This is a genomic window from Nocardia sp. NBC_01327, from assembly GCF_035958815.1.
In the GTDB taxonomy this organism is placed as follows: Bacteria; Actinomycetota; Actinomycetes; order Mycobacteriales; family Mycobacteriaceae; genus Nocardia.
In genome coordinates, this window is sequence record NZ_CP108383.1 from 4533126 (window position 1) to 4590119 (window position 56994).

At 66.3% G+C, this 56994-nt stretch carries 55 protein-coding genes and 1 pseudogene (2 of these 56 running past the window's edge); 35 read left to right on the plus strand and 21 right to left on the minus strand.

The annotated features are described in order from the left end of the window. From OG326_RS20685 to OG326_RS20700, 4 genes are all read right to left on the minus strand, one after another. Positions 1-699, minus strand: the 5' portion of a protein-coding gene (locus OG326_RS20685) for an FAD-dependent oxidoreductase (RefSeq protein ID WP_327146293.1). It extends 453 nt beyond the left edge of the window; only the first 699 of its 1152 coding nucleotides appear in the window; the start codon lies at positions 697-699; its stop codon lies off the left edge, out of view. 139 nt (positions 700-838) lie between these two features. Further along, entirely contained in the window at positions 839-1534 is a 696-nt protein-coding gene (locus OG326_RS20690) for a TetR/AcrR family transcriptional regulator (protein ID WP_327146294.1), read from the minus strand. Between the two features lie 25 nt (positions 1535-1559). Continuing rightward, positions 1560-1979, minus strand: coding sequence for an NUDIX domain-containing protein (locus OG326_RS20695; RefSeq protein ID WP_327146295.1), 420 nt, complete (start codon positions 1977-1979; stop codon positions 1560-1562). 254 nt (positions 1980-2233) lie between these two features. Beyond that, entirely contained in the window at positions 2234-2881 is a 648-nt protein-coding gene (locus OG326_RS20700; RefSeq protein WP_327146296.1) for a TetR/AcrR family transcriptional regulator, read from the minus strand. 201 nt (positions 2882-3082) lie between these two features. On the opposite strand from OG326_RS20700, the gene OG326_RS20705 reads away from it, so the two are divergent. Continuing rightward, a complete protein-coding gene (locus OG326_RS20705) occupies positions 3083-4969 on the plus strand; it encodes a CocE/NonD family hydrolase (RefSeq protein ID WP_327146297.1) in 1887 nt (628 codons plus the stop codon). Positions 4970-4998: 29 nt separating this feature from the next. Here OG326_RS20705 and OG326_RS20710 read toward each other — a convergent pair whose 3' ends face one another. Further along, positions 4999-6594 (minus strand): GMC oxidoreductase, encoded by a 1596-nt coding sequence (locus OG326_RS20710; RefSeq protein ID WP_327146298.1) that lies wholly within the window; start codon positions 6592-6594, stop codon positions 4999-5001. Positions 6595-6649: 55 nt separating this feature from the next. Further along, complete coding sequence (locus OG326_RS20715) at positions 6650-7879, minus strand: lipase family protein (protein ID WP_327146541.1); 1230 nt, start codon at positions 7877-7879, stop codon at positions 6650-6652. Between the two features lie 214 nt (positions 7880-8093). Here OG326_RS20715 and OG326_RS20720 point away from each other — a divergent pair, with 214 nt between their 5' ends. Then, positions 8094-8756, plus strand: coding sequence for a TetR family transcriptional regulator (locus OG326_RS20720; RefSeq protein ID WP_327146299.1), 663 nt, complete (start codon positions 8094-8096; stop codon positions 8754-8756). A 9-nt stretch (positions 8757-8765) separates the two neighbouring features. Here the strand turns inward: OG326_RS20720 and OG326_RS20725 are convergent, their stop codons facing one another. Further along, positions 8766-9806: a cupin domain-containing protein gene (locus OG326_RS20725; protein WP_327146300.1), complete on the minus strand. Its 1041-nt coding sequence runs from the start codon at positions 9804-9806 to the stop codon at positions 8766-8768. Positions 9807-9979: 173 nt separating this feature from the next. Here OG326_RS20725 and OG326_RS20730 point away from each other — a divergent pair, with 173 nt between their 5' ends. From OG326_RS20730 to OG326_RS20770, 9 genes are all read left to right on the plus strand, one after another. Then, the gene (locus tag OG326_RS20730; protein WP_327138746.1) at positions 9980-11194 is read left to right on the plus strand and encodes an AAA family ATPase; all 1215 of its coding nucleotides are present in this window, start codon (positions 9980-9982) and stop codon (positions 11192-11194) included. A 32-nt stretch (positions 11195-11226) separates the two neighbouring features. Further along, positions 11227-12195, plus strand: coding sequence for a DUF58 domain-containing protein (locus OG326_RS20735; protein WP_327146542.1), 969 nt, complete (start codon positions 11227-11229; stop codon positions 12193-12195). Beyond that, complete coding sequence (locus OG326_RS20740) at positions 12192-13196, plus strand: VWA domain-containing protein (RefSeq protein ID WP_327138747.1); 1005 nt, start codon at positions 12192-12194, stop codon at positions 13194-13196. Before OG326_RS20735 ends, OG326_RS20740 begins: the two co-directional genes overlap by 4 nt. A 49-nt stretch (positions 13197-13245) precedes the next feature. After that, complete coding sequence (fabG1, locus tag OG326_RS20745) at positions 13246-13965, plus strand: 3-oxoacyl-ACP reductase FabG1 (protein ID WP_327138748.1); 720 nt, start codon at positions 13246-13248, stop codon at positions 13963-13965. Between the two features lie 76 nt (positions 13966-14041). Continuing rightward, a complete protein-coding gene (gene inhA / locus OG326_RS20750; RefSeq protein ID WP_297625964.1) occupies positions 14042-14881 on the plus strand; it encodes an NADH-dependent enoyl-ACP reductase InhA in 840 nt (279 codons plus the stop codon). A 16-nt stretch (positions 14882-14897) separates the two neighbouring features. Continuing rightward, positions 14898-16007, plus strand: coding sequence for a ferrochelatase (locus OG326_RS20755; protein ID WP_442790813.1), 1110 nt, complete (start codon positions 14898-14900; stop codon positions 16005-16007). 19 nt (positions 16008-16026) lie between these two features. After that, positions 16027-17283, plus strand: coding sequence for an alpha/beta hydrolase family protein (locus OG326_RS20760; protein WP_327138749.1), 1257 nt, complete (start codon positions 16027-16029; stop codon positions 17281-17283). A gap of 80 nt (positions 17284-17363) precedes the next feature. Next, positions 17364-17876, plus strand: coding sequence for a mycothiol transferase (locus OG326_RS20765; protein ID WP_327138750.1), 513 nt, complete (start codon positions 17364-17366; stop codon positions 17874-17876). Between the two features lie 128 nt (positions 17877-18004). Then, on the plus strand, positions 18005-18250 hold the full coding sequence (locus tag OG326_RS20770; RefSeq protein ID WP_327138751.1) for a hypothetical protein: 246 nt from the start codon (positions 18005-18007) through the stop codon (positions 18248-18250). Between the two features lie 18 nt (positions 18251-18268). On the opposite strand, the gene OG326_RS20775 is transcribed toward OG326_RS20770, so the two are convergent. The 3 genes from OG326_RS20775 to OG326_RS20785 are packed head-to-tail and all read right to left on the minus strand — an operon-like array spanning position 18269 to position 20738. Next, a complete protein-coding gene (locus OG326_RS20775) occupies positions 18269-18961 on the minus strand; it encodes a hypothetical protein (protein ID WP_327138752.1) in 693 nt (230 codons plus the stop codon). Between the two features lie 43 nt (positions 18962-19004). Further along, a complete protein-coding gene (locus tag OG326_RS20780) occupies positions 19005-19814 on the minus strand; it encodes a hypothetical protein (RefSeq protein WP_327138753.1) in 810 nt (269 codons plus the stop codon). Positions 19815-19847: 33 nt separating this feature from the next. Continuing rightward, on the minus strand, positions 19848-20738 hold the full coding sequence (locus OG326_RS20785) for a VC0807 family protein (RefSeq protein WP_327138754.1): 891 nt from the start codon (positions 20736-20738) through the stop codon (positions 19848-19850). 85 nt (positions 20739-20823) lie between these two features. Between OG326_RS20785 and OG326_RS20790 the strand changes: the two genes are divergently transcribed. Then, positions 20824-21312 carry a MarR family winged helix-turn-helix transcriptional regulator gene (locus OG326_RS20790; RefSeq protein WP_327138755.1) on the plus strand — a complete coding sequence of 163 codons (489 nt, stop codon included), beginning with the start codon at positions 20824-20826 and terminating at the stop codon, positions 21310-21312. Positions 21313-21491: 179 nt separating this feature from the next. Next, positions 21492-22259 carry a 2-phosphosulfolactate phosphatase gene (locus OG326_RS20795; protein WP_327138756.1) on the plus strand — a complete coding sequence of 256 codons (768 nt, stop codon included), beginning with the start codon at positions 21492-21494 and terminating at the stop codon, positions 22257-22259. 39 nt (positions 22260-22298) lie between these two features. On the opposite strand, the gene OG326_RS20800 is transcribed toward OG326_RS20795, so the two are convergent. Beyond that, complete coding sequence (locus OG326_RS20800) at positions 22299-22928, minus strand: hypothetical protein (protein ID WP_327138757.1); 630 nt, start codon at positions 22926-22928, stop codon at positions 22299-22301. A 219-nt stretch (positions 22929-23147) separates the two neighbouring features. On the opposite strand from OG326_RS20800, the pseudogene OG326_RS20805 reads away from it, so the two are divergent. The 7 genes and pseudogenes from OG326_RS20805 (at position 23148) to OG326_RS20835 (ending at position 30443) form a co-directional block, all read left to right on the plus strand. After that, positions 23148-25618, plus strand: a pseudogene (locus tag OG326_RS20805) (CoA transferase). 33 nt (positions 25619-25651) lie between these two features. Further along, complete coding sequence (locus tag OG326_RS20810; protein WP_327138758.1) at positions 25652-25939, plus strand: putative quinol monooxygenase; 288 nt, start codon at positions 25652-25654, stop codon at positions 25937-25939. Positions 25940-26332: 393 nt separating this feature from the next. Beyond that, on the plus strand, positions 26333-27298 hold the full coding sequence (locus OG326_RS20815) for an FAD:protein FMN transferase (protein ID WP_327138759.1): 966 nt from the start codon (positions 26333-26335) through the stop codon (positions 27296-27298). Between the two features lie 3 nt (positions 27299-27301). Then, positions 27302-27871: a ferric reductase-like transmembrane domain-containing protein gene (locus OG326_RS20820; RefSeq protein ID WP_327138760.1), complete on the plus strand. Its 570-nt coding sequence runs from the start codon at positions 27302-27304 to the stop codon at positions 27869-27871. Beyond that, positions 27868-29133: an NADH-ubiquinone oxidoreductase-F iron-sulfur binding region domain-containing protein gene (locus OG326_RS20825; protein ID WP_327138761.1), complete on the plus strand. Its 1266-nt coding sequence runs from the start codon at positions 27868-27870 to the stop codon at positions 29131-29133. The genes OG326_RS20820 and OG326_RS20825 overlap by 4 nt, the downstream gene beginning before the upstream one ends. After that, positions 29130-29375 carry a ferredoxin gene (locus OG326_RS20830; protein ID WP_327138762.1) on the plus strand — a complete coding sequence of 82 codons (246 nt, stop codon included), beginning with the start codon at positions 29130-29132 and terminating at the stop codon, positions 29373-29375. Before OG326_RS20825 ends, OG326_RS20830 begins: the two co-directional genes overlap by 4 nt. 66 nt (positions 29376-29441) lie before the next feature. Continuing rightward, positions 29442-30443, plus strand: coding sequence for a zinc-binding alcohol dehydrogenase family protein (locus OG326_RS20835; protein ID WP_327138763.1), 1002 nt, complete (start codon positions 29442-29444; stop codon positions 30441-30443). Between the two features lie 286 nt (positions 30444-30729). On the opposite strand, the gene OG326_RS20840 is transcribed toward OG326_RS20835, so the two are convergent. Then, positions 30730-31773: a zinc-dependent alcohol dehydrogenase family protein gene (locus OG326_RS20840; protein WP_327138764.1), complete on the minus strand. Its 1044-nt coding sequence runs from the start codon at positions 31771-31773 to the stop codon at positions 30730-30732. Between the two features lie 155 nt (positions 31774-31928). On the opposite strand from OG326_RS20840, the gene OG326_RS20845 reads away from it, so the two are divergent. Continuing rightward, positions 31929-32858 (plus strand): ketopantoate reductase family protein, encoded by a 930-nt coding sequence (locus tag OG326_RS20845; protein WP_327138765.1) that lies wholly within the window; start codon positions 31929-31931, stop codon positions 32856-32858. A gap of 188 nt (positions 32859-33046) precedes the next feature. Next, a complete protein-coding gene (locus OG326_RS20850) occupies positions 33047-33949 on the plus strand; it encodes a universal stress protein (protein WP_327138766.1) in 903 nt (300 codons plus the stop codon). 30 nt (positions 33950-33979) lie between these two features. On the opposite strand, the gene OG326_RS20855 is transcribed toward OG326_RS20850, so the two are convergent. After that, on the minus strand, positions 33980-35698 hold the full coding sequence (locus tag OG326_RS20855) for a GAF domain-containing protein (RefSeq protein ID WP_442790814.1): 1719 nt from the start codon (positions 35696-35698) through the stop codon (positions 33980-33982). 206 nt (positions 35699-35904) lie between these two features. Here OG326_RS20855 and OG326_RS20860 point away from each other — a divergent pair, with 206 nt between their 5' ends. From OG326_RS20860 to OG326_RS20870, 3 genes are all read left to right on the plus strand, one after another. Further along, the gene (locus tag OG326_RS20860) at positions 35905-36354 is read left to right on the plus strand and encodes a pyridoxamine 5'-phosphate oxidase family protein (RefSeq protein WP_327138767.1); all 450 of its coding nucleotides are present in this window, start codon (positions 35905-35907) and stop codon (positions 36352-36354) included. An 85-nt stretch (positions 36355-36439) separates the two neighbouring features. Next, on the plus strand, positions 36440-36634 hold the full coding sequence (locus tag OG326_RS20865) for a hypothetical protein (RefSeq protein ID WP_327138768.1): 195 nt from the start codon (positions 36440-36442) through the stop codon (positions 36632-36634). 125 nt (positions 36635-36759) lie between these two features. Continuing rightward, positions 36760-36933, plus strand: coding sequence for a CsbD family protein (locus OG326_RS20870; protein WP_327138769.1), 174 nt, complete (start codon positions 36760-36762; stop codon positions 36931-36933). A gap of 36 nt (positions 36934-36969) precedes the next feature. Here OG326_RS20870 and OG326_RS20875 read toward each other — a convergent pair whose 3' ends face one another. Continuing rightward, a complete protein-coding gene (locus OG326_RS20875) occupies positions 36970-37617 on the minus strand; it encodes a TetR/AcrR family transcriptional regulator (RefSeq protein WP_327138770.1) in 648 nt (215 codons plus the stop codon). 109 nt (positions 37618-37726) lie between these two features. On the opposite strand from OG326_RS20875, the gene OG326_RS20880 reads away from it, so the two are divergent. Next, positions 37727-38410: a rhomboid family intramembrane serine protease gene (locus OG326_RS20880; RefSeq protein WP_327138771.1), complete on the plus strand. Its 684-nt coding sequence runs from the start codon at positions 37727-37729 to the stop codon at positions 38408-38410. A 52-nt stretch (positions 38411-38462) separates the two neighbouring features. Beyond that, a complete protein-coding gene (locus tag OG326_RS20885) occupies positions 38463-40409 on the plus strand; it encodes a potassium transporter Kup (RefSeq protein WP_442790815.1) in 1947 nt (648 codons plus the stop codon). 8 nt (positions 40410-40417) lie between these two features. Here the strand turns inward: OG326_RS20885 and OG326_RS20890 are convergent, their stop codons facing one another. Both OG326_RS20890 and OG326_RS20895 read right to left on the minus strand, forming a co-directional pair. Beyond that, complete coding sequence (locus tag OG326_RS20890; RefSeq protein WP_327138772.1) at positions 40418-40861, minus strand: response regulator; 444 nt, start codon at positions 40859-40861, stop codon at positions 40418-40420. Beyond that, complete coding sequence (locus OG326_RS20895; RefSeq protein ID WP_442791044.1) at positions 40858-42378, minus strand: ATP-binding protein; 1521 nt, start codon at positions 42376-42378, stop codon at positions 40858-40860. The genes OG326_RS20890 and OG326_RS20895 overlap by 4 nt, the downstream gene beginning before the upstream one ends. 377 nt (positions 42379-42755) lie before the next feature. On the opposite strand from OG326_RS20895, the gene OG326_RS20900 reads away from it, so the two are divergent. Both OG326_RS20900 and OG326_RS20905 read left to right on the plus strand, forming a co-directional pair. Continuing rightward, positions 42756-46928, plus strand: a complete 4173-nt coding sequence (locus tag OG326_RS20900; protein WP_327138774.1) for a SpoIIE family protein phosphatase — start codon at positions 42756-42758, stop codon at positions 46926-46928. Further along, entirely contained in the window at positions 46925-47233 is a 309-nt protein-coding gene (locus OG326_RS20905) for an STAS domain-containing protein (protein WP_327138775.1), read from the plus strand. Before OG326_RS20900 ends, OG326_RS20905 begins: the two co-directional genes overlap by 4 nt. A 54-nt stretch (positions 47234-47287) precedes the next feature. Here the strand turns inward: OG326_RS20905 and OG326_RS20910 are convergent, their stop codons facing one another. Together OG326_RS20910 and OG326_RS20915 are read right to left on the minus strand one after the other, a co-directional pair. Continuing rightward, positions 47288-48019 (minus strand): VIT1/CCC1 transporter family protein, encoded by a 732-nt coding sequence (locus OG326_RS20910; RefSeq protein ID WP_327138776.1) that lies wholly within the window; start codon positions 48017-48019, stop codon positions 47288-47290. Positions 48020-48132: 113 nt separating this feature from the next. Beyond that, a complete protein-coding gene (locus OG326_RS20915; RefSeq protein WP_327138777.1) occupies positions 48133-49437 on the minus strand; it encodes a hypothetical protein in 1305 nt (434 codons plus the stop codon). Between the two features lie 309 nt (positions 49438-49746). Between OG326_RS20915 and OG326_RS20920 the strand changes: the two genes are divergently transcribed. Further along, positions 49747-50382: a LysE family translocator gene (locus tag OG326_RS20920; RefSeq protein WP_327138778.1), complete on the plus strand. Its 636-nt coding sequence runs from the start codon at positions 49747-49749 to the stop codon at positions 50380-50382. 83 nt (positions 50383-50465) lie between these two features. Here the strand turns inward: OG326_RS20920 and OG326_RS20925 are convergent, their stop codons facing one another. Continuing rightward, a complete protein-coding gene (locus tag OG326_RS20925) occupies positions 50466-50720 on the minus strand; it encodes a hypothetical protein (protein ID WP_327138779.1) in 255 nt (84 codons plus the stop codon). A gap of 403 nt (positions 50721-51123) precedes the next feature. Here OG326_RS20925 and OG326_RS20930 point away from each other — a divergent pair, with 403 nt between their 5' ends. Together OG326_RS20930 and OG326_RS20935 are read left to right on the plus strand one after the other, a co-directional pair. After that, positions 51124-52287, plus strand: a complete 1164-nt coding sequence (locus OG326_RS20930; RefSeq protein ID WP_327138780.1) for a helix-turn-helix domain-containing protein — start codon at positions 51124-51126, stop codon at positions 52285-52287. Positions 52288-52309: 22 nt separating this feature from the next. Then, positions 52310-53284 (plus strand): inositol monophosphatase family protein, encoded by a 975-nt coding sequence (locus OG326_RS20935; RefSeq protein WP_327138781.1) that lies wholly within the window; start codon positions 52310-52312, stop codon positions 53282-53284. Positions 53285-53546: 262 nt separating this feature from the next. On the opposite strand, the gene OG326_RS20940 is transcribed toward OG326_RS20935, so the two are convergent. Continuing rightward, on the minus strand, positions 53547-54398 hold the full coding sequence (locus OG326_RS20940; protein ID WP_327138782.1) for a helix-turn-helix domain-containing protein: 852 nt from the start codon (positions 54396-54398) through the stop codon (positions 53547-53549). A 48-nt stretch (positions 54399-54446) separates the two neighbouring features. Here OG326_RS20940 and OG326_RS20945 point away from each other — a divergent pair, with 48 nt between their 5' ends. The 3 genes from OG326_RS20945 to OG326_RS20955 are packed head-to-tail and all read left to right on the plus strand — an operon-like array spanning position 54447 to position 56455. Next, positions 54447-54875 (plus strand): hypothetical protein, encoded by a 429-nt coding sequence (locus OG326_RS20945; RefSeq protein WP_327138783.1) that lies wholly within the window; start codon positions 54447-54449, stop codon positions 54873-54875. Then, positions 54872-55357 (plus strand): DUF998 domain-containing protein, encoded by a 486-nt coding sequence (locus tag OG326_RS20950; protein WP_327138784.1) that lies wholly within the window; start codon positions 54872-54874, stop codon positions 55355-55357. Before OG326_RS20945 ends, OG326_RS20950 begins: the two co-directional genes overlap by 4 nt. Positions 55358-55402: 45 nt before the next feature. Next, positions 55403-56455: a Gfo/Idh/MocA family protein gene (locus tag OG326_RS20955; protein WP_327138785.1), complete on the plus strand. Its 1053-nt coding sequence runs from the start codon at positions 55403-55405 to the stop codon at positions 56453-56455. 36 nt (positions 56456-56491) lie between these two features. On the opposite strand, the gene OG326_RS20960 is transcribed toward OG326_RS20955, so the two are convergent. Further along, on the minus strand, positions 56492-56994 hold the 3' portion of the coding sequence (locus tag OG326_RS20960; protein ID WP_327138786.1) for a GntR family transcriptional regulator. 181 nt of this gene lie beyond the right edge of the window; the window shows 503 of its 684 coding nt (coding positions 182-684); its start codon lies beyond the right edge, outside the window; it ends in the stop codon at positions 56492-56494.

Below are 56994 nucleotides of genomic sequence, written 5' to 3' on the forward strand. Positions count from 1 at the left end.
GGGCGCGCGGCGGGCAACGTAGATATGCAGGCTGCCGTCGGATTCGCGATGGGCGAGAAAACCTTCGGCCCCGTCGATGGCGAAACACATACCGCCGCCGACGAGTTGAGCGGCCTCGGGGTGGCGACTGTCGGCGTCCGCCAAATCCATTTCCACGAAGGAGATTCCGGAGTAGGCGGGTTGTGCGGTCGAGAGCAGCGGCCGGATGTGCGACCACGCGCCGTCCGCGCCGATCAGCAGATCGGTGGTCACGACGGCGCCGTCCGCCAGGGTGACTTCATGCCGTCCGGCGCCGAGTGGGCGGGCGCTCATCACCTTGCTGTTCCAGCGCACAGCCGACACCGGCAAGGCGTCGAGGAGTAGATCGCGCAACTCGCCGCGATCGATCTCGGGCCGACTGCCGCTGCCGTCATCGAATTCCTCGAGCAATACCCGGCCGTCGCGGTCGAGCACGCGCATATCCTCGCCGCCGGGATGGACCTTGGCGCGAAACGCCTCGTACAGCCCGGCCGCCCGGAGTGCGCTCTGCCCGGTCTCCTCGTGGATATCCAGCATGCCGCCCTGGGTGCGGGCCTGCGCCGAGGCGTCCAGGTCGAGGATGAGCGCATCGATCCCATGGACGTGCAGGACGCGCGCCAGGGTCAGGCCGCCGAGTCCGGCGCCGATGATCAGGACGGGGTGGTGGGTGGTGGTGTTCATGGGTTGGCCTGCCTTCCTGGTGACGAACTCTCGCTGACTTCCACAGCGTAACGAACATGTTCGTTACGAACAAGTTCGTTGTGGGCTACGCCACGTCCACATGCTGAGATCGGTCTCGGATGTGGGGCGGGCAGCGCCCTCAGTGCGGGCGGGCGGTGTTCTGAATGCCCGTGATCAGCATCTGAAAGGTCCAGTTCAGCCGGTCCTCCGGTGAGCCGGACACCAGATCGTCGTGCAGCGCCGCGATGCGGGGATGCGAGCGGTCCGCCGCGGTATCCAGGGCCTGCCGCAGCGCCGCGTCCTCATTGCCGGTGACGGCGGTATCGCGATCGCGCACGGACTGCTCGACCGCGGTGGCCGTCGCGACCTGCAGCAGAATGTCGACGCCCCACGCGGCCTGACCGTCCGGCACGCCGCCCGCGCGCAGCAGCGTGAGCAGGTTCTCCAGGACGGCCAGATAGTGCGGTCCGGACGGCCGGGCCGTGAGCGCGGACTGCGCCAGCGCGGCGTGCCGGATCAGCACCTCCGTATAGGAGATCAGCACCGCGACCAACCGGTCACGCCAATCCTGTGCTGCGGCAACCGGACTCAGCGCCACCTCGCCGAGAAACACGTCCAGGATCGCCGCATGCAGCTCGGCGGTATTCGCGACGTAGACGTACAGCGAGGCGGGACCGGTATCCAGTTCGGCCGCGAGGCGGCGCATGGTGAGCCGCTCCAGACCCTCGCTGCCGACCAGCGCCACCGCGGTGCTGACAATCCCGTCGTAGGTCAGCGCGGGTTTGGCGGGCCGTTCGCGCCGGCTCTTGCGGGGTCGCGCGGTCGGTGCATCCATGCACCGACCTTAGCGAACATGTTCGTTATCGCTCGCGATACGCCGTGAGAATGCGGCGGATCGAGGGTGTCACGGGTAGTTCACCATCGAGCGGCAGCCAGCGGTAGCTGCCGTAGTTGGTCAGGCGGATGGGGCCGACTCCGGCCACCTCGGCCGCGAAATGCTCCCGGCGCACCGGCGTTCCGGCATTGGAGAGGTAATCGAAGCCGCCGAGGTGCGCCACGATATCGACCACGGTCAGGCCGGTTTCCTCATGGACCGCGCGGGCCACGGCCGCGGCGAGCGCCTCACCGGGGCGCACGGTGGTGCCGGGCAAGCTGAGTGGGCTCAAGCCCTGGGCATACTCTTCGCGCTCCAAGAGCAGTACCGAGCCTTCATGCTCGAGGACGACGCCGATTCGCAGCGCGACTCCGTCGGCAACCGCTTTCTCCTGTAACTCGATCAATACCGGCTCGCCTATCGACTGCCGGGGAGAAACTTCGAAATCCCACACTTCACACCCACATCCCGTACGGCCGGACCGCTTCGACCGGCACACATTCCACGCTACCGCTGCAGAAACGCTGGACGGCAAGGCTATCCGCAATTTCGGCGCATCTTCGCCGAATTGTTGGGCGGGTCGGAAAGTTTTGCGAGTCGGCTATCGGTCGCCTGAGGAGCGATCGAGGTCTTCCGTCTCGGAAAGCTGTCGTGGGTAATCTACGCCCCGGTTTCGCCGGTGATGTCGATCGGAGCCGACTGCCCGGCGAGGCTGCGCGCGAGCGTCGCCTGCAGCCCGCCGATGGTGTAGGTGGTGATCCAGTCCACGAGTTCGGGACCGGTAATGGCCACGCGGTGCGAAACGCGACTCGCCTCGATGGCCGAGCCCCACATCAATGCCGCGAGTACCGGTCCGAGCGGTCCCGGATCGCGGCCGTTGCGGCGCAGGGTGTCCTCGACGATATTCGCGATGGCGTCGATGAGCGTATCGAGCAGTCCGTGGCCCAATTCCGGATCCGGGCCGTCGCCGTTCATGACCGCGGAGACGATGGCGGCGCCGTTCGGATTCTCTTCGCCGTAGCTCAATCCGGCACCGAGGGCCGCCTGCACCATCTCGGTGAGTTCGCGGCCGGGCAGCGTTTCGTAGACCGGCAGCAGCGTGGTCTGCATGACCGCGGCCTCGCGCTGGAACAGTCGCCGGAACAGATCCTTCTTGGATCCGAAGTGCGCGTACAGCGTGGGCTTGGTCGAATTCGCGCGCAGCGCAATGGCATCCATGCTGGTGGCCTGATAGCCCAGCTCGGCGAAGACCGCGCAGGCGGCGTCGAGCAGTTCGTCATCGGTAGGTCGGCGCTGTGTGGGTGGCATCGGTACCAGCGTCTCATGGGCGAAGCGGCCCGCCACCGTGCAGTCCCGGTGCTCAGCTGCCGAAATCGAGTGCTTTACTTCGAAGTAAAGCTGTGTCAGGGTTGTGCCGGTCACACGGGTTGTATCGATGTGACGCACAACAACTTTGGAAGTTCTGGGTGGTGCGAAGTGGCTCCTCGTCGGTGGAGAACCCTGGTCGGCATGATTTCCGTGGCGGTGGTGTGCGCATTCGCGCCGCCCGCGGTCGCCGGTGATCCGGATGCGCTCAGTGCGCCCGGATGGGCAGGCGCGGGGCAGCAGACCACCTATCCCGGCGTGGCCGTCGAACACGACGTTCCGCTCACCATGAGTGACGGAACAGTGTTGAAGGCCAATGTGTATCGGCCCGCCGACGATCAGGGCCGGGCGATCGACACCCCGTTCCCGGCCATCGTGACCATGACCCCGTACACCAAACTCATGAGCGATCTGACCGCCGATATGAGCGGTCCGCTGGCCGGGCAGATGGGCATCACCCCGGAACTGGTTCGCGCCGGTTATGTCGAGGTGGTCGCCGATGTGCGCGGCACCGGCTTCTCCGAGGGCGTCTGGGATGTGCTGGGCGCTCGCGAACAGGCGGACACCCTCGAGGTGATCGACTGGGCGTCCCGGCAGCCCTGGTCGAACGGCAAGATCGGCATGACCGGCGCGTCCTATCTCGGCATCACCGCCGTGCAGGCGGCCGCGCATCGACCGCCCGCGCTGAAGGCCATCCTGCCCATCATTCCGGGCTCGGATCTGTTCCGCGATATCGTCGGCACCGGTGGTGCGATCGGCATCGGATTCATGCCCATGTGGCTGAGCCTGGTCAACGGCTTGAAGTGGGTGCCCGATCTGCAAGCGTTGCTGCAGGGGCGATTCGACGCCAAGTGGCTCTCCGGCCGACTGGCCGATCCGGCCACCGAACTGCCGCAGCTGTTCCAGGCTCTCTCCTCGCCGGACCTGTCCAATCTCCCGCCGTCCACCGTCGATCTGGCCGGATACAGCGACTGGTATCGCGAACGGCAATCCGATCCCAGCCGGATTCAGGTGCCCACCTTCGTGGTCGGCGGCTGGCACGACATCTTCGCCAATAGCGAGCCCAAGATCTACGATGCGATTCCGCTGCCGCCGGGGGAGAAGCAGCTGGTTATGGGCAATGGTTATCACGCCACCGCCACAGTTGATTTCGGTTCGCCCGGTGCGCCGCCCCAGATTCCGGCGTTCCAGCGCGCCTGGTTCGACAAGTGGCTCAAGGGAATCGACAACGGCATCGACTCCTACGGTCCGGTGACGCTGTATCAGCAGGGCGGCGGCTGGCGGACGACCGACAGCTTCCCGCGGCCGGATCTGAATTACGAACGCCGTTATCTGACAGCCGATTCCAGTACCAGCGCACCGCACGCCGTGGCCGACGGCAGCCTGAGCGCAGCGCCGACCACCACCTCCGCCCAGCTGACCGTCGCACCCGGTGTTCGCGGGGTCTGCTCCCGGCAGGCGTCGGAGGGTACCGCCGGTGTGGCGCTCATCCTGGGTAGGGGATGCGAGCTGGATTCGCGATTCGCCGAGGCCGAGGCGCTGACCTTCAGCACCGCTCCCGCCGAGGCGCCCACGGCGCTGTCGGGCCCGATGAACCTGCACCTGAACACGATCCTCGACGCCACGGACGGATTCTGGGACGTCTCGGTGAACGACGTTGCGCCGGACGGCACCTCGACCGTCATCTCCAGCGGCCAGCTCACCGCCGCCCTGCGCGCCGTCGACCCGCAGCGCAGCACCCGCACCCCCGGCGGTGACTACATCGAGGCGTACCACCCACTCGACGTCACCGCCCGTGACCCGCAGGTACCGGGTCGGCCCACCACCCTCGATATCGGCCTGCTGGCCACGGACGCCGTCATCCAACCCGGCCACCGCCTGCGGATCGACGTCTACGCGGCCAGCATCCTGCGCGCCCTGCCGCTCGGAGTCACTATGCGCGACAGCGGATTACGGCCGCAGCATGTGAATCTGGATCCCGCCGAACCGAGCTTCGTCACCCTGCCGATCCAGGGCCGCTCCGGCTTCTGAACGCTTGGCCGAGGGTTTCGGGCCGCGGGTCAGATGACCGTTCCGACATCGTGTGCGACCAGCTGGTCGAGCGCGCGTTCCACCACGGCGGCAATGGTCATCGATGGATTGCACGCGGCGGTATTGCCCGGCATGAGTGCGCCGTCGAGGACGTACAGGCCGCGCTGGCCGTGGACGCGCCCTTCCAGATCGCACACCGGCCCCATATTCGCGCCGCCGATGGGATGCCACGTCGAGGAGAACAGGGCATTGGTGTCGGTCAACATGCTTGCGGCACCGGCGATTGTGTGTGCGGCGGGCCCGATGTGATTGTCCTGGATGTACGCGTCTCCGTCCGGTGGCCAGTACAGGCTCGCGTCGTCCTTCGCCGAATCGTAGGTGAATCGACCGCGTCCGTCGCTGACGCCGTATCCGACCATCATCGTGCTGTGCGGGTCGATGGGCAGCGGCGGAATGGAGGCTTGGATGAGGGTGTGCGCGGCGTGCGGATCATCCCAGTTCAAGCTGCCGTATACGACGGGACCACCCTGGGCCGTACCGAATTCCGCCGTAGGGTCGGTCCATACGTAGATTCGGTCGGCATTGGTGCCCCACCCTCGGCCGAGCTCGTCGGGTAGATCGGGGATCTGCTCCTTGGCGCCGGCCCGGACCAGCAGTTTGGTGGTATTGAGACTGCCCGCCGCCAGGACCAGCGCCTGGGTGGTGAGAATCTTGTTCTCCAGCACCGTGCCCGAGGTATCGAGTCGATCGACATGAACGACCCAGCGCCCGTCCGGTCCGCGTTCGATATCGGTGACCCGGTGCAGCGTCTCGACCGTCACCCGCCCCGTCGCCTCCGCCGCGGCGAGATACGTGACATCGACCGAGTGTTTGCCGCCATTGTTCACGCCCAGCGCGCCGTCGCCATTGGTGTACGACGGCTTCATTTCCCCGCGCAGTTCGGCCAGCGCATAGTTCCAGTCGATGGGCATGGGGATCTTCGACAGCGGAAGTCCGGCCTGCTGAACATGATCGGCGAAGACCCGCGCCGCGGAGTAATTCGAACTGGCGATCAATTCGTCGGGCGCGACCGCGAGGCCGAGCATGCGCGCCACCCTCGGATAATGCACGCGATCCATTGCGGCCCAGTCGAGTTCCGGCGGGAAATGGGTAGTGAACACTTCCTCGGTGGGCTGTAGCGACATGCCCTGATAGATCAGTGAGCCACCGCCGACACCCGCCGCGCACAATGCGGTCATATTCTCGCCGGGAACCGCCTCGATCAGTCCGGTGTACGGCTCGAAGGCGAGCGGCTGCCCGAACAGATTCGGGCTCGACTCGAACCACAGTGCCCGCTTGTCCAATGCCGAAGCGCGCGGAAAGGTTTCGGCGTTCGGACCGGTCGGCCAGCGCCTGCCCCGTTCGAGCACCAGGACCGGAACCCCGGCCTCGGCCAGCCGGAGCGCGGTGACACCGCCGCCGAATCCGGACCCGATGACGACCACCCGATGATCCTCGCGGGTGAGCGGAATGCTGTTGACCCGCGCCGCGATTCCCGTCGCGCGGCCGGCGGTCCGGGCGCCGATCAACAGGGCTCCCGCGGCGGCGGCGCCGGTCAACACTGACCGTCGCGTAATTACTGACATATCGCACTTTCCTGGTGATAAAGACGAAGCTTCGGAGCTGTGTGCCGAGGTGCGGTCAGTCGAAAGTGCAAGCGGCAACAGGCTTGTCGTCGAGCCGATCGACAAGATAGGAAACGGCGCTGTCGCCGGTGAATCCGTCGATCAACTCGGGACCGAAATGATTGGCGAAGGTGGTGCCCGGCAGGATCGATGGCAGTTGATCGGTCCGGAAGGTGACCCTCGCGCCCTGCGCGCACCAGTCCTCGGCCAACTGCCGAGCCTGTCCGTAGGGGATGGTGTCATCGTTGATGCCGCTGGTGATCAGCACCGGGCTGGCCGGTTCCAGCGCGCCGATGCGCTGATCGTCGAGAACCTGATCCGCCTCCGGGATCGACCGCAGATGATCCAGTAGCGGCCTGCCGTCGATCGTGAGATCGCTGGTGCGCAGGAACGGCTGCTTGAAGATGATGTCGCCGACGCATTCGGTGCTGAGCGTGTCGAGCAGTGCCCGTCCCGCCGGAGTCGTCAGCTCGTGCACCGACTTCTCCAGCGCGGGATAGCGCGCCACGAACCCGTTGATGGCGAATCCGATTGCGCCACCGATGAGATTGCCGTCGATCTGAGCCAGCACCCGCTTCAGATCAGCGACCGGAGCGCCCGCCCAGGTGCCCTTCAGGTTCAACTCCGGTGCGTAGGCCGGCTGCAGTTCGGCTGCCGCCGCAGTCGCACCGCCGCCTTGCGAATAGCCCCAGAGCACCAGCGGCGTGCCCGGACCGGTGCCGGCGAGATTATCGGCGGCACGGGCGGCGTCGAGGATGGCGTGCGCCTCCTCGACCCGATTCACGAAGGTGTGCACGCCGGGTGTACCCAGGCCGATGTAGTCGGTGACAAAGACACGAGCGCCCAGGTTGTTCCAGGTCGCCGCGGAGATCGCCTCCTGATTCGCCGATACCGACAGCGGATCGGTGGACAGCGTGACGCCGGTGCCGAAGGCGACCGAGGCCGCGCATTGATCACCCTGCCCGGCGGTCCCCGGCCCGATGACAATGGTCGGCCGCGCCCCGGATCCTTGCCATGGCTGCGTGGGCTCGATGTAGGTGCCGCTCACCGCGACCGGAGTCCCGTCCTGTGTCCGCGAGGTGTACATGACCAGCTGCGCGGCCTCGGGCCACCGGCCCCCACTCGGCGGCGCCGCGAACACCGTCATCGGTTGCGTCTTGACGATCGCCCCCGGTTCTGTCGCGAATTGTGCTGGGGGAGTGTAGAAATCGCTCACCGGCGCGGCCGTGGCCGCCGGTGCTGTCATCCCGATCGCCGCGAGCGCGCCGACGCACAGGACGGTGGCCAGTGCGGCGGTGCACCGGCGTGGCGGCAGTGTCCTCGGGCGAGGCCGCTGCCAGTGGTGTGGCTGCATAGAGAGGTCTCCGTGTGAATTCGCTCGATGTCGATGCGCGACCTGTGGGATCGCAGCGTCCGCGTGAGTAACCTGGTTACTGCGGTAACGCGGTTACCGTAACGGAGTGAGCCGGAAACCGGAAGAGGATGCCTCGAAGCAGATCATCAGCGTCGTCCTGGCCCTGCTCGAGTCCGAGGGGTACGACGCCGTCCAGCTCAGAGAAGTCGCACGCCTCGCGCGCGTCTCCCTTGCCACGGTCTACAAGCGCTTTCCCGCCAGGGACGATCTGATCGTCGCGGCCATCGAGCAGTGGATGGCCGACAACAGCTACGCCGGCGTGCTGCCCCCGGCGGCGGACGAAACGCTCTACAGCGGGCTGATGCGCGTGCTGCGCTACATCTTCGAGCCGTGGGAGCGCAATCCCCGCATGCTCGAGGCCTACCACCGGGCGCGCACGGGTGCCGGGGGTCAGCGGCTCGACGCGCAGGGCATGAGCGCGATGCTGCCGATCGCCGCACAGCTCGTCGCCGGCGCGGAACCGGCCTATGTCGAGGACATCGGCCTGATCCTGGCCAATATGACCTATGCCCTGACCGGAAGGTTCGTCGACAAGACTCTCGAGATCACCGAGATCCTGCCCATTCTCGAACGCGCCGTCTTTCGTCTGACCAGCAATAACGAATCTGCCGCTGCCGCAGCACGGCTCGGCCGGAATGCCGGGCCCTTCACCGTGGATCCGTCCTTGGCGAGCCCCTACAACCCGAATCCCGGCACCCCGGGTGCCTGAGGCGCCGCGTCAGGACGGAGCGAGCGGGTTGTTGCGGGTGACGATCAGGGGATCGGACGAGGTGAACGGCAGTTGCGGTAGATCGGCCAGGGCGACGCCGAAGGTGGCGGCGAGCACCTGACGCGAATAGGCGCTCGCGGAGGCGCGGTAGCCGATATCGCCCGGGGTCGGCTGGTCGAAGAAGATCAGCAGCTGGATATCGGGGGTGTTCATGACTTCGATGTGGTGCGGGTAGGCGCGCGGGATGAAGTAGACCTCGCCCTCGTTCACGACGTAGGTGTCCAGCGTGCCGTCCGGATCCATGATCGTCATGCGCGCCGAGCCGCGGTGCACGTACCCCATTTCGGCGGTGACGGGATGCCAGTGTGGTTCGCGCATACCGTCTTCGCGTATGCGCAGTGAGTACATCGAGATGTCGTGCAGGGCGGGCCAGTACTGCTCGCGGGCGGTGCGGGCCGAGCCGACCGGTGAGTCCACCGGTGCGGCCATGGCCTCGACGGCGAAATGATGGGGATCGCCGAAACGCGCGTTCGCGGGTATCTGCGGGTCGCCGTCGCGTTTCACGACGAGCTTGGCGGTGGTGCTGCGCCGGATCTTCGCGAAATCCGCGGCGGGCAGGTCATAGGTGTTGCCGAGCACCGAATCCGTCATCGCCCCGAGCGCGGCGCTGAATCCGAAGTCCTCGGGTCGTTCGTGCCGGAATGCCAGGATGAATTCCGCCTCGGTATCGCCGATGTTCTCGACGTGGTGCAACGCGCCGGAGTCGATGTGGAACATCTCCCCGGCGCCGACCACGAACGAGGCGAAGTCGCTCCCGTTGTCCAGCACCGAAACCAGCGCCCGGCCCGCGGTGCAGTAGGCGAGTTCGGTGGCATTGGCATGCCAATGCGGTTCCCGGATCGCGCCGGGCGCGAGCGTGAGCCGTTTGATCGACAGGCCGCTCAAGATCGGGAAATTGTCGGCCGTGAGCCTGGTCAAGGAGCCGAGCTCACTGCGGTAGATCTCCTCGCCCCGCAGTAGCGAGGCGACATGGATCGACGGATTACGCACGGGTCCTCCCTCTGTTCGGATCAAGATCGGAGGTGGCGATCTTCAATATAGCGGCGTGCTTGCCACCGCTTCCGGCTGTCCGATTTCGACATCCGATGTGGCCGGGTGCGGCGAATGCGGCGGATACCTGGAATAGTTGGGGCGGAACGCACAGGACCAAAGCGAAAGCGGGGATGTTGGTGACTTCGACTGATGGTGTGAGCGGGGTAAGTACGGTGAAGGACGCGCCGCCGCCGAACACCCTCGAGCGCGATGTCCAGACCCTGGAAAAGGCGATCTACGAAGTCAAACGAGTGATCGTCGGTCAGGATCGTCTGGTCGAACGACTGCTGGTGGGTGTGCTCGCACGCGGCCATGTGCTGCTCGAGGGTGTTCCCGGTATCGCCAAGACCCTTGCGGTGGAAACCTTCGCGAAGGTGGTGGGCGGCAGCTTCTCTCGCGTGCAGTTCACCCCCGACCTGGTGCCCACCGACCTCGTGGGTACCCGTATCTACCGGCAGGGCCGCGAGGAATTCGATACCGAGCTGGGCCCGGTCGTCGCGAACTTCGTGCTCGCGGACGAGATCAACCGCGCGCCCGCCAAGGTGCAGTCGGCACTGCTCGAGGTGATGGCCGAGCGGCACGTCACCATCGGCGGCAAGACCTACCCGATGCCGAATCCGTTCCTGGTCATGGCGACTCAGAACCCCATCGAGAGCGAGGGCGTGTACGCCCTGCCCGAGGCGCAGCGCGACCGCTTCCTGTTCAAGGTGGTCGTGGATTACCCCTCCGTGGAGGAGGAGCGCGAGATCATCTACCGGATGGGCGTCACTCCGCCGGAGGCCAAGCCGGTGCTCGATCCCGCCGAGGTGGTGCGGCTGCAGCAGGTCGCCGCCAATACCTTCGTGCACCACGCGCTGGTCGACTACGTCGTGCGCGTGATCGCCGCGACCCGTAAGCCCGCCGACTTCGGCATGCAGGATGTGGCCGGATGGATCGCCTACGGCGCCTCCCCGCGTGCCAGCCTCGGCATCATTGCCGCGGCGCGCGCGGTGGCCCTCATTCGCGGCCGCGATTACGTGGTGCCGCAGGATGTGGTCGAGGTGATTCCGGACGTGCTGCGCCACCGCCTGGTGCTGTCCTATGACGCGCTCGCCGATGAGGTTTCGCCCGACGACGTGATCAACCGGGTGCTGCAGACCGTCGGTCTGCCGCAGGTGGCCCCGCAGGCCGTCGCCCCGGGTGGCGCGCCCGCACCGATGCCCGCCGCCCCGCCGGTCCAGCCCCAGGGTGCGCCGCAGGGTATTCAGCAGGCGCCCAACGGGATTCCGCAGCCGCCGCAGCAGGCTGTCCCGCAGCCGCCTAACGGTGTGGCTGCCGGAGTGCCCGGCCAGCCTCAGCCCAAGTGAGGCGGGCTTCGGATTCGGTTGCGCCCGTGACGATGTCGACTCCCAGCGGCTCCTCGCACGCCCCGCCCTCGTTCCGGCAGGGTGATCTGAGCGATCCGCGTCTGGCCGCTGCGCTGAGAACGCTCGAACTCACCGTGCGCCGCCGTCTCGACGGTGTGCTGCACGGCGATCACCTGGGCCTGATTCCGGGCCCGGGTTCCGAACCCGGCGATGCGCGCATGTATCAGCCGGGCGACGATGTGCGCCAGATGGATTGGTCGGTCACCGCCCGCACCACCCATCCGCATGTGCGGCAGATGGTCGCCGACCGTGAGCTGGAGACCTGGCTGGTGGTGGATCTGTCCGCCAGCCTCGACTTCGGCACCACCGGCTGCGAGAAGCGCGATCTGGCCATTGCCGCCGCGGCCGCGGTCACCCATCTGACCAGTGGCGGCGGTAATCGGATCGGCGCGGTGGTCGCCAATGGCGAGAAGCTGATTCGCATTCCGGCGCGCAGCGGGCGCGTGCACGCGCAGTCCATGCTGCGCACCATCGCCACCACCCCGCACGCCCGCGACGGTGTGCGCGGTGATCTGCAGGGCGCCATCGAGTCTCTGCGCCGTCCGCAGCGCAAACGCGGTCTGGCCGTGGTGATTTCCGATTTCCTCGGGGATATCGACTGGCAGCGCAGCCTGCGCGCCATCTCCGGCCGCCACGATCTGCTCGCGGTGGAGGTGCTCGATCCGCTGGATATGGCGCTGCCGGATGTCGGTGACGTGGTGCTGCACGATCCGGAGTCCGGGCGCACCCGGGAATTCAGCGTGACCCCCGCGCTGCGCGCCGATTTCGCGAAAGCGGCGCAGCGGCACCGGGAGCAGGTGGAACTGGCGCTGCGCAGTTGCGGCGCGCCGGTGATGGACCTGCGTACCGATCGGGACTGGATCGCCGATGTGGTCCGGTTCGTGTCCACCCGGCGCCATACTTTCGGCGCCTCGAATGCCGGGCGGGTGCCACGACAGTGAGCATTTCCAATTTCACCTCGCAGTACTGGCTGGCTTTCCTGGTCGTAGTCGCGCTCATCGCACTGCTCTACGTGGTGGTGCAGCGGCGACGGCAGAAGCATGTGCTGCGCTTCTCCAATATGGAGATGCTGGAACGGGTCGCGCCCAGCCAGCCCAGTCGATTCCGGCATGTGCCGGTGGCGCTCATGCTGGTCGGCCTGATTCTGCTGACCATCGCCGCCGCCGGTCCGACCGCGACGAAGAAGGTGCCGCGCAATCGCGCCACCGTCATTCTGGTGATCGACGTATCGCTGTCCATGGAGGCGACCGATGTGCCGCCGAGCCGAATTCAGGTGGCCAAGAAGGCCGCCAAGGAATTCGCGGACGGTCTGACGCCGGGCATCAATCTGGGTCTGGTCACCTTCGCCGGCACCGCCTCGGTGCAGATGTCGCCGACCACCAATCGCCAGGCGGTCAAGGCGGCCATCGACAGCATGAAGCTGGCCGAGCGCACCGCCACCGGTGAGGGCATTCTGACCGCGCTGCAATCGATCGACACGCTGGCCTCGGTGCTCGGCGGTGCGGAGACTCCGCCGCCCGCGCGCATCGTGCTCATGTCCGACGGTAAGCAGACGGTGCCCGATGACAAGGATGTCGACAATCCGCGCCACGGCTTCACCGCCGCGCGTCTGGCGAAGGAGAAAGGCGTTCCGGTGTCGACGATTTCGTTCGGCACGACCTGGGGCACCGTCGAGATTCCGGATCAGGACGGCAAGGGTTCGCAGCGCGTGCGGGTTCCGGTCGACGACGACGCCCTGCATCAGATCGCCCAGCTGTCCGGTGGCGACTTCTATACCGCCTCCACGCTGGAAGAGCTTCGTAAGGTGTACGACACACTCGATCAGCAGATCGGGTACGAGCTGACAATGGGCGATGCGAGCCGGCCGTGGTTGCTGCTGGGTCTGCTGGTGACCGCCTCCGGGGTGGTGACAGCGCTGCTCTATCGTCAGCGTCTGCCGTAATTCGGTACCGCGCGCCGAGTCCCGCCAACGAACAGATAGGTTTCCCTCTATGTCGAACATCACATCCCGGTCGGTACTGGTGACCGGCGGCAATCGCGGCATCGGGCTCGCGGTAGCCCTGCGCCTGCTTGCCGATGGACACAAGGTCGCTGTCACGCATCGCGGTTCGGGTGTGCCCGAGGGCCTCTTCGGCGTGAAATGCGATGTGACCGACTCGGAGTCGGTGGATCGCGCGTTCACCGAGGTCGAGGCGCACCAGGGTCCGGTCGAGGTCGTCGTGGCCAATGCGGGCATCGTGGACAACGTGCTGTTCATGCGCATGAGCGAGGAGTCGTTCTCGAAGGTCATCGACGCCAACCTCACCGGTGCGTGGCGAGTTGCCCAGCGCGCCAACCGCAATATGCTCAAGGGCCGCTTCGGCCGCGTCATCTTCCTCGGCTCGGTGGTCGGCCAGATCGGCGCCCCCGCTCAGGTCAGCTATGCGGCGGCCAAGGCCGGTCTGGTCGGTATGGCGCGCGCCATCACCCGCGAGGTCGGCAAGCGCAATATCACCGCGAATGTGGTGGCGCCGGGCCTGATCGACACCGATATGACCCGTGACGAGATGACCCCGGAGATGCGCAAGACCGCGCTCGACTTCATCCCGGCGGGCCGGATCGGCCAGGCCGAGGATGTCGCCGGTGTGATCAGCTTCCTCGCCTCCGAGGACGCCTCCTACATCTCCGGCGCGATCATCCCCGTCGACGGCGGTATGGGCATGGGCCACTGAGCATCTCGCTCGATCAGGTTCCGCGCTTCGACCCCCTGGCAACCAGCACTTTTCAACGAGGAGAACCAACCAACCCATGAGTGGATTGCTCGAAGGCAAGACCGTACTCATCACCGGCATCATCACCGATTCGTCCATTGCTTTCCATGCCGCCGCGGTGGCGCAGGAGCAGGGCGCCAAGGTGATCATCACCGGTATTCCGGACCGGCTGCGGCTGATCGACCGGATCGCCAAGCGGCTGCCGAAGGAGGTTCCCCCGGCCATCCCGCTCGATGTCACCAATGAGGAGAACCTCGGCGAGCTGGCGGCGAAGCTGAACGAGCTGGCCCCCGAGGGCATCGACGGCGTGCTGCACTCCATCGCCTTCGCGCCGCGCACCCTGATGGGCCCCGGGTCCAAGCCGTTCCTCGAGGGCCCCGGCCCGGATGCGGCCAAGGCGTTCGAGATCTCGGCGTGGAGCTACGCCTCGCTGGCCCGCGCGGTCCTGCCGGCCATGAACGAGGGCGGCTCCATCGTGGGCATGGATTTCGATCCGCGCACCGCCATGCCGTACTACAACTGGATGGGTGTGGCCAAGGCCGCGCTCGAATCGGTGAACCGCTATGTGGCGCGAGAGGTGGGCGAGGCCAAGCGCATTCGCTCCAACCTGATCGCGGCCGGGCCGATCAAGACCCTGGCGGCCAAGGCCATCGCCGGCACCGCCACCGATGATGCGAACCAGCTCACCATGCTGAACACCTACTGGGACGGCGCTTCTCCGATCGGCTGGGACGTCGACGACCCGACGGTGGTCGCCAAGTCCGTGGTCACCCTGCTGTCGGACTGGCTGCCCGGTACCACCGGTTCGATCATCTACGTGGACGGTGGCGCCAGCCACAACACCTGGTTCCCGGCGAACGGGTTTCCCACCAACTGAGTCGAAGGAGTAGGTCGTGGCAGTGCATGACCTCGGCGCTCGCGCCGCGGAGCCCGCTACTGAAAAAGTGGATGCGCTGCTACTGCTGTCCTTCGGCGGTCCCGAGCGCCCCGAAGACGTGATGCCGTTCCTGGAGAACGTCACTCGGGGCCGGGGTGTACCTCCGGAGCGCCTGGCCGAAGTCGCGGAGCACTATCTGCACTTCGGTGGGGTGTCGCCGATCAATGCGCTCAATCTCGACATCATCAAATCGGTCGAGGCCGAATTCGCCTCGCGCGGAATCGATCTGCCGGTGTACTTCGGCAATCGCAATTGGCACCCCATGGTCGAGGACACCGTCGAGGGCATGCGCGTGGACGGAATCCGTTCCGCGCTGGTGTTTCCCACCTCCGCCTGGGGTGGCTACTCGGGCTGTCTGCAGTACCACGAGGACATCGCTCGTGCCCGCGCCGATGTCGCGAATGCCCCCGAATTGGTCAAGCTGCGCCAGTATTTCGATCATCCGCTGTTCATCGACGCCATTACCGACGGCATTCGCGCGGCGGTCTCCGCGCTGCCCGAGGATCGCCGTGATCGCGCCCGGCTGGTCTTCACCGCGCACTCGATCCCGGTATCGGCCGATATGGCCGCCGGTCCGCCGGGGGAGCAGCGGCTCTACAGCCGCCAGGTCGCCGAGGCGGCCCGACTATGCGCTGCCGCAACGGGTTTCGACGAGTACGACGTGGTCTGGCAGTCCCGTTCCGGTCCGCCGCAGGTGCCGTGGCTGGAACCCGATATCGTCGATCACCTCGATGCGCTCGCCGCACGGGGAGTGGATGCGGTCGTGATCTGTCCCGTGGGTTTCGTCTCCGATCATCTCGAGGTGATCTGGGACCTCGACAACGAGGCCAAGCAGCGCGCGGCCGAGTTGGGCATGGCCTTCGCCCGTGCGGCCACGCCGGGCGGTGATTCCCGATTCGCGCATATGGTCGTCGATCTGGTCGAGGAGCACCTGGCCGGTACCCAGCCCCGCAAGCTCAGCGAGATGACGAGCCTGGGGTGCACCCCCAACGGCGCACCCTGCGTTCCCGGCTGCTGTGCCTTGCCGCCGCGACCGCCCCGCCCGGATACCGCCCGGTCGGCCTGAGCTGCGGGAAGGAACCGCTGTGAACGGCGATCCGATATTCGACGGACCATCCGCCCCCGAGGGGGACGCTTTCTACGATCCTCCGCCGGATCTGTCCGGCGGCGCGGTCGGTGACGCTATCTATCTGCGGCCGCTCGACAATCCGGAAGCCGAACTGGCACATGGCCGGAACTGGCTGGTGCTCTACCGTTCGCAGAGCGTCACCGGCGAAGTGATCGCGGTATCGGGCATCATCGCCCTGCCGAACGATCCGCCGCGCACCGATGCCGGGTATCCGCTGATCACCTGGGCGCACGGCACCGTGGGGGTGTGCCCGCAATGCGCGCCGTCCCGCGATACCGCCGAATCCGGTGCGCACCATATGAACAAATACCCGCAGCCGCTGCTGAACAATTTCCTCGATCAGGGCTGGGCCGTGGCCATGACCGATTACGAGGGCCTGGGTGTGACGGGACGGCGTCATCCCTATCTGCTCGGGGAATCCGAGGCCTACGGGGTGCTCGATATCGTGCAGACGGCGCGCCGGTTGTTTCCCGGTGTCGTCTCCGATGAGTACGCGATCGTCGGCCATTCGCAGGGCGGGCAGGCGGCGCTGTTCTCCGCGCACTACGCCAAGGATCGGGTCGACGGGCTGGTCGGGGTCGCGGCGATCGCCCCGGCCAATCATCCGAAGGCCATTGTCCGTGCGGGCGCACTGGTTCCGACCAATGCCGGCGGCGGATTCGCCTTCACCGCGCTGTTCCTGTCGGGCGCGATTGCCGGTGACGAGAGCATCGACGTCGAGAATGTGCTGTCGGTCAAGGCGAAGGCGGTCTGGCCGGATGTGCTCACCAGGTGCCGGGCCGGTCTGAGCGAACCGGATTCCTGGGGCGGGCTGCTGGGCACAGAGCAATTCCGATCGACGATTCTGAATCCGTATCCGGGTAAGCCCAATCCCGATCAGCTGAATTTCGAGGCGCAATTGGCCCTGATGAATCCGAATGTGGAAATCGATGTGCCCATTCGCATTTCGCAGTCCGCCGACGATCAGCGGGTGAAGGCCGAGGCCACGGAATTCACCATCGGCGGAGTGCCGATCGTCATCCCAGGTGTGGATGTGCTCGTCGAGGAACTGGAGGTCACCAATCCGGCGAACCTGCCGCGCTATGACCGCTACAAGGCGGGTGAGGTGGTCATCCCCGACCCCGATCCGAGCAATCTGGGCGCGCACTTCGCCACCCTGAACCACGACCGGGACGAACTGACCGGATGGCTCGCCGAACGATTCACCGCGTGAACGCGTAACCACCGGCCCGACCACCGATATCGGTGCGGCGGGCGGGAATACGCCTGCCCGCCGTGTGCTTGTATGTCGGCATGACGAGTGCTGATTTGCTGATCGATGCCTTCGGCCGGATCAAGGAGAACGTGCACGGGGCGGTCGAGGGCCTGACCGAGGCGGAATTGTCGGCGCAGCTGGACGAGGGCGGCAATTCCATCGCCTGGCTGGTCTGGCATCTGACCCGCGTCCAGGACGATCACATTGCCGATGTGGCGGGCCTGGAGCAGGTCTGGCTGACCCAGGACTGGGCCAAACGCTTCGACCTCGCATTCGATGACACCGCAACCGGATACGGCCACGCTGCCGCCGAGGTGGCCCAGGTGACCGGGATCTCCGCCGATCTGCTGACCGGGTACTACGACGCCGTGCACGCGCAGACCATCGACTACGTCTCCGGCCTGGTGGACGCCGACCTCCCGCGCGTTGTCGACACCCGCTGGAATCCGCCGGTAACCCTGGCCGTTCGCCTGGTCAGCGTGATCGACGACGATATCCAGCACTCCGGCCAGGCCGCCTACGTCCGCGGCGTACTCCTGCGCCGCCGCTGATTCCTCGACCAGGAGCTGGTGGCGGCCCATACTCGCGGTTCGCCGCCACCGGTTCCTGGTGATCGCATGTCCAGGACCTGCGAACCCTCGGTGCCCGCCAACTGCGGATGAAATGTATTGTGTCGCAGGTGGACAGGGTCAATGGTGGTCGGTCGGAACGTGACCGAGGCGTAAGTGGCGGGAATCCGCGCGGTGGCGCGGTGGCGAAGAAGCGGGCGCTGGGTGCGCCCGATTACTTCGTCTGGGCTCCGGTACTGAGTCTTTTCCTAGCCGCCGGTATCTGCATGACCATCGGTCAGTCGATGACGATCGCGGTGGTGCTGGTGCTGATCGCCGTGGTGATGGTGGTCCTGGACATGTGGATCAACCGGTAGCCGGGCCGAATTCGCTTCTCACTTCAGCACATTCACCGCGCGGGCGATGACCAGGCTGACGGTGATCAGTGAGATCGCAGACTGCACCATCATGGTCGTCTTGGCCCAGCGCGTCATCGGCATCACATCGGTGGGGCTGAAGGCGGTCGCATTGGTGAACGACAGATACAGGTAGTCCAGGAAATTCGGCTCCCAGTCCGGATCCGCCAGGTTCGGATTCTGCATCTGGACGAACAGGAAGTCCGGGTACGGCTTGCGGGCATGTGCCCGGGCCGCGGGCCCGCCGCGGTCGAGTTCCCAGTACCAGAGCCCGAATACCAGCACATTCGACAGCCAGACCGCGCCGCCGGAGGTCAGCAGCCCGGCGGCATTATCGCTGACCACGCCGTCGATCAGGCCCTTCACGAGGTGGTAGACCGACCACACCATCGAGAATGCCAGCAGCGCCATCAGGCTCAGACCGAGTCTGCGGAGCCACATCTCCTCCCGATCGATACGAAACGAGCGGGCCGCGATGAGCACGATGACAAGCACCAGCCCGATGCCCGGCACCAGCCAGCGCGGTCCCGGCGTGAACTCCTGGGGCAGGAAGTACTGCAGCACCAGCATTCCCACCAGTGCGCTGGTGGCCCACCATCGTGATTCTCCCGTAGTCCGCCGGGCCCATGCGGGTACCTGGTCGTCGTTCGCATCATTCTCAGAGCCGGTCACGCGAGCAGTATCGCCCGATGCGCGACTTCGATACGGGAACGACTCAGTTGCTGCTGGTCACCGAATCCGCGGGCTTCGAATCGGCGGACGCGTGCGCGGCCCGGCACCAATCGGCCGCGCGGAACATCGCGTCCACATAATCGGCGTACTGGCCCGCGAAACTACGGACACCGTCCGCGTAGGAGCGCACCGTGGTGGGGGTTACCGCGCCCGGGTCGGCGGCAGCGGCGGCCTTCAGCAGATCCAGGCTGCGAAAGCCGACGGCGAGCCCCGCGGGCGTGCCGGGCCAGACGATCGGACCCAGATACGTGCGTTCGGGATAGACCTCGATCACGCGCTGGATCAGTCGTTCGGCCCATACCGCGAGCTGGAGCGCGGGCTGGTTCGTCGTGATCTCGTCCCGCACATCCATACTCGCCAGCACCCGTAATTCGTGCACGCCCTTCTCGATTTCGGTGCGGCGGCGCTGATCCGGGCCCTCGGTCAGAGTCAGCGCGACGAACAGACCGGGGTGGTTGCGCATATTGCCCGCGTAGCCCGCGAAGTACCGTGCGGGGAAGGCTTCCGTCTCGCCGCCGAGGCGTGCGGTCAGCGCTGCCGGTGGCATGGGTTGGGCGCCCGGGACCGGTGCGGGCAGGACGACGGGGGTATCGGCCACCGCGCCGATGGCACCGGCGGTGCGGGCGGCGCGGGCCTCGAGTTCGGCGGACACCCCGCCGGCCTGCAATCTGGCGGACTGCACGCGCCCGATCAGGTCGACGATCGATCCGCGCAGCAGGAAGGTGACCGTCAGGCCGACCACCGGCCATTTGGTCGCATCGATGTACTGCAGGACCATTTCGGGTGCACTCACACGCGTGATCGTATTGCCGGACAGCGACTCCCGCTATGCCACTGCGACTTTCGTCTGCTCTGCCATCTCCGCATCGAGCAGGCGGCGGGCGCGGGGGATGAGGAGGGTGCGATTGGGGAGGAACCACAGTGCGATCAGCGCGAACAGGGGCAGCCCGGACAGCAGTGACGATTTGCCGGCCTGGTCGGGCGGGTAGCTGTAGATCACGAGGACCCGCAGTACCGCGTCCGTGAGCAGGACCAGGCCCAGGGTTGCGGTGACGAACTGGTAGATCCGGCGGAAACCGGGGTCCTTGGACCAGATTCGATCGAACCCTGCGGCGCGCAGGGGATCACCTTTGGCGGCAACGGGTTTGAGCGCGTCACGCATATACGGATGATCCGTCCAGGCGCTGGCCAGCACCACGATCCCGGCAATGGCGATATACAGCGAGGTCCGGGCCAGGACAAAACGTGCGTCGCCGCTGATCGACGTCAGCACCACGCCGACGATGACCTCCGCCAGTACCAAGACCGCGAAGCTGTCGATCCGATGTGTCGCAGTGCGCCGCAACCGTGTTCGCGCCATATCGCCGATGACGATCAGCGCGGCGACCACCGCGCCCGCCACCATGCTGGCCGTACTCCCTGCCCCGGCCAGGTAGCAGCCGATGAGCGCAGTATTCGATGCGACCGCTGTGAAAACCACCAAGCGCCAGCGGAATTCACCGGTCTCGATCCGTCCGCCGATCGCCTTCGCGCCCAGGAGTGTGCCGCCGATGGACAGCCGGATCTGCGGTGGGAGGCCGGTCGGGGCGAGCAGTACGAAGATGACCGTCGGGAGGAGTAGATCGACGGCCGTATTCGCCAGCATCAGGGCGAACCACAGGGCCTTCTTGCGCTTGTCGATGTCGGGCGTGGGATGACTCCCGGTTGAACCGTGCATCGAACTTCCCCCAGTTCTATGAAATCTCTCAGATAAGAAATATCTTAGATACTAAGACAGTTAGAGGCTAAGGTATGTTGTGGACATGACGCAAGAGGTGACCTCGGACCAACCCGGGGACTCGACCCTGCTCGGCCGCGAATTCGCTTCCGCCATGGTGAATTTCCATGCCGCCACCGGAAAGCTGCTCGGTCTCAGCGCGATCGAGCGCAAATGCATGGACACCCTGCAGCGCCTCGGCCCGGTCACCGCGGGCGCGATCGCCGAGCACACCGGGCTGACCACGGGGGCGGTCACCGGTTTGGTGGACCGCCTGGAGAAGGCCGGTTACGCCCGGCGCACCCGAGACTCGCACGACCGGCGCAAGGTCCTGGTCGAACTGATCCCCAATGAGCGAGCCGACGCCGTCCTCGCCTCCATCTTCATCCCCTTCGGTGCGGATATGACGGAATTGGCCACCCGATACACCCTGGCCGAGCTGCACGCCATCACCGACTGGATTCACCGGACCACCGACATCCTGGTGGCCAACACCCGCCGAATCTCCGCCCCGGACTTCACACCTGAGGCGTAGCCAGGGGATGCGCGCCCTGGATTCGATCGACTCGGTGCGAATTGTCCCGGGGTTGGGCCGAGCCGGCGGCATGTCCAGGAGCGCGATGGCCGCTGTGTCACAACGCTATTGGGTGAACCGAAGCCAGATCTGTCAGACTGGTCGGCTGAATGTCGGCTGATGGTTCGTGGGGAGTGGATATGCGGGAGATTCCTGAGTGGGCGAAGCAGAATTCGTGGGGAGTGCGATTCGACTGGGGTTTGCCGGGCGCGCTGGCGCTCGGGCCGGGCAGCGCGGCGGTGGTGGTGATCGATGTGCTCTCGTTCACCACATCGGTATCGGTTGCCGTCGAGGCCGGGACGAAGGTGCTGCCGTATCCGTGGCGCGACGGCACGGCCGCCGAGTTCGCCGCCCGGCAGGCCGCGGAGCTCGCGGTCGGGCGCACCGCGGTATCCGCGCAGCAGCCATGGTCATTATCGCCCGCCGCCCTGCGGCGTGCGCCCGCCCCGGCACGCCTGGTGCTGCCGTCGCCGAACGGGTCTGCGATTTCGGCCGCGGTGACCGGGGTGCCGGTGATCGCGGCCGCACTGCGCAATGTGTCCGCGGTCGCGCGCTGGATTGTGAAGCGGGGCTGGGGGACTGAGGAATACCCCATCGCGGTGATCGCGGCCGGCGAACACTGGCAGGGCCGGGATGCGCTGCGACCGGCGATCGAGGACTGGCTCGGCGCGGCGGCTCTGCTCGCGGCCCTGGTCGAGAACGGCGCCGGTCCCTTGTCGCCGGAGGCGTGGGTGGCGAAGGTCTGCTACGACGGCATCGAGGATGTCCCCGCCCTCATTGCCGAGTGTGCCTCCGGTCGTGAGCTGGCGGGAATCGGATTCGCCGACGATGTGGCGGTCGCGACCGAAATCGATGCCAGCAAGGTTGTTCCGGTGCTCACCGACGGCGCGTTCACCGACGCGTCATGACGTACGGCTGACCCGCCTCGGAGTCGGCTCGCGCAGTCCTCACCCCGCGCGGCTCCACATCCCGCTTTGCACGACCCAGATCCCCTGGGAGCCTTGAGTTGCCGGCTGAGAGAGGTTCAGCCCGACTTTGCTGCCGTCACTGTTTGTGACGAACACGATATTGGGCGCGTCACCACTCGTCTGTACATCGGACCAGCCGAATTGGCCCAGCACGAACGTCTTCGCGACCTGAATCCGGTCCAGCCGCCACGGCTGGTGCCCGCCGTCGACCGCCTTCTGCAAATCGGTGATCTGCTGGGCGCTGAGCCCTTCGCCGCCGAACGGTGTCCCGGACGGCGGGTGCGAACTCGAGCCGGGTTGCGCGGGCGCCGATGTAGTGGGTTGCGGCGCAGGAGATTCCGGCGAGCCGGGCGACACCGGGGGCGGATTTCCGTCGTCGCCTCCCGGCTGTGACGTGCCAGGGCCATTACCCGACGGTGAAGGGGCACTGGAGCTGGGCGCGGTGACCACGGTTGATGCCGTCGACGACGGCTGGCCCGTCGTCGTCGACGTCGTCGAGCAGCCGGTGATCACTACCGCAGCGGTGAGAGTGCCGAGAACTGCCACCGCGATTCGCCTATCGCGCGGGGCGCGAGCGTTCGGAACGCGGAAGGGGACGGTCTTGTGCATAGTGGTACTCCGTTGTCGAGGTACTGGGACCGCCGGCCGATGCCGACCACATCCCCGCCGTGTCTATCGCCGCGAACGATTAAGGCGTTTCGAGATACCTCGGCCGCGAACAGCGTTGGCTCGTGCGCGGTTTCAGCGCGCGGGTGTGCCGACCTTGCTGGTTGGGCGCCGCCGGGCTAACTTACTTGCAAGTAGGTTGTCTCGGTGAGGAGCGCCGCTGTGGGTTTGCCCGACAGGTCGAAGGATCGGCACAATGCCGCGTTGAGCGGGTTGCGCGTGGTCGAATTCGGGCACTATCTCGCGGGCCCGCTTGCCGGTGTTTTTCTGGCCGATCAGGGCGCGGACGTGATCGTCGTGCAGCCGCCGAGTGGTAGCGGTTGCGATCCCGCGACGTCGGCAATCCTGCAGCGCGGCAAGAGCGTTCGGGTTGCCGATCTCCGCGATGCCGAGGCGGCCGCGCGGGTGCGGGTGCTCGTCGAGGACGCCGATGTGGTGATCGAGAACTTCAGGCCGGGGGTGATGGACCGCCTCGGGTTCGGATACGCGCGGGTGGCGGCGGCGAATCCCGGCGTGATCTATCTGTCCCTGCCGGGGTTCTCCCGCCACGACGAGCGCAGTGCGATGCCGGGCTGGGAGGGCGTGATCTCGGCGGCCTGTGGTTTCTACAGCGATCTGTCGTTGCCGGGTGCGATATTCGATGCCCCGCCGACCTATACGCCGCTGCCGCTGCCGTCGGTCTACGCCGGGGTGCACGGCGCGATCGCGATCACGGCGGCCCTGTTCGCGCGCCTCGCGCACGGCCACGGCGATCGGATCGAGGTGCCGCTGCTGGACGCGGCCATGTCGGCGGCGGCGGGTCTGGTGTACCGGGTCGAGGATCAACCCGATCGCTACAACATGCCGCCCGCGCCGCAGAAGCTGCTGGAGGCGGCGGCCGCATTACGCCTGCCCGCTGTCCTCACCCGAGGCAGGCTCGGTCACGGATTGTCCGGCAGCACAGCGTGGCTCGGTGAACTGACGAACCGATTTTCGCCGCCCCTGTTCGCCAACTATCGCTGCGCCGACGGCCGCAGCGTGTTCGTCTGCGCCATGGACAATGAGAAGCACGTCGCCGGATTGCTCGCCGTGACCGGTGTGGCGGGCAAAGCCGCGGATCTCGGATTCGTCCAGGGCGATTGCCTGGATGTGCCGCCCACATCGACCAATATCAATGCCTATCGCGGGGCCTCTCCGCGATGGTTATCGCTGCGTTCGGCCTTGGCGCGCGCCTTTCGCCGACTGCCCGCCGAGGAATGGGAGCAGCGGCTCACCGCGGCGGGTGTGCCCGCCGCGGTGCAGCGCAGCACCGCCGAATGGATCGAGCACGCACTCGCCCTCGGGACCGGAATCGTGCGGCGGACCGGCGATCGCGTCGAACCGGGGCGGCAGGTGGATGTGACCGCCGCCGGTCTCGCCGAACCTGAAACCGCCACGGGCACTTGGCCGCATGTGCGCACCTTCGGTCCCGTTGTTGCCGGCGCCCGGCCCGCGAGCGGTTGGCTGGACGGCGTCACCGTGCTGGATCTGTCGAACGTGATCGCCGGACCGTCCTGCGCCAGGACTCTCGCCGAACTCGGTGCCGATGTGATCCAGCTCGTGCCCCCGGCGCCGAAGATGGGGCCGCGCCAGACCCTGCACTTCGGCCTCGAGGTCAATCCGGGCAAGCGCAGCATTGCTGTCGACCTCGCCACCGACGCCGGTCAGAGGGTGCTGCGCGAGGTGATCGCGCGCGCGGATGTGCTGACCCACAACTGTCTGCCCCACCAGGCGACCGGCTCGGGTTCGATCCGGACAGCGCTCACCACATCGACCGCCGAGTGATCACGGTGGCGATGACGGCCCACGGCGGACCGAATCCGGGGGTCTCGGACGTACTGCCCGGCTACGACCCGACACTGCAGGCGGCGACCGGCATCATGACCCGCTACGGCGGGGAACGTACTCCGGCGTTGCATGGATTGGCTTCCTGCATAGACTATTTCACCGGATACTCCGGTGCGTTCGCGGCGATCCTCGGGCTCGTCGCCCGCAGCCGAGGCGGGTACGACATCAGCGCGCGAACGTCACTGGCCCGCATGGCGACCTGGTCTCAACTGCCGTTCCTGAACGGCGACGGAACCGAACCCAGCGGGCTCGACGCGCGCGGCACCGGACCGGCCGATCAGATCTACCGAGCGCGTGACGGGTGGCTGTTCGTGAGCGCGGGTGCGCGACAGCCGGGCGCAGAGGTACCAGGCGATCTGTCCGCGCGGATCGCCCGGTACACCGTGGCCGAGGCCGTTCGCTATGCGCTACAGCAGGAGTGGGCCGCGCATTCGGTCGTCACCGGGCGCATGATGCGGCAGGAAGCGCTGGCCGCCGCACACAACCCCATGCCCGCGAAATCGGACGCTGCATCGAGTGAAAGCGCCTCGGGGCGAGTGGAATTGGTAGAACATCCCAGCGGATTGCGCTACTGGGTTCCCGTCGCCAGTTGGGTCCGCAGCGATTTCACCCCCCGCCGATCATTGCGCCCCGCCCCGTTCCCGGGCCAGCACACCTGCGAGATCCTCGCGGAACTCGGACGTACACCGCAGCACATCACCGACCTGCTCGACGGCGCCATCGTCGCCGAGCACTGGGCAACCGGAGGGCACTACCTCCCGGCATGAGCAGGTACCGTCACACGAAAAAGGAGAGACAATATGATCGCAGTCATCGCCGAGGTCACCGTCAAGCCCGGTGCGGGCGCGGAGTTCGAGTCCGTCGTTGCCGATCTCATCCAGCAGATCAAGGCCAATGAGCCCGGAAACCTGACCTACCAGCTCGTGCGCTCGCGCACCGATGCCGAGAACTACCGGTTCTTCGAGCTGTATTCCGATGACGCGGCCGTCGAGGCGCACGGCCGGTCCGACCATTTCCGTGCCGCCGGCAAACTGATGGCTCCGCTGCTGGCGGGCGCACCGAAGATCGAGTACTTCACCGCGGTCTGATTGCTGCGACGTCGGGTTTCACCGGCGGCCGCGCCATGAATCGCCTGCGAACGTTCCACTCGGAGCGTTCGCAGGGCTAATTCCCAGACCGTTCCAAGAGTCGATGCGCACGATGGTGGTCAGCGCTACGACGAACGGGGCCCCCATGGCGTTATCGCAATCCGGCCGCACCGCTACCGGGGTGCTGCTGGCATTCGGCGTCGCGAGCACCCTCGGCGCGTCGGTGACCGCCTACTTCGATACCGATACTTCTCATGCATCGGCTCCTGCCTCCGGAACGGGTTCCGCAGCGGGACAAACGGATTCACCTGGTACCGACAGTGGAGCCAGCAGTGGCGCGGCTCCGCAGATTCAGCCGGGAGCGGGCCGTTCCCACGCGCGATCGAGCGGCTCGTGAGGTCGCCGCGCCCTGCGGTCCGCACCGGCGAGGATCGGCCGGTCGCGGCCGTGGACTGGCCTCTGTGGAGCACCACGGCCAGGCTGGTGGTCACCGATCCTGACGTACTGGACCCGGCCTTCGGCCTGGTCTGTGCACATCTGGACGCAGTCGACCGGGCGTGCAACCGGTTTCGCGGCGACTCCGAGATCAGCCGGCTCACCGGTCACCGCGGCCGGGCCGTCGAGATCAGTTCGCTCTTCGCCGAGTATCTGCGCGCCGCGCTCGCGGTGGCGGAGGCCACGGGCGGCGACGTCGACCCGACCGTCGGTGCGGTGCTGGTCGGCCTGGGCTACGACCGTGACTACCCGCTGATCGCCGGAGCCGATATCTCGGAAACAGCTGCGCCCGTGCAGTTTACGGTAATCCGGCGTGCCGATTGGTCGACGATCGTCCTCACAGAGGGAACCGTGACCGTTCCCGACGGCACCCTGCTCGACCTCGGCGCGACGGCAAAGGCTTTTGCCGCCGACCGATGCGCCGCACTGGTCGCGCGTGAATTCGGTTGCGGAGTGCTGGTCGCTCTCGGCGGTGATATCGCCACCGCCGGACCCGCACCGGAGAACGGATGGCAGATCGAGGTGAGCGACGGCCCCGCCGAACCGAGTTGCCGGATCCGACTGCCGGGCGGTGCGGCCGTGGCCACCTCCAGCACCCTGCGCCGGCAGTGGTTCCACGGCGACCGGCTCGTGCACCACATCGTCGATCCACGCACCGGGGTCGCGGCAGATCCGGTGTGGCGCACCGTCTCCGTCGCCGCCGGATCATGCCTGGTGGCCAATGCGGCGAGTACCGCAAGCATTGTTCGAGGACGAGACGCGCTCGGCCGCCTTCGCCGATCGGGACTACCCGCCCGAGTGGTCGATCGCGACCGCCGGATCAGCATGCTGGGCAACTGGCCCGCCGGACCGGAGGGGGAGTAGGTGATGGGGCAGACAGGTCTGGACCAGGCGCTCTGGGCGTTCGGCCGGGGGAGCGGAATCACCGCCCTCATCATGCTGACGGTCGCGGTGATCACCGGGATCGGCTCCCGTTCCGGGCGCACGCTGCTGCTACCGCGCCTGGGACTTGCCGAATTGCACCGTGGCGCAGCGCTGATCGCGACCGCGTTGATCGCCGTCCATGTGGTCAGCCTGCTCGCGGATCCGTATTCCCAACTGCGCCTGCTCGATACCCTGGTGCCCTTCGCGGGGGACTACCGCCCGCTGTGGGTGGGACTGGGCACCGTCGCCGTCGACCTGCTCGCCGCGATCGTGGTCTCCGCACTGCTGCGCCATCGCATCGGGCCGAATGCCTTTCGTGTGATCCACTGGGCCGCTTATGTTTTCTGGCCGGTCGCGCTGATCCACGCACTCGGTGCGGGGACGGACTCGGGACGACTGTGGATGCTCGCGGTCGCCGCGGCGTGCACCCTCGGCGTGGTCGCGGCGATGGCCTGGCGGATCAGCCGGGACTTCGCCGAATTCGGGCTGGCGCGCGAGAGGAGCCTCCGATGAACCTCCACCGCAACACAATTGCCGCCGAGCCGGATGTCGTCAAACCCGCTCCGCCTGCGGGCGCGCGTCGCCTGCTGGCCGCCGCCGGGCCGGAATTGGTCGCGCACATCGCAGGTCATGGTCCGCTCGCGGCCGCTCCCGCGGGGCTCATCGATATGGTCGCCGCCGCCGGATTGCGCGGTCGTGGTGGCGCGGGTTTTCCCGTCGCCCGCAAGATGGCGGCCGCCGCTGCGGACGGCAGGCCGATCGTCATCGCCAATGGCGCCGAGGGGGAACCCGAAAGCCGCAAGGATGCGGTGCTCCTCGCCCATGCCCCGCATCTGGTGCTCGACGGCCTCACTGTTGTCGCTCAAGCGATCGGCGCACGGGAGTGTCATCTCTATGCCACGGAGTCGGCGCTCGGGCCGGTGCGCCAGGCCCTGTCCGAACGTCTTGCCGCCGGATACCGCGGTCCCCGCATCGAACTCACCGCAGCTCCGGACACCTTCCTCGCGGGTGAGAAGTCCGCCGTCGTGAACCGCATCGCCGGGCGGCCCGCTCTACCGGGCGATCAACGAGTGAGCCTGTCGCAGAAAGGGTTACGTGGCCGGCCGACGCTGGTGCACAATGTCGAAACCCTCGCGCAGGTAGCCCTGATCGCCCGCTACGGACCACGCTGGTTTCGCAGCCTCGGCACGCCCGAGGAACCCGGCACCATGCTCGCCACTCTCTCCCACACCGCGGTGACCGGCGTCGTGGAGGTACCCCTCGGCACCACCCTGCTCGACCTGATCACCCGCAGCGGTCATACGGATCCCGCCACCGTGCGTGCCGTGCTGATCGGCGGCTATCACGGCACCTGGATTCCGGGCACGGCACTGCGGCAGGCAGCCCTGTCGAGCGCCGCGCTGCGCCCATGGCATGCCTCGCCCGGCGCCGGACTCGTTCGCGTGCTCCCGCTGACCGCGTGCGGTCTGCGCGCGAGCGCCGACATCACCACCTACCTGGCCGAGCAGAGCGCGGGCCAGTGCGGACCGTGCCGCAACGGACTCCCACAACTCGCCGCCGCGCTGAACGAGGTGGCGTACGGGCACCACGGCGAACCCGCCGAGATCGTGCGGCTGGCTCGGCTCGTCGACGGCCGCGGATCCTGCCATCACCCCGACGGCACGGCTCGCATCGTCCGTTCCGCACTCACCGTCTTCGCCGATGACCTGCCGCTGCATGCGCGCGGCGCCTGTCAGGCGGCATTCGCCGCCACCGCCATCAGGAGCCCGCGATGACCCGCATCCGACCCAGCGGTGACGTCTCGCGACTGCACATCGACTGGACCCGATGTGATGGGCGCGGACTGTGCACCGAACTGCTTCCCGAAATCCTCGACCGCGACGACTGGGGTTACCCGCTTCTCCGCAGTCACCCGCGCGACACCACGATCGCAGCCCGGCACAGCGCCGCCGCCCGCGATGCGGTGGCACTGTGCCCCCGACTGGCCCTCACTCTGATTCCCCTGGACCATCGCTGATCCGCCCCGAAAAACCGAAGAATCCGACTCCCGGATGCGCGAGGTGCACTGAACTAGGCTCGAGGGATGCATGCGTGGCGTGTCGAACGACCTGGGCCGATCGATCACGGACCGATGCGGTTCACGGAGGTGGAGGTTCCGGAGCCGCAGGCCGGTGAACTGCTGGTGCGGGTGCTGGCCTGCGGGGTGTGCAGGACGGATCTGCATGTCACGGAGGGGGATCTGCCGGTACACCGGGCCGGGGTGGTGCCGGGGCACGAAGTGGTGGGGGAGGTCGTCGCCCTCGGGCCGGAGCACACCGGGGAATTCGGTGTGGGGGATCGGGTGGGGATCGCATGGCTGCGGCATACCTGCGGGCGCTGCCGATACTGTCTGCGCGGCGCGGAGAACCTGTGCCCGCAGTCGCGCTACACCGGTTGGGACGCCGACGGCGGCTATGCCGAATACACCACGGCCCCAGCTGATTTCGCTTACAGACTGCCGAGCGGATACAGCGACGCCGAACTCGCACCGCTGCTGTGCGCGGGAATCATCGGTTACCGGGCCCTCGAACGCACCTCCCTTCCGATAGGAGGACGCCTGGGCATCTACGGCTTCGGTGGCAGCGCACATCTCGCCGCACAGGTCGCTCTCGCCCGCGGCGCGGAAATCCATGTGATGACACGGGATTCAGCCGCACAGGCACTCGCGCTGACGCTGGGTGCGAGCTCCGCCCAGGGCGCCGCCGACCCGCCACCGGTAGCGCTCGACGCCGCGATTCTCTTCGCACCGGTCGGTGACCTCGTGCTCCCCGCACTGGAATCCCTCGACCGCGGTGGAATTCTCTCCATCGCCGGAATCCACCTCAGCGATATCCCGGCCCTGAACTATCAGCGACACCTCTTCCAGGAGAAGGAGATCCGCTCGGTCACCGCCAACACCCGGGACGACGCCCGCGACTTCCTGGCATTCGCCGGAGCACACCACCTGGAAGTAACCGTCCACCCGTACCCGCTCGCCGCCGCAGACAGAGCGCTCAAGGACCTCGCACACGGCCGCTTCACCGGCGCGGCAGTGCTGGTGCCCTAGCCTCTGACGTTCGGCTGCGCTACAGCGCGGGCCAGTCGGCCGGCGCTGTCGAGGTTTGCGGGTACTAACTGCGGGGGGAGGCTCCAGTGCTCCGAGATCGGTTGCCGCAGTGTCGATATCATGAAGGTTTGATCAGTTCTTGCTGGTCGGACCAGTATGCTTGCCGCCATCGGTGGTTCGTTCCGCGTGCTGGGCCTTGATATCGGCTTGCCACTTGTCGAAGTCGGTCCGCATGGTGCCGAATTCACCGCCGCCCCAGGACAGTTTCCCGGGTCGTCGGCGCGGTTCACGTCCTGGCGATCACGACCTTGAGTGCGCCGGTTTCCCCGGCTCGTGCGAATACGTCGTAGGCGGCGGGGAATTCGTCGAAGCCGAAGCGGTGGGTGACCAGGGCTGTCGGGTCGAGTTGCCAGCCCTCCAGGAGCCGGATGAGGGTGGGTGTGGTGGAGGTGTCGACCAATCCCGTGGTGATGGTCAGGTCCCGGATCCATATCTTCTCCAGGTGGAGGGTGGCCGGGGCGCCGTGCACGCCGATATTCGCGACGTGTCCGCCCGCCCGCACCAGCTCTACCGCGAGTTCGAAGGTCTCCGGCGTGCCCACGGCCTCCATGACGACATCGGCGCCGAGGCCATCGGTGAGTGCGGCGATCGCGGCGCTCGCATCGGTGGTGCGGCTGTTGATCACGGTGTCGGCGCCGAGCTTGTGCGCGGCGTCCAGACGGCTGTCGACGATATCGATCACGACGATATGGCTCGGACTGTAGAGCTTGGACGTCATGACCGCGGCCAATCCGATCGGGCCGGCGCCGATGATGGCGACGACGTCTCCGGGTCCGACTCGGCCGTTGCGCACTCCGACCTCATAGCTGGTGGGCAGGATATCGGCGAGCATCAGTATGCGTTCGTCGCTGAGGCCGTCCGGAATTCGGTGGGTGGAGGTATCGGCGAAGGGAACCCGCACCAGTTCGGCCTGCGTGCCGTCGATCAGATGCCCGAGAATCCAGCCGCCGCCTCCCAGACATTGGCCGTAGCGGCTTTCGCGGCAGAACCGGCAGGTTCCGCAGGACGAGATGCAGGAGACCAGCACTCGATCTCCGACTCGGAGAGTCCTTACCGCGCTTCCGATTTCGGTCACGGTGCCGACGGCTTCGTGCCCGAGTATCCGTCCCGGCGTCACCTCGGGTACGTCGCCTTTCAGGATGTGCAGATCGGTCCCGCAGATCGTGACGGTGTCCACGCGGACGATGACATCGGTCGCCTCGTGGATCGTCGGGTCGGGCGCCTCTTGCCAGGCGCTTGTCCCGGGGCCGTGATAGACCATCGCATGCATGACAGCTCCTTGTCGGATCGTGTTCGAAACTCAGCCTCGTCGCTGCTGAACGGCCACGACAGTGCCGAAAGACCCCGACGGGAGGCATTGTTGGTCAGCTGCCGCATAAGTGATCCGGCATGCGGCCCGAAGCGCCAGTATGGGGAATGCCTGTTGTGAGGATTCTCGTTGTCGGCGCCGGTGTCATCGGGCGAGTGCACGCGTGTCTGCTCGCGGAGGCGGGGCACGAGGTCACGATGCTCGCGCGCGGATCGACAGCGGAACAGCTTGCGCGCGAGGGCATCACGATCACCGACGGAGTGCGCACACGCACCCGGCCGGTGCGGATAATCGAGGAGATCGATTCGGAGGCCTACGATCTGGCGCTGATCGCGGTGCGCCGGGATCAGCGCGACGGTGTGCTCGGTCTCCTCGATCGCATCGACAGCGCGGTCCTGGTGCCGATGTTCAACAGCCCCCTCGGCCTCGGACCCTTGCGGGAGCAGTTCGGTGCGAGCCGGATCGTGGGTGCGTTCCCCGGGGTCGGCGGATATCTGGCGGCGGACGGCGCTGTCAGGTATGCGCGCATCAGGCAGCAGCCGACCACCATCGAGCGCAAAGACGGCGGGGAAAGCACTGTGGTGCAGGCATTCTCGGACGCCGGATGCGCGATCTCGGTCGTCGATGACATGGACGGGTGGCTCGCGACGCACGCGGTCTTCGTGGTGGCGATCTGCGCGGCGCTGGAGCGAGCCGGGTACTCGATCGAACACCTGACGGGCAGCCGCGAGGCCCTCCGGACGATGGTGCGAGCGGTGCGCGACGGCTTCACGGCACTGGGCAATTCCGGTATCACCGTATCGCCTGCGGGCCTGCGGTTCATCTTCACTGCGGCCCCCATTCCCGCGGCGGCCTGGTATTGGCGCCGTGCGCTGCGTGGCCCGCTGGGCACGGTGGCGATAGCGCCTCATGCCCGAGCGACCCGGGATACCGAAACCGCCGCGCTGCGGGTGGATCTCGACGCGCTGCTGCCATCCGGCAGCGCGGGTGACTTCGACCGCCTGGTACGCCCGGATGCACCGGGACTGCCGCCGGGAGTCCGCTGAACGCGGCCGTGGTGCCGCTGGACCCGCCTTTCGGTGACCTTGTTCCCTGCTCGCTCCGAATCGTCGGCGCAATACTGAGGACAGGTTGCCGGTTCCGCGATGCGGGTGTGGCTCGACCCGGCTCGGTGCGCGGGCGTCTGCCTGCTCCGCCGGAAGAGCGCTACGAATCGAATACCAAGGAGTACAAGATGACTGAGAACTCTGTCAGACCGGACACCCTGGTGAATCCGCCGATCGTGGTCGCCGTCGACGGTTCGGCCATCGCCTATCAGGCGGCGGCCTGGGCGGCGGTGGACGCCGGCCTGCACGGCGCACCGCTGCTGATCGTCACTTCGATCGCGGTGACAACGGGATTCGCGCCGGGGGTGGTGCTGTCCGACGACGATGTGCGGATCCTGCGCACCGACGGTGAGCGCGTGGTCCTCGAGGCTGCGCGGGCGGCACGGGCCGCTGCTCCCGGTGGGGAGCTGGATATCACCACCGAGGTCACCTTCGACTCCATCATTCCCTACCTGATCGACCTCTCGCGGCGAGCACGCGTACTCGTGGTCGGCAGTCGAGGGCTCGGCGCGTTTCGGCGTGAACTGCTGGGTTCGGTGAGCACCGCGGTCACACGGCACGCGCACTGCCCGGTTGCGCTGGTGCACAACACCGCTGCCACGGATGTGCTGACGGCGGAGAAGCCGGTGCTGGTCGGTGTGGACGGCTCCGACAACAGCATGCCCGCCCTCGTGCTGGCCTTCGAGGAGGCGTCGCGCCGCAAGGTCGGGCTCACCGCACTGCACACCTGGAGTGACGTCAGTGCCCTGGATACGCCGCTGCCGGGGTGGGGCATGATCCAGGAGCAGGAGGCCGAGGTCCTCGCCGAACGAGTGGCCGGCTTCGGTGAGCAATTTCCGGATGTGCCGGTGCGCCGGATGCTGAAGCGCGACAGGCCGGTTCGCGCCCTGCTCGACGAATCGGAGCATGCGCAACTGCTGGTGGTGGGCAGCCACGGCCGTGGCGGATTCACCGGCATGCTGCTCGGCTCCACCAGTGCGGCGCTGTTGCACAGCGTGGATTGCCCGGCCATCGTGGTGCGGAACGGCTGAGCGAAGAGCGTTGTGCCACAGCGGTTCCGGTCAGTGCAGCGGCACCGACCAGCGCAGGCGGGTGCCGCCGTGTTCGCTGCTGCGCTCCATGGTGAAATGCCCCTCGGCCTGGTCGGCGCGGGTGGTCAGATTGTGCAGGCCGCTCGGAGTGATGTCATCGGGGATACCGCAGCCGTCATCGGTGATGATGAGGGTGAGATCGTCGGCAACGTCGATCTCGACGGTGAGGATCGCTGCGCCGGAGTGCCGGACGACATTGCTGACCGCCTCCCGCACAACGGCTTCGGCATGGTCCGCCAGTTCGGCGTCGACCACCGACAGCGGCCCGGTGATGCGCAGGGAGGTGCGCATCTCCAGATCGCCGGTGTGCTGTTTGATCAGCTGTTCGATGCGCTGGCGTAACCGGGTGCTCTGACTGTTGCCGCCGTGCAGATCGAAGATGGAGGTGCGGATCTCCTGGACGACGTCCTGCAGATCATTGATCACATCCGAGAGTCGTTCTCGCACTTCGGCCGAGCGGGCACGGGACACGGTGCTCTGCAGGCTCAGCCCTGCGGCGAACAGGCGCTGGATGACGTGATCGTGCAGGTCACGCGCGATCCGATCGCGGTCGGTGAGAATGTCGAGCTCGCGCACCCGCTGCTGTGCCTCCGCCAGTTTGATGGCCAGCGCGGCCTGATCGGTGAACGCCGCCGCCAATTCCACGACCTCGTCGGAGTACGGCGCCGATTTGGCGGACCGCAGCAGCACCAGAACGCCGAAGGCGGACCCCTGGGCGTGCAGCGGCAGGATGAGAGTGGGGCCGGCCTCGGGGATCTCGACGCCGAGGTCGATATCGTCGCTGTCGGTGTAGCGCAGCGGTGTGCCCACCCGGAAGACCTGACCGATGGCGGTCGCGGTGGTATGCACGAGCAGGCTGCTGAGTTCGGCTCCGGGCGAGGACAATTCGGCGATGGTGAGCGCGGTGGTCTCCTCCACCGGGAGATCCGGATCGTCGGTGACCGCGAGGAACGACCACTCCGACCGGGTGAGGGTCCGGGCGTCGCGCACCACGCGGGCGATCACCTGCTCCGAATCGGTGCCGGCCAGGAATTCTGTCGCCACATCGCGGGTCGCCGCGATCCACGCCTGCCGGGTGCGCGCGGATTCGTACAGCCGCGCATTGTCGATGGCCGTACCCGCCGCGGCCGCCAGCGCCTGCACGATCACCTCGTCGTCCTCGGTGAACAGCTGCCCGCCGGATTTCTCGGTGAGATACAGGTTGCCGTAGACCTCGTCACGAATGCGGATCGGAACGCCGAGGAAGGTGCGCATGGGCGGATGGTTCGCCGGAAATCCCACGGAGGCCGGATGATCGGCGAGATTCTGCAGCCGAATGGTCTTGGGCTGGCTGACCAGCAGGCCCAGCACACCCCGGCCCTCCGGCAGATCGCCGATGCGGGCACGAGCGGCCTCATCGATGCCCTCGTAGATGAACTGGTCGAGCAGCAGATCGTGGCCACGCACGCCGAGCGCCCCGTAGCCCGCATCGCTCAGTGTGATGGCGGTATGCACGATCGTGCGCAGTGTCTCGTCCAGATCCAGGCCGGAGGTGACGGTGAGCATGGCCTCGACGAGCCCGTCCATGCGATCGCGGGCGTCGATCATCTGCTCGACGCGATCTTTGACCTCGACGAGTAGTTCCCGCAGTCGCAATTGCGAAAGGGTCTCGCGAACCGAATAGGAGCCGCTCGAGGGGTCGCTGGTCACGTCGGCTTTCCTGGAAAGTCATGTAGGCGCACGGTATGTGAACCTGCTGCCCAGCCCATCGTATGCGGTTCCGCCGCAGTGTTCTTGAACAGCGGGATGTCCGTACGAGAGTTCGACAGAGGACCTTCGGCCCTGTCGGCTGCGGCGGCCGGATGATGCCATGGGATCAACGTGTGCCGTCAGGCATCGGAACAGGAAGAGGTTCCGTGAACAGATTCCCGGCGGACGGCTTCGCGGCTCGTATCGCGATCGACCTGCAACGGGCTGAAGCACTACGCCTGCTGGCCAGTGTCTCCTACGGCCGGGTGGTTTTCACCCGGGATGCGCTTCCGGCGGTTCGCCCGGTGAATCACCTGGTCGACGGCGAGACGATCATTGTGCGCACCCAATTGACCTCGCGGCTCACCTCGGCCGTGCGGGCCGATTCGAATGTGGTGGTGGCCTACGAGGCCGACGATATCGATCCGATCCGGCAATTGGGCTGGTCGGTGGTGGTCACGGGCATCGCCAGGACCGTCACCGATCCCATCCGGGTCGCGCGCTACGAGAAACTGCTGCGCCCGTGGGTGGACGGAGCTTTCGACACCGTCGTGGCCATCGAACCCACCCTGGTCACCGGCGTGCGGCTGATGGCGGCGAACAGTAGGTCGGCATGAGGTCTTTCGGCCCTGCTGTCGAGAGTGCCTGTACAGCAGACTTTGTCGGGTGACGAACATACTGGCTGTGGAAGGCCCGAGACGGATGAGGCTGCGCGAGAGCTCGTTCAGCCGGACCGTGGACCGGTTGTGCACGGAATTCGGCAATGAGGTCACCCGTGAACAGGTGGCCGACATCATCGAGCGCTGCCTGTGCGATCTGGCGGGAACTCCGCCGGGCGCGATGCCGGAATTGAGTGAGCGCCTCGGCCGGCAGCGACTTCTTCAGGCGCACCGCTGAATCGCGTCTCAGCGAATCAGGGCGCCTGTGAATCAGGCTGTGCCGTAGTCCGTTTCGGGGCCTACCCGCCGGGTAGATCAGGAATGGTTCGCGAGGAGATCGCGGATACGGCCGAAGGGAGTGGTATGAGCGCGAGTGACAAGGCGCAGCACAAGGTGGACAAGCTTGCCGGTCTGGCGCGGGAGAAGTACGGAAAACTGATCGGCGACGAGGATCAAGAGCAGGAGGGTAAGGCGGAGAAGGCCAAGGCCGACCTCAAAGACGCGGGGGAGAAGATCAAAGACGCGTTCCGGCACTGAGTTCGAGCGTGCGCCGGTGAAATTCGGGCGCGTGAGCTAGCCGAGCGGCAGCAGGTCCTCGCCGTTGATCAGCGCACGAATGCCCAGGCAGATCAGCCGCACGCCGCGCAGGAACTTCTCCTCCTGCGGGTAGGCGGCCGCGCCGGAGGTTGTCAGTGGGAATCGGGCGTGCAGGTCGGCGTAGGCCGCCGCGTCCACGGGCGGGATCGGGGGTTCGGTCTGCTCCTGGAGTGCGAAACCGGTGGTGTGGCTGAGCAGCGTATCGGCGGCGATGATGGCGTGCGGTGCCGGGACCCCGCCGTCGACGAGTGTGCGCAGCAGCCGCTCCATCAGTGAAAGTGCGCCGCCGCTCAGGGATTTGGGGCTCTCGGCCAGGAGAATCGCCCCGCCGGGATGGTGCAGGATGCTGTGCCGCAGTGCCGCGGCCTGCGCCTCGACCCGCGTGGGCCACGCAGCGCCGGCGGGCAGCTGCGCCAGCGCCGCGGTGCCCGCGTCGTACCCCTGCCGGGCCACGCGGTCGGCCATCAGTCGCAACAGGGCGTCCTTGTTCTTGACGTGATAGTAGAGGCTTCCGGCATGCGCATCGAGCCGGTCGGCGACCTGGCGCATGGACACGCCCTGATACCCGACCTCGGCGAACGCGGCCATCCCGGCATCGACGATCCGTTCGGTGGTCAGTTTCATCGGCTCCGCCCCCTCGCATTTTCGAACACTGTTTGAATTATGCACCTTACTGGAGTTACAGTGCCCATCGACGGATTCGAACACTGTTTGAAAATGGGGTGGGCAGCTCATGAGCGCAATGTTGTACAACCCGGCTACGGCCGCCCTGTTCGTGCTGATGTTCGTCGCGGCCCGGACACTGGTGGATGCCGAGGGAAAGCGGTGGAGCCGGATCCCCTGGGCCGCACTCGCTTTGACCGTCACCGCGATCACCGGGGTGCTCGTCCAGCTGCTGTGGTCCGGCGCCATGGACCACTTCGACTCCGACCCCAGTAAAACGGGCTGGTGGCGACCCGTCACATCGGTATTCATGCAGAACGGCGGCGTCAGCGGCACACTCTGGAATCTCGCCACCCTCGCGATCATGGCAGCCCTCGCCGAATGGATCTGGGGCGCACCGCTCATGCTCGCCCTGTTCGCCGCCGGGGCCCTGCTGCCCGGTCATGTGGACGCACTGGTCGGAATAACCAGCGTCAGCTCCGCATCGCGCAACTTCGCCGGAAGTTCCGCGGCGACATACTTTCTCGGCGCGACGGTGGCCGCCGTCCTACTGCTGCGCACCCCTGCGGCTCGCGAGCGGCTGCTCGCCCTCGCCGCACCCACCCTGGGCCTGATCCTGTGGTTCGCACAGGACAATGCGCACGGCCTGGTGGTCGTCTATGGATTTGTGCTCGGCCTCGCGGTGGCGCTGTGCGGTCGCGCGGCGGTGTCGATGAGACGTCGGATCCGGGTAGATCACCGCCAGGCTGGGTAGACCGACAGCGGGAGCGGCCGCCGCGGCGTCTCAGCAAAGGAGGTCGGGCACAGTGGGAATCGACGTGGACTCGTCGGAACGGTCGGAGACCGAGGCCCCGGATGTGCATCCGGCGGCGCGGTCGGGCCTGGTGCTCGGTGCACTCGGTGTTGTCTTCGGCGATATCGGGACCAGTCCGATCTACACGCTGCGGACGGTCTTCGATCCGGCGGATCCGCATGCGGTGCCGGTGCGTGCCGAGAATGTGTTCGGCGTGGTGTCGCTGGTGTTCTGGTCCGTCATGATCATCGTGACGGTGACCTACGTCCTGATCGCCATGCGCGCCGACAATGACGGCGAGGGCGGCATCATGGCGCTCATCACGCTGGTACGGCGCTGGGCCCCGCCGGGGGAGCGGCGCACGGCCATTGTCCTTGCGGGACTGGGCATCTTCGGCGCCTCACTGTTCTTCGGCGACAGCATGATCACGCCGGCCATCTCGGTGCTGTCCGCGGTGGAGGGCGTGCAGATCGTCGAACCGTCCCTGGCACGGTTGATCGTGCCGGTCACCGCACTGATCATCGTGGCATTGTTCGTGGTGCAGCGGCGCGGCACCGCGACCGTCGGCCGGCTGTTCGGCCCGGTGATGGTGGTGTGGTTCCTCACCATCGCGGCGTGCGGGATCGGTGGAATCCGCAGGGATCCGGCGATTTTGCGCGCGCTGTCCCCGACCTACGCACTGGGATTCCTCGCCGGGCATTTCGGTGTGGCGTTCTTCGCGCTGGCCGCGATCGTGCTGGCGGTGACCGGCGCCGAGGCCCTGTACGCCGATATGGGGCACTTCGGCCGCCGATCCATCACGCGCGCTTGGCTTTTCCTCGTCTTCCCGGCCTGTGTGCTCAGTTATCTGGGTCAGGGCGCGCTGGTGCTCGCTGATCCGGCTCATGCCGCGAGCCCGTTCTTTCTGCTGGTGCCGGAGTGGGGGCGGCTTCCGGTGGTCGTACTGGCCACCGCGGCGACGGTGATCGCCTCGCAGGCCGTCATCACCGGCGCGTATTCCGTTGCGTCACAGGCCGCTCAGCTCGGATATCTGCCGCGACTGCGGATCGTGCACACCTCCGAATCGACCATCGGCCAGATCTACGTGCCGGGTATCAACTGGTTGCTGATGGTCTCGGTGCTCACCCTCGTCTTCGCCTTCCGCAGTTCGACCGCGCTGGCGTTCGCCTTCGGCATGGCGGTGACCTGCACCATCACGATCACCACACTGCTGCTGAGCTATCTCGCCCGCGCGAAATGGCAACTGCCGCTGTGGGTGACAGTGCTCGGCGCCGTCCCGCTGCTGACGGTGGATCTCCTGTTCGTCGCGGCGAATCTCACCAAACTGGTGCACGGCGCGTGGTTGCCCTTGCTGATCGGGATCACCGTCTTCACGATCATGACCACCTGGCGGCGCGGGCGGGAAGTGGTTGTGGCCGAACGGGAGCGGCAGGAGGGCTCACTGACGGAGTTCATCGACGAACTGCGACAGCATCGCGCGACGCCCGACACCGTCGAGGGCACCGCGGTGTTCTTGAACCGCGGCAAGCGGACGGCGCCGCTGGCCCTGCGCGCGAATGTCGAACGCAACCATGTCCGCCACGGTCAGATCGTGATCCTGTCGATCGACACCGAACCGGTGCCGCGCATTTCGCCCGACGAGCACGTCCGCATCGATCATCTGGGCTATACCGATGACGGCATCGTCCATATCGCCACCAAGGTCGGCTATATGCAGACCCCCGATGTGCAGGCCGCCCTGGCCCGGCTCGATCCCGCCGATACCGAGGGTGTGCTCGACCTCGACAATGCGTCCTATTTTCTCTCCAAGGTCGAGTTGCACGCAGGTCCGGCCCGGACCATGCCGCGCTGGCGCAAGAAGCTCTTCATCGCCATCAGCTACACGGCCTCCGATGCCGCCGATCACTTCCGGCTGCCTCGCGAGCGCACGGTGACCATGGGGTCGCGCATCGAAATCTGATCGGAAGGCTAACTGCGACTGGGCAATCGGGCGAGCTGGGTGAAGAACTCGTCGATCTGCCTTACGGCAGAGGTGAATTCGTCGAGGTCCGTCGGCTTGGTGACATACGCGTTGGCGAAGAGCCGGTAGCTGCTCACCACATCCTCCTCGGCGGAGGAGGTGCTCAGAATGACCACGGGCAGATCGGACAGTTCGGCGTCGGCGCGGATCTTCGCCAGGATCTGATGACCGTTGTATCTGGGCAGGTTCAGATCCAGCAGCACCAGATCCGGGCGCGGCGCATGAACGTGCTCACCCCGGCGGAACAGGAAATCCAGGGCCTCCTGGCCATCGCGCGCGACATGCAGAGTGTTGGCGATCTCGTGCTCTTCGAACGCTTCCCGGGTCATGAGCTCATCACCCGGATCGTCCTCCACGAGCAGAATATCGACGGGTCGGGCGGTGTAGATCACAGTGAAGCTCCTTCAACAGCCGGTTCGGCCGAGTCGCCTGCGGGCGAGCCGACAGGCAGGGTGAACCGCAACCGGGTTCCCTCAGTATGGCTGGTATCGACCCAGATCTTGCCGCCGTGATATTCGACGATCTTGCGGCACACGGCCAAACCGATACCGGTACCCCCGTACGCCTCCCGGCTGTGCAGGCGCTGGAAGATGACGAACACCTTCTCGGCGAACTCGGCCTCGATGCCGATTCCGTTGTCGGTCACCGAGAAATCCCACATTCGTGACTCGGGATCGAGTTCACACTCCACCGCGATGGTCGGAATGCGTTCGGGGCTGCGGAATTTGAGGGCATTGGAGATCAGGTTCTGCCACAGCATCGTCAGCAGCGTGGGATCGCCCACGATCTCGGGCAGCCGCTCCGGCAGTCGCAGGTGCGCATCGGTGTCCTCGATGACCGAGGCCAGATTGCTCACCGCGGTATCGAGCGATTCGCGCAGATCGACCGGGGCGGTGGTCTCCGATACCCGTCCGACCCGGGAGAAGGTGAGCAGGTCGTTGATCAGCACCTGCATGCGTTTGGCGCCGTCGACCGCGTAGTGGATGTACTGCTTTCCGCGCTCGTCGAATTGGTCGCCGTAGCGTTTGTCCAGCAGCTGGCAGAAGGACGCGACCTTGCGCAGCGGTTCCTGCAGATCGTGCGAGGCCACATATGCGAACTGTTCGAGTTCGGTATTGGAGCGGCGCAATTCCTCTGCCTGGATATCGAGCTCGGCCTTCTGCGTCGACAGCAGCGCTTCCTGCGCGCGTGAGGAGGCCAGCTCCGACACCACGCGCCCGCGCATCCGCTCCACCGCATCGGCGACGGTGGCGACATCGGCCGGGCCGGTGACATCGATGCGGTGCTCGAAATCCCCGTCGGCGACGCGCAGGGAGGCCGCCGCCAATGCCGACAGCGGCCGGGCCACAAGGCGGCGGGCCAGCACGGTCAATATCACCCCGGTCAGCAGCGCGACGGCGACCATGAGCATGAGGACCCAATTGCGCAGGGTGCTGGCGTGTTCGAGCGCGCGACGGTCCTCGGCGATCGCGGCGGACAGATCGGTGTTCTGTGTATCGAAACGGCTGCGCAGCTCATCGAAGAGCGCTTTGCCCTGCGGCGCGGTGGCCACCAGCGTCGCGGGTGCCGCGTCTGTGTTGTGGGCGTAGGTCGTCCGCCAGACGTCTGCGGCGTGCTGCACCGCGTCCAGATCCGCCAGTAGCCCAGGAGATCCGGCGACCAGAGCGCGAATTCGATCGGCGGCAGCGGTCTGTTCCTGCAGGCCGTCGGTGTAGGGCTCGAGGAATTGCCGATCCCCGCTGAGGGCATAACCCCGGACGCCGGTTTCCTGATTGATCAGCGCGTTCTGCAAGCGGGTGGCCTGCAGCAGCGCGGGCTGCGTGTGATCGAGCACCCGCGCGGTCGCGGTATTGGTCGTGGTGATCACCTGCGCACCGGCGGCGGCGCCGAGCAGAACCACGATGCCCATCACACCCAGCACCAGCTGAATCCAGGTCTGCACGGTGAAGCGTCCGGCACGGCGTTCGCGTTCTCGCAAGGCCGTCACCGCCGAATCTCTCGGCGGCGTAATAACGGGGAAGGCGGGCTCTCCACAGAGAACCTCCATTTCCGGCACGGCGCACGCGGGCGCGTGTCAAAGGCTCCGACAGCCGTTTTCTCGACCGCGAAGCTGCCGAGATCCTAGCCGGTCCCGGTCGCCCGCCTCGCCGTCACCGATCCAGTACGCGTTCGCGCGGTGGTCACGAGTATCCCCAGGTCGAGCTGGTCTTCTTCTGGTAGCATCCGCGCAGCGGAACGGCGCGTAGGCCGCACGAGAACGACGGAACCGAGGGCAGGGGCACGGCGGTGGTAGCGGCGGCGGAGTCGTTCGGTGTCGACGACCAGGTAGGTCCGGATCTCGCGGTCGTGGACTGGGCGTCGACCCCACTCGGACCGCCGGCTGAATGGCCGCAGAGTTTGCGGACCGCGGTCGACATTCTGCTGTCATCGCGGTTTTCGATGTGGATGGCGTGGGGTCCGCAGCTGACGTTCTTCTGCAACGCCGCCTACCGGGACGACACACTCGGGCAGAAGTATCCGTGGGCGCTGGGCCGGCCGGCCCGGCAGGTGTGGGCGGAGATCTGGGACGACATCGGCCCCCGCATCGAAGGCGTGCTGGCCACAGGACAGGCGACCTGGGACAAAGGCCTGCTGCTGATCCTGGAACGCTCGGGATATCCCGAGGAGACCTACCACACTTTCTCCTACAGTCCCCTGCGCGATGACCACGGTGTGGTGGTCGGCATGCTGTGCGTGGTCACCGAGGACACCGACCGCGTCATCGGCGAGCGACGTATGGCAACGCTGCGTGATCTGGGCTCCGACCCGAGCGTGATGCGCACCGAGCAGGAGATTCTCGAGTTCACCGGAGACCAGCTCGGCCGCAACCGGTGGGACCTTCCCTTCACGGCGACTTATCTTTTCGAGCCCGATACGACCGCGCGGCTCGTGGCGACCACCGGGATCGGCAGCGGGCACCGGGCGACGCCGCCGCGGCTGCGGGCGAAGGACCTCGATCCGGTGTGGCCGGTCATGGCAGCGGCCCGGGGGGAGTCGGTGATCGTCGATCTGGTCGACGGCGCGTTCCCTTCGTTGCCGACCGGAGCATGGACGCAGCCTCCCCTGCAAGCGCTGGTGATGCCGCTGGCGCAGCAGGGTGCCGCACCGGTCGGGTTCTTCGTCGCCGCCCTGAATCCCTACCGGCCTCTGGACGAGGTGTACCGCGGTTTCGTCGAGTTGGTCGCGGGGCACATCGCGACGGGGATCCTCGTCGCCCGTAGCTATCAGGCCCAGCAGCGGCGGGCCGAGGAGCTGGCCGCGCTGGACCGCGCCAAGACCACCTTCTTCTCCAACATCAGCCACGAATTCCGTACTCCGCTGACCCTGATCTCCGGTCCGGTGCAAGAGCTGCGGACCCGTCTGGCCGACGCCGAGCCGGAAGTGCGGGACGAGGTGGAAGCTATCCACCGCAACGGTTTACGACTGGGCAAACTTGTCAATGCGCTGCTGGACTTCTCCCGGATCGAGGCGGGCCGGATGCAGGCCCGCTACGAGCCGGTGGAATTGGGGGCGATGACCGGTGAACTTGCCAGCGTCTTCCGCTCGGCGATAGAGCGGGCGGGACTGCGGTTCGTCGTGGACAGCCCCGCGCTGCCCGAACCGGTCTATATCGATCGCGCCATGTGGGAGAAGGTGGTTCTCAACCTGCTGTCCAATGCCGTGAAATTCACCTTCGACGGCACCGTCACCGTCCGGCTGCGCTACGAGGACGAGCACGCGGTGTTCACCGTGACCGATACGGGCGTCGGGATCGCCGACGCGGATATGTCGCGACTGTTCGACCGGTTCCATCGTGTCGAGCACGCGCGATCACGCTCGACCGAGGGCAGCGGCATCGGGCTGGCGCTGGTGAAGGAACTCGTCGGTCTGCACGGCGGTACCATCACCGCGCGGTCCACGGAGAACCGCGGCACGGCCTTCACCATTCGGCTGCGATTCGGCCACGCTCACCTGCCACCCGATGCCGTGGTGGACCCGCAGCCGGTCGCCGTGGGAGTGCCGACCGCCGAGCCGTTTGTCCAAGAAGCGCTGAGATGGCTTCCCGCAACGGAATTGGACCCGGCGGACCCCGGCGCCGACACGATTGCGGGCTCGGACGCACAGCACATCGCGGGCGCCGCCGGTCTGCGTGCGCCCGCGCACGTGCTGATCGCCGACGACAACGCCGATATGCGTGACTACCTGAGTCGTCTGCTGCGCGGCGCCGGGCACCAGGTCGAGACTGTCGCGGACGGGCAAGCCGCGTTGGAGGCGATCCGTGCCCGAGAACCGGACCTGGTCGTCAGCGATGTCATGATGCCCCGCCTGGACGGGCTGGGGCTCGTCACCGCGTTGCGCGCGGACCGGCGCACCGCAAGCGTGCCGGTGCTGCTGCTGTCGGCGCGCGCCGGCCAGGACGCGTCCATCCAGGGGTTCGATGTGGGCGCGGACGACTATCTGGTCAAACCGTTCCCGGCCGCCGAATTGCTGGCCAGGGTCCGAGCAGGTGTGCAATTGGCCCGACTGCGCGCCCAGCACGCGCGTTGGAGCACCGCGCTGATCGACTCTTTGCAAGAGGGGTTCTTCGTCTGCGATGCCGACGGCAGCGTGATCGAGATCAACGCCACGTTCACCGAGATTCTCGGCTACGGCGACGGCGGATTGCCCTACCGGCCGCCTTTTGCCTGGTGGCCCGACCCCGACACGGACCCGCACGGCCACCAGCAGGCACTGCACGAGTTCACCCGGCTGGTCGAGAACGAGAGCGGAGAGTCAGAGCTTCCACTGATACACCGTGCCGGACACCGGGTTTGGGTGCGCACCACCTATAACCGGGTCGAGGATCCGATGGCGGGACGCCATGTGATCGTGGGTACGGTCCGCGATATCACCGCGGAGCATTACACCGTTCAACGCGACACCGCACTGGCCGCTCTGGCCGAGCGACTGGCGGAAGCCGACACCGTACCGGAGGCCGTCCGGGCGGAGGCGAGCGAACTGTGCCGCATCTGGTCGGCGCGTCGTGTTGTGCTGGCCACCTTCCCGGACACCGCCCTCGGACTCGATATCGAGCCGGAGTTGTTCTGCGCCAGCGACGATGCCGGATGGGACCAGCTCGGGTCGAGTTTGCGAGAGAGTCTGCGCGTTCTGGCCCGGTCGCCCCTGTTGACTCCGCAGCTCGATCGGCAGGGATGGATCGGTGTCACCGCGGGCTATCCCAATCGGCTGTTGGTCGTATGGATGGACCTGGGCGTGCGACCGCCGATCGCACCGGAGGATCTTGTCCTGCTGTCGGCGCTGGCAGGTCGACTGGGCCAAGGCTTGCACCGACTGCAGGAGATCGACCAGCAACGAGAGGCCGCCGTCGCGCTGCAGCACGCCATCCTCGGTCCCGCGAGCCTGCCCGCCGGATTCGCCGTGCGCTACCAACCGGCCACCCGGCCGCTTCAGGTCGGAGGCGACTGGTACGACACAGTTCCTTTGCCGGACAAGCGAATCGGCATCGTTGTCGGTGACTGCGTCGGCCACGGGTTGGATGCCGCGACCGTGATGGGCCAGCTCCGCAGCGCCTGCCGCGCCCTGTTGCTGGAGTACTCCGACCCCGCTCGGGTCTTGGCCGGGCTCGACCGGTTCGCCGCACTGCTGCCCGGTGCGAGGTGCACCACCGTGTTCTGTGCGGTACTCGATCCGATCGGCGGTGAACTGGTGTACAGCAGCGCCGGACATCCGCCGCCGATCCTGGTGTCCGCAGACGGCAGTATCACGACACTCGAGGGTGTTGTCCATGGACTTCCGCTGGGAGTTCGGGTCGACCGGCCCCGGAGCCGGAACCACCGGGTACTCCCTGCTCGCGCCACGCTTTTGCTGTATACCGACGGTCTCGTCGAACGTCGCCGCCGGTCCCTGGACGAAGGCATCGCCCGGGCCGGCGCCGCTGTCCACGACGGGCGCAACCAGCCGGTAGAGGACCTCGCCGGTCACCTGATGAGCAGCTTGACCCCTACCGGCGGCTACGAGGACGACGTCGCGCTGCTGCTGTACCGGCAACCGGGACCGCTGGAAATCGACTTCGTCGCCGAGCCCGGCGAACTGGCCCCGGTCCGGCACGCGGTGCGGGACTGGCTCAAGCGCTGTGATCTGCAACCACAGCAGGTCAGTGATGTGGTGATCGCTGTCGGAGAGGCTTGCGTCAATGCCGTCGAACACGGCCACCGCGACCGCCCCGCCGGCGTGATCCGGCTCCGCGCAACCGCCTTGGCCGACCAACTCTGGCTGCGTGTGGCCGACAGCGGCAGCTGGAAGAATCCCGACCCCGACGCGACCGCGCGCGGGCACCGCGGGCGGGGCATCACCTTGATGCGCGGCCTGATGCAGCGGGTCACCATTGTTCCCGGCCGGTCCGGGACCACCGTCGAGATGTACACGAGGATCGCCACATGAGTACTCCGCTGACCCTGCGTACCGGCGTCCACTCGGATGGCCGGCCGCTGCTGGCAGTGCAGGGTGAAATCGATATGACCAACCTCGCGGCGTTCGGCGGCGCACTGTCCGCTGCCCTCGCCGAGGCCACGTCGGTCGTGGTCGACCTCGGCGAGGTGGACTATCTGGACAGCGGCGCCATCAACGCGCTGTTCAGCCACGCGGACCATCTGCACATCATCTGCAACCCGCTGCTGTTGCCGGCCCTGCGAATCAGTGGCCTGACAGAACTGGTCACCATCGAGAGTGCCGCCGCTCGCCCCTGACGGCCGGCGCCTGGGATCGACACCCGACCGCGGTCGCCTCCGGTTCCGGCCGAATCAGGCCGCCGACGCACCGATCACATGTCCGACGGCGAAGGTGAATGCGACCGAGACGGCTCCGAGGGCGAGCTGGCGAAATCCGGAGTGCAGGACGGGACGCCCCGTCATCCTCCCCACGACCGCCCCGCCGGCGAACAGTGCGCAACCGCTGATCACCAGGGAGGGAATCAGCGATGTGACACCGAGCAGATAGGGAATCAGCGGAAGGATCGCCCCGAGTGAGAAAGCGACGAACGACGCGGACCCGGCCAGGACGGGGGAGGGCAGATCCTGGGGGTCGACACCGAGTTCGGAACGAGTATGGATCTGCAATGCCTGCGCCGGGTCGCGGGAGACCGCGTCGGCCATCCGCTGTGCGGTGTCGACGTCGGCCCCGTAGGAGCGAAAACGATCCACCAGTTCGGCCCGCTCCTCCTGCGGAAAGCGGTGCAGCATATCGGCTTCCAGTGCGACTTCCGCGGCGACCAGCTCGTTCTGATTGGTCACCGACACATATTCCCCGGTCCCCATGGAGAACGCACCGGCGACCAGACCGGCCAGCCCGGTGAGCACGATCGAATGCGCAGCGACACCGCTGCCACCGACACCCGCGATCAGCGCGGCATTGGTCACCAGCCCGTCGACGGCCCCGAACACCGTGGGGCGCAGCCACCCACCGGAGACGTCCCGATGCCGATGGGTCCACCCGGACGACGAACCCACCACGCGCACGCCCCTTTTCGTAGTCATCCTCTGCCGTGATCTCCCCATCTTGGCCTGCCCACCGGTCGTGCCCGGTGCGCAACGCCCATAAAGGCGGCTGACCGATCCGGAGCTGCCCGGCGCGTTGATATTGTCGCGGGCTACCAGCGGGCAGCGTCGGTGTCCACCCTGGACACCCTCAGACTCCCGTAGGTCGTCGTTCCATCAGCACGCCGGTGTTTGACCGATACCTCTCCGCCATCGGTCAGATCGATCCACCGGTTCTCCGTTCCCGCGGAGAAGGATTGGTTCTGATAGATGCCCGCCTCGGCGAACACATACCCGTAGTGCGGGGTGTTGTCGAAATTGCCATTGCAGACCTGGATACCGGATTTTGGAAAAGTGATCGATCCGTCGAAAGCGCCCGGCCCCTGGACCCGTGTGGCATTCACCAGATCGGCCGCGACCCGGTCGGTGATGACGACCGACTGACCCCCGGAGGTGTTGGAGACCTGTATTCCGAAGGCCGTGAATTCGATGCCCCCGATGCCCGACGGCATTCCTTCGACCCGCTGGGCTTTCACCAGGTTGGATACGACCTTGTAGGCCAGGACCTCTCCGTACGCGCCGACCTCGTTGGTGACCTGCACCCCGGTGGCGTTGAATTCCAGCCGCCCGGTGCCCGCCGGTCCCCGGACCCGGGAGGCATGGATGCCGTTCTCGAAGGTGGGTTCGCGCAGTTGGACTGTGGTGGTGAGGAAATGCTGTCGCGCGGTGGCGGGGTCGGTGGCGATGAGGGTGTAGGTGGCGTCGCGAATCGGACCGGTCTTGGGATCGGGCCGCCACTCGCCCGCAGCGGTGACCGATGCCAGGGTGCCGTCCGGCAACCCGATCGTGTAGGCGAGATCATCCGGTCCGTCCCACCGCAGGACGAGGGAGTCGCCATCTTCGAGCAGGGCCTGATCGGGACGGAAGTTGCTGGGCGCGAGGGACTTTGCGGCAGTCTTGACCAGCGCTACCGTCGCGACGCTGCTGCTCGCCTTCGCATTCGGCCCTCTGCTGGCGGATTCCTGCACCCGCAGCACGGCCAGCCCGGTGGTTTCGGCGACCGGAACGTCCTCCAGCGTCAGCACCAGGTAATCACCGGGAGCGAACTGGATCTTGCCGCTCGAAGGATCGGCGGCCTTGAAAGATCCGGCAGCGACCTGGGTTTGGACGTTCAGCGTCCGCACACCCGAATTGAGGCTGTGGAATTCGCCGGTGGCGGTGACCAGGCTGATATCCGGCGTCAGGTGGTCGGCGCCATTGCCGACGGGCACCTTGACCACGTTCTCGAGCCAGTACGCCGCGGCGCTGCCGGTGTTGGTGACCATCAGGTACACCGTTCCGAAGGAGCTGCTCTGCCCGGCCTTCGACGCTTCCAGGGACGCCGGGTCGGTGAGCACGGTATAGGTCAGCATGGTCATGGTCAGGAATCCTTCCGCCGGAGGGCGCGCGCGGGCGAAGAGTCCACGCGCGAGAGATGGCCCACGCGATGACAGCGGAGGCCGGTCAGGACGAGCGGCGCTACCGGTAACGGATCCGGGAACGACCGCTCGGCCCCACAGAGCATCCTTTGATTCTGAGCCAACCCGACTGCAAATCAGGGCGATTCGGGCATACGATCACCGTTTCGGCCGTCACCGTTTCGGCCGCTATTATTCGCTCCGACAACACTATTCGGCCTGACGTGAATCCGCCGCAGGGTGCGATCGTCAGCGGCTACTCTCACAGAGATGGTCCCGCTGTCACATGCCGCGGCCTTCGCCGTCGCCGCCTCGATCCTCATTGTCATTCCAGGCCCGAACGTATTGTTCGCCATCAGCCGGGCGCTGACGCTGGGGCACCGGTCCGCGGTCCTGTCGGTCGCCGGCGGCGTCACCGGATCGCTGGTGCCGCTGGTCGCAGTGTCGTTCGGCCTGGGCGCGGTATTGATGGCCTCGGCGATCTTGTTCCTGCTCGTAAAAGTCGCCGGGGCAGCGTATTTGATCTACCTGGGCATCTCGACGATCCGGCAGCGGAAACAGCTGGCAGCAGCCCTGCAGTCGAAAGTCGCGAGCATCAGCGGCAGCCGCGTGTTCAGACAAGGATTCATCGTAGGTGCTACCAACCCCAAGACGATCGTGTACTTCGGCGCCATCCTCCCGCAGTTCGCCGTCCCGAGCCAGGGCGCACTACCCGCGCAATTCCTGCTCCTGGGCGCCATCTTCCTTGTCATCCAGGCATTTTCGGACGGATGCTGGGCCCTGCTGGCCGCAACGGCCCGGTCCTGGTTCGTACGCTCGCCCCGCCGTCTCGAAACGGTCGGCAGCACCGGCGGCCTGATGATTATCGGAGTCGGCGCCGGTATGGCGCTGACCGGCACCAACTGACGGGGCCTGCGAACTGGCCACCACATAGCCCGGCCCTGGCATCGGCGCGGGTCGTCGATCCATGCGCTGTTGCTGGATGCCGACTACGGATCACTGCGGACATGGCTCACCACCTTGAAATGCCGAGTCTCGAACGGAATGACCTTCCGATCGTCGACGTATGGATCCACGTCCATCCCGATGATTCGAGTGGCCTCGACCTGCCGACTGCACTCCGACGGCGTACATTCCCGATGAATGATCATGGCTTCCAATGCCTCAGCGGCGGTCATCTCGATATCCCCGTCACGGACATGGCAGTCTTCTAGTCTTTCCAAGCGTGGGCCGTAGAATTCCACGGGCCTGCTCCTCGCTATCCGAATCTTCCATTTGGTCTTCGTTGCCTGCGCTCGCACTCCGAGGTTCACAATTAAAATCAAGTTGCGGCGATCCGCCCTTGGTGAGCGGAGCCCAGAGGTCATCAAAACCTCTGCGTTGCTGCACTATTCGGCCTGGGAGCACGTCTAGCTCTCATCTCCGATTCGACTTGGGATGTCATCTCCTGCACTGGGTTTCGGGCAAGTCGATTGGTGTTCAACAACCGTCGCATTTGCACCGGCCGTTGACACCTGCGTGACGGTGCGAGGGCCGTCTGATCCTTGGGTTACTCTGACCTGCGCTTTTCCTGTAAACGTCGGTTTTGCCCATCGCAATGGGTAATCTGAAGACCGTGCAGGTTCCGGGCGTGGAGGACTGGGTACCGTGGAAGCCTCATCGGGGCAGTCGAATCCGAGCGCGCAGATGATCCAGCCGGCGACTCCGCAGGCACGTGGCCGAGAGATGGCCGCCGTAGGCAAGAAGCTCTGGACCACGCTGGGGTCGGTGAGGGGAGCAGCGACGGAGTTGATGGCGCGGTATCAGGATGTGCCGAGTCTGCAGGCATACCGATACGCCGCCGGCCTGTCTCAGGACCAGGCCGCTGAGCGGTACAACGAAGGCACCGGCAACCAGACCAGCCTCGGCGGTACCTCCATCAATGCCTGGGAAACCTGGGCCCGCGGGCGCGGGCGTGGCTCACCGCCCTCGTTGTCGAGCATCTTGATCCTGTGCGCCGCGTATGGCCGCGGCCCCTTCGGTGTGGCCGAGGAGAATATTTCGCCCACCGAGCTGATAGCCGAAGCCTACGAACGCCTGCCGATCGAGGACCAACTGTCCCTCAAGCAGTTCACCCTCGGCTCCCAACCCGAACCTCCGCACCGGCCGGCAAGAACAACCGCAGCTACTCATGGGCTCCTTGCAGCCACGGCGCCTAAATTGATCGGTCAAGTGGGCGAGGAGTTCGTACTGTCGGTGCCCACCGTCGAACACGGTAACCCCGATCTCTGTGTTTTCGCCTTGCCCAACCCACGTCCTGGTCAGCTGTTGGATCTGACCTGGGAGACGTTCGGGTATGGGCTGGAGCAGCTTTCGGTCCAGATCAAGAATGTGGGACGGCGACTGGACGTCGACGTGTGCTTCGGCGTGAACGAGGCAGGCCTCGTCATGGCAACCTTCATGGCGTCCTCACGGTTCTCGCGCTGCAAGATCGGTTACCTGCGCTGCAACAAGATCCGCGACGGCATCGACTTGGATGATGCGTCCTTCTTTCCCGACGCCCCCGACACCCCTACGATCGTCATTTGTGATTTCGAGGTCAAGCACGCTGACGTCGTCGGCTATCTCGCCCGTCAGCTCCGCGTGAGATACCCGAACGCCGAACTGTACTTCGCGGTATTCGGTGCAATGACGAAGAGTCGCGGCCTGACGGTGGAAAGCTTCGACGATCTGACCGGCGCGAAAATCATGCGCGCCGCCGGTTTCGAGGCCATCTTCATCGCCGCCACCATGAATCCTCCGGGAATCGAACCTCCTATGGAGCTGCGATGACACAGTCGAAAGGTGGCCCGGAATGACCATTGGGGCAACGGGTACCGAACTCGCACACCACATCGCGGACTTGGTGCGCCAGATGATCGCCGAAATCCGCCCCCGCCTGATCGACGCCGCATTGACCGGTCACCGGGCAGAGAACGAGAACGTACGCCACAGCGACAATTTCCTGTCCGACTACGACCTGTGGATGCATCGACGCTACAAAGAGTTACTGGCACAGAGGATTCCATCGTTCGTCTACGCCTCCGAGGAAGCCGACCCCGAGGTTATCGGCCCGGACTCCGACCCCGACCTGTGTGTGCTGGTCGACCCGCTCGACACCAGCGAGCTCGCGGTACGCGGCCTGTACGGATACACCCACGTCATGATCTACTCACGCGCCCTGGCACGGCCCGTCGCTGCGGTGGTCGGCGACATCTTTCACCACATCCAGATCTATCTCGCAGCTATGGACGAAGCCGGAAACGACCGCGCGCTCATGATCACCGCTGACGGTGCTCAGCACGCTCTCGACCGACCATCGCAAGCCTCGCTGCCGGACGCGCTGGTCACCAATTACCTCATGCGCCCCGCTCAACGATTCCAGCCCTTGGCCGGGCAGCAAGAATTCCTGAAAGCGCTGAGCGTTCCGGCCGGGAACGGGAAAGCGAACGGGCGCATCGGTGTTGATTTCGGATCGATCGGCTTATGTCACGTCGCGGCCGGATTCTCCGATGCCATGATCGAATTCGCCAAAGGCTTCGCGATCTGGGACCTTTCCCCAGGGCACTACATCCTGCACGCCGCAGGCGGTATCGTGACCGACCTCGACGGTAGAGATATCCCACTGGACTATAGTTTGAACTCGTTGTCCGACATCAACAAAGCCATGAACCAACGTCAAAAATTCATCGCCGCCGGAAACCGCAACCTGGCTCGCGAAATTCAGTCCACACTGAGCCCTTTTCATCCTTCGGTGAGAGTGGTTGGCCCGCTTTCCGGACAACCCTAGTGGGTCGGCTGTCCGGGATCTTCGAGGCTCCTCACGAGTCCAGCGGCTTGCTGAATGCGTGTGTCAGCTTACCGTCGAAAGCGGCGAGCTCGAGGTCTGCGAAGCCACCCGTACGAGCTGGAACAGCGCATTGACGTGGTTGAGCCGCATTGACGCACGCTGTTCGGCCAACCGGCGTAGATCGTCGCCGTAGACACCGACGGTGACGTGTCACAGCTGGGTTCGGTCGCGGGCTCTTGCTCGACGCGACTCCGATTCCGTATTAGCGCTGCCGGTGTAGTTGGCGAAGATAGACGGCAGGTGTGACTCCGACGACGTGCTTGAAGTCGTTCAGGAAATGCGTCTGACTGCTATAGCCCATGTCGGCGGCGATACCGGCCCAATCGGGACGTTCGGTGTCGGCGATTTTTCCGATCGCCCGCAAGAGGCGTTGTCGTTTCAGGAGCCACTTGGGGCCGACGCCGACATATTCTGTGAAGACGGCCTGCAGGCTCCGCTCGCTGCGGAAGAGTTCAGCGGCCAAGGCGCTGACCGTAGTGGGGCTGTCTTCTCGCATCATGGCTGCGACGGCGTCGGCGATCAGCTGCAGATGCTGGCGGGAAGGTTTCGCCTGCCTCGAACGCAGAAGCGCATCGAGCGTGCGCACGATCTGTTCCTCGGACTGCTGTAAGAGCTGGCTACAGAAGAGCTCGTCGACCACAGGGAACACCGCGGCCATCTCGATTCGGTCGCCGCCACGCAGGCGACTCGTAGGTCCGTCCCAATACGGCGCGAAACCGCCGGGCTTGAACGCGATGCCTGCCATGATGCTGGTACCGGCGGTGTCGTAGCTGAGGGGCCCGTCGGACACGCCATGCACGAATGCGCCCTGTGCGGTGAAGAAAGCGTGCACCATCGGGGCTGGGAGCACCTCGGTCGGTCGATAAGTCACGTTGTATGGCAGCCGCCACCGCATCACCCAGTAATGCGACACGCACGTCGCGACTTCGGCGGCAGGCTCGAACGCGCGGACCTCGAAGTACCGGTCGAACGTCTCCGGCTCCAACAGCCCGCTCTCCAGCAAGACCCTGTTCCGGTCGGGCAAACCTGCGGATTTCTGAGATATCGCAGCCACGCCACCTTCCTACCGTAAGTGGACACCTATAGGCGGGAGAGGAACAACATGAACGAGAACACCGCGACACCCAGCCTTGCCATGCAGTCCCTGGACCGGCTGGTCGGCACCTGGCAACTCAGCGGCGACAGCTCCGGCACCGTCATCTACGAGTGGATGGACGGCGGCTTTTTCCTCCTTCAACACGTCAACATGCACCTTTTCGGCAGCGACATCACCGCGTTGGAGGTCATCGGCCATCTGCAGCCCTTCGGAGAGCCACCGACCTCCGAGATCCGGTCGCGTGCCTACGACACCCGCGGCAACACCCTCGACTACGTGTACGAATTGGACGGCGACAGCCTGACCATCTGGGGCGGCGAAATCGGATCCTCGTCGTTCTATACAGGCACCTTCGTCGACGAGGACACCAACGTCGGAAAGTGGACCTTTCCCGGCGGTGGCTACAGCTCCACGATGCACCGAATCTCGCGATGAGCACCGGCCCAACAGATTCCAGCCCAACTCGACACCTACTCAGCGCCCTCAGTCGCGGCGACCTCGGCTGGATCCAGACCACGAACTTCGTCGTCACCGGCCTGCTCGCCGCCGCTGGAGCCGTCGGTGCGCGTCGTGTCCTGGGCCTCGGCCGCGCGCACGCGGGGAACGTTGCCTGTGGCGTCGAAGGTCCCTGTGAAGTAGGTCGGCGAGCCCTTCTCTTCGCCCCAGATGGTAAGCGTCGTGCGGTCCAGGCTCATCTCATAGACATAGACCGGCCACCCAGGTCAGGGTCTGACGTGACAAAGGCAGTGCGGCACGGTAGAACAACAACCGAAGTCCCTCGGCAGAACAACGTGGTTTTGGTCGATCAGCTGATCTACCAGGGGATTCGTCACTCCGCACGCCGACACGCCGTACCAATCATCCACCGGGCCAACCACTCTCACCGAAGGATGAAAAAGGGCTCACTGAATACCTGAATCTCAGTTCCAGGCTTGGCCGGATCATCGGTGTAAGGGAGTGATATGGCGGAAATTCGAGTGGCAGTGGTGGGGTACGGGCTGGCCGGATCGGTGTTTCACGCACCACTGATTGCCGCCGAACCACGGATGCGCTTGGACGCGGTAGTTACCTCGTCCGCCGAACGCGCCGAACAGGCGCGGCGAGAACATCCGGGGGTGCGGGTCGTCGCCGCAGTCGGGCAGCTGTTCGCCGATCCCTCCGGAATCGATCTCGTGGTGATCGCTACACCCAATCGCAGCCATGCCTCGATCGCGCTGGCGGCGATCGAGGCCGGGATACCGGTCGTGGTGGACAAGCCGTTCACCGTCACCTCGGCCGAGGCCGAGCAGGTGATCGCCGCAGCCGACCGGCGTGGGGTGGCGTTGTCGGTGTTCCAGAACCGACGCTGGGACGGCGACTTTCGAACCGTCCGAACTTTGATCGCGAACGGCCGATTGGGAGAGGTCGGGCGGTTCGAGTCGCGGTTCGAGCGGTGGCGACCGGTGACCAAGGGCGGCTGGCGTGAGCTCGGCGCAGCCGCCGACGGCGCCGGCTCTCTCTACGACCTCGGTAGCCACCTCGTCGACCAGGCCCTGACCCTGTTCGGCGCTGTCACCGATGTCTATTGCGAACTCGACGGCCGCCGCGCGGGGGTGCAGGCCGACGACGATGCGTTCCTTGCCCTCACCCACACTTCAGGCGTCCGGTCCCATTTGTGGATGAGCGCAGTATCAGCACAGATAGGCCCACGGTTCCGTGTTCTGGGATCCGAAGGCGCCTTCGTCGTACACGGTCTCGATCCACAGGAAGCAGCTCTGCGCGCTGGCCGACGCCCCAATGACGGACATCCCTGGGGCACAGTCGAACCCGACTGCTGGGGCAAGCTAGGAGCCGACGGCGATACCAGTCGGATCCCCACCGAGCCGGGCGATTACCCCGCGTTCTACCGCGCGATGGCAGCCGCCCTACGCGACGGCACCCCAGTCCCGGTTGATCCCCACGACGCGCTCGAGACACTCAGAATTCTGGAGAAGGGACTCAGAGCCGCCGATCGAACCGCCACCCGGCGGCAGTGAAAGCGACTGACACAACGAGCCTGTTCATCGGACGTGTCAGCCTTCTTGCTCTGCCAGTGCGGCCGTCGTCAGGGTGAGGTGTCGAATCAGTATGTCGGCGGCGGTGTCGGGGTCACGGGCCAGCGCCGCCTCCTCCAATCGGCGATGCTCGTCAACGCCGTCGCGGTCAGGATTACGGTGTGCCGACCACCGGCGGGCCAGCTCGCTCGCGACCCACAGTCGGTCGAAGGTTTCCAGCAACACCGGATTGCCGCAACCCTCCAAGAGCGTGCGGTGGAACACCCGGTGGGCCTCGGCCCATCCTTCGCTGTAGTACTCGCCTTCGGTCGGGGTGAATGCCGGTGTGCGCGCCAAGCGGTGGTGGGCGGCTCGTACGTCGCCTTCCCAGTTGACGTCACCACGTTCGATCGACATGCGTAGCAGGACTGGCTCGATGGTCCGTCGGGCCTCCCCGATCTGTTGCCAGCGGTGAGCGGAAAAAGCTGGGACCGCGAAGCCGCGATTGGTCAGCCGTTCGGCCAGGCCCTCGCCCACCAGTC

Bases quoted from the DNA above. Each gene is read 5' to 3' on its own strand.
- OG326_RS20835 (WP_327138763.1), top strand. From the start codon at position 29,442: ATGCATGCGTGGCGTGTCGAACGACCTGGGCCGATCGATCACGGACCG.
- OG326_RS20935 (WP_327138781.1), top strand. From the start codon at position 52,310: ATGACCATTGGGGCAACGGGTACCGAACTCGCACACCACATCGCGGAC.
- OG326_RS20840 (WP_327138764.1), bottom strand. From the start codon at position 31,773: ATGCATGCGATGGTCTATCACGGCCCCGGGACAAGCGCCTGGCAAGAG.
- OG326_RS20950 (WP_327138784.1), top strand. From the start codon at position 54,872: ATGAGCACCGGCCCAACAGATTCCAGCCCAACTCGACACCTACTCAGC.
- OG326_RS20915 (WP_327138777.1), bottom strand. From the start codon at position 49,437: ATGACCATGCTGACCTATACCGTGCTCACCGACCCGGCGTCCCTGGAA.
- OG326_RS20870 (WP_327138769.1), top strand. From the start codon at position 36,760: ATGAGCGCGAGTGACAAGGCGCAGCACAAGGTGGACAAGCTTGCCGGT.
- OG326_RS20730 (WP_327138746.1), top strand. From the start codon at position 9,980: ATGTTGGTGACTTCGACTGATGGTGTGAGCGGGGTAAGTACGGTGAAG.
- OG326_RS20710 (WP_327146298.1), bottom strand. From the start codon at position 6,594: ATGTCAGTAATTACGCGACGGTCAGTGTTGACCGGCGCCGCCGCCGCG.
- OG326_RS20705 (WP_327146297.1), top strand. From the start codon at position 3,083: ATGATTTCCGTGGCGGTGGTGTGCGCATTCGCGCCGCCCGCGGTCGCC.
- OG326_RS20785 (WP_327138754.1), bottom strand. From the start codon at position 20,738: ATGCACGGTTCAACCGGGAGTCATCCCACGCCCGACATCGACAAGCGC.
- OG326_RS20765 (WP_327138750.1), top strand. From the start codon at position 17,364: ATGACGAGTGCTGATTTGCTGATCGATGCCTTCGGCCGGATCAAGGAG.
- OG326_RS20865 (WP_327138768.1), top strand. From the start codon at position 36,440: ATGAGGCTGCGCGAGAGCTCGTTCAGCCGGACCGTGGACCGGTTGTGC.
- OG326_RS20945 (WP_327138783.1), top strand. From the start codon at position 54,447: ATGAACGAGAACACCGCGACACCCAGCCTTGCCATGCAGTCCCTGGAC.
- fabG1 (WP_327138748.1), top strand. From the start codon at position 13,246: ATGTCGAACATCACATCCCGGTCGGTACTGGTGACCGGCGGCAATCGC.
- OG326_RS20895 (WP_442791044.1), bottom strand. From the start codon at position 42,378: ATGGGCATCGTGGTTCTGCTCGGCGCCGCCGCCGGTGCGCAGGTGATC.
- OG326_RS20955 (WP_327138785.1), top strand. From the start codon at position 55,403: ATGGCGGAAATTCGAGTGGCAGTGGTGGGGTACGGGCTGGCCGGATCG.
- OG326_RS20830 (WP_327138762.1), top strand. From the start codon at position 29,130: ATGACCCGCATCCGACCCAGCGGTGACGTCTCGCGACTGCACATCGAC.
- OG326_RS20810 (WP_327138758.1), top strand. From the start codon at position 25,652: ATGATCGCAGTCATCGCCGAGGTCACCGTCAAGCCCGGTGCGGGCGCG.
- OG326_RS20735 (WP_327146542.1), top strand. From the start codon at position 11,227: ATGTCGACTCCCAGCGGCTCCTCGCACGCCCCGCCCTCGTTCCGGCAG.
- OG326_RS20910 (WP_327138776.1), bottom strand. From the start codon at position 48,019: ATGACTACGAAAAGGGGCGTGCGCGTGGTGGGTTCGTCGTCCGGGTGG.
- OG326_RS20800 (WP_327138757.1), bottom strand. From the start codon at position 22,928: ATGCACAAGACCGTCCCCTTCCGCGTTCCGAACGCTCGCGCCCCGCGC.
- OG326_RS20795 (WP_327138756.1), top strand. From the start codon at position 21,492: ATGCGGGAGATTCCTGAGTGGGCGAAGCAGAATTCGTGGGGAGTGCGA.
- inhA (WP_297625964.1), top strand. From the start codon at position 14,042: ATGAGTGGATTGCTCGAAGGCAAGACCGTACTCATCACCGGCATCATC.
- OG326_RS20850 (WP_327138766.1), top strand. From the start codon at position 33,047: ATGACTGAGAACTCTGTCAGACCGGACACCCTGGTGAATCCGCCGATC.
- OG326_RS20875 (WP_327138770.1), bottom strand. From the start codon at position 37,617: ATGAAACTGACCACCGAACGGATCGTCGATGCCGGGATGGCCGCGTTC.
- OG326_RS20825 (WP_327138761.1), top strand. From the start codon at position 27,868: ATGAACCTCCACCGCAACACAATTGCCGCCGAGCCGGATGTCGTCAAA.
- OG326_RS20790 (WP_327138755.1), top strand. From the start codon at position 20,824: ATGACGCAAGAGGTGACCTCGGACCAACCCGGGGACTCGACCCTGCTC.
- OG326_RS20920 (WP_327138778.1), top strand. From the start codon at position 49,747: ATGGTCCCGCTGTCACATGCCGCGGCCTTCGCCGTCGCCGCCTCGATC.
- OG326_RS20715 (WP_327146541.1), bottom strand. From the start codon at position 7,879: ATGACAGCACCGGCGGCCACGGCCGCGCCGGTGAGCGATTTCTACACT.
- OG326_RS20700 (WP_327146296.1), bottom strand. From the start codon at position 2,881: ATGCCACCCACACAGCGCCGACCTACCGATGACGAACTGCTCGACGCC.
- OG326_RS20880 (WP_327138771.1), top strand. From the start codon at position 37,727: ATGAGCGCAATGTTGTACAACCCGGCTACGGCCGCCCTGTTCGTGCTG.
- OG326_RS20905 (WP_327138775.1), top strand. From the start codon at position 46,925: ATGAGTACTCCGCTGACCCTGCGTACCGGCGTCCACTCGGATGGCCGG.
- OG326_RS20820 (WP_327138760.1), top strand. From the start codon at position 27,302: ATGGGGCAGACAGGTCTGGACCAGGCGCTCTGGGCGTTCGGCCGGGGG.
- OG326_RS20690 (WP_327146294.1), bottom strand. From the start codon at position 1,534: ATGGATGCACCGACCGCGCGACCCCGCAAGAGCCGGCGCGAACGGCCC.